General features: G+C 62.4%; 53 protein-coding genes and 1 tRNA gene (2 of these 54 cut by a window edge). 34 read left to right on the plus strand and 20 right to left on the minus strand.

What is annotated here, in order from left to right; all coding sequences use genetic code 11:
- A protein-coding gene (locus G6N74_RS04665) for a peroxidase family protein (RefSeq protein WP_165114893.1) crosses the window boundary here: on the plus strand, positions 1 to 416 show its end. It extends 1,174 nt beyond the left edge of the window; the window shows 416 of its 1,590 coding nt (coding positions 1,175-1,590); its start codon lies off the left edge, out of view; the stop codon is at positions 414 to 416.
- Positions 417 to 713: 297 nt separating this feature from the next.
- Here the strand turns inward: G6N74_RS04665 and G6N74_RS04670 are convergent, their stop codons facing one another.
- Together G6N74_RS04670 and G6N74_RS04675 are read right to left on the minus strand one after the other, a co-directional pair.
- Positions 714 to 2,192 (minus strand): ABC transporter permease, encoded by a 1,479-nt coding sequence (locus G6N74_RS04670; RefSeq protein ID WP_376767685.1) that lies wholly within the window; start codon positions 2,190 to 2,192, stop codon positions 714 to 716.
- A gap of 306 nt (positions 2,193 to 2,498) precedes the next feature.
- Positions 2,499 to 3,548 carry a Fe(3+) ABC transporter substrate-binding protein gene (locus G6N74_RS04675; RefSeq protein WP_165114895.1) on the minus strand — a complete coding sequence of 350 codons (1,050 nt, stop codon included), beginning with the start codon at positions 3,546 to 3,548 and terminating at the stop codon, positions 2,499 to 2,501.
- Positions 3,549 to 3,800: 252 nt separating this feature from the next.
- On the opposite strand from G6N74_RS04675, the gene G6N74_RS04680 reads away from it, so the two are divergent.
- Positions 3,801 to 4,265: a GNAT family N-acetyltransferase gene (locus tag G6N74_RS04680; RefSeq protein WP_165114897.1), complete on the plus strand. Its 465-nt coding sequence runs from the start codon at positions 3,801 to 3,803 to the stop codon at positions 4,263 to 4,265.
- A gap of 4 nt (positions 4,266 to 4,269) precedes the next feature.
- On the opposite strand, the gene G6N74_RS04685 is transcribed toward G6N74_RS04680, so the two are convergent.
- The gene (locus G6N74_RS04685; RefSeq protein ID WP_165114899.1) at positions 4,270 to 4,623 is read right to left on the minus strand and encodes a hypothetical protein; all 354 of its coding nucleotides are present in this window, start codon (positions 4,621 to 4,623) and stop codon (positions 4,270 to 4,272) included.
- Between the two features lie 171 nt (positions 4,624 to 4,794).
- Between G6N74_RS04685 and G6N74_RS04690 the strand changes: the two genes are divergently transcribed.
- Complete coding sequence (locus G6N74_RS04690; RefSeq protein ID WP_165114901.1) at positions 4,795 to 5,238, plus strand: SRPBCC family protein; 444 nt, start codon at positions 4,795 to 4,797, stop codon at positions 5,236 to 5,238.
- 82 nt (positions 5,239 to 5,320) lie between these two features.
- Here G6N74_RS04690 and G6N74_RS04695 read toward each other — a convergent pair whose 3' ends face one another.
- Positions 5,321 to 8,977, minus strand: a complete 3,657-nt coding sequence (locus tag G6N74_RS04695) for a PAS domain S-box protein (RefSeq protein WP_165114903.1) — start codon at positions 8,975 to 8,977, stop codon at positions 5,321 to 5,323.
- A 271-nt stretch (positions 8,978 to 9,248) separates the two neighbouring features.
- On the opposite strand from G6N74_RS04695, the gene G6N74_RS04700 reads away from it, so the two are divergent.
- From G6N74_RS04700 to G6N74_RS04710, 3 genes are all read left to right on the plus strand, one after another.
- Entirely contained in the window at positions 9,249 to 9,710 is a 462-nt protein-coding gene (locus tag G6N74_RS04700; RefSeq protein ID WP_165114905.1) for a phasin, read from the plus strand.
- Between the two features lie 271 nt (positions 9,711 to 9,981).
- Positions 9,982 to 10,058 (plus strand) — tRNA-His (locus G6N74_RS04705).
- Between the two features lie 584 nt (positions 10,059 to 10,642).
- Positions 10,643 to 10,897 carry a hypothetical protein gene (locus G6N74_RS04710; protein ID WP_165114907.1) on the plus strand — a complete coding sequence of 85 codons (255 nt, stop codon included), beginning with the start codon at positions 10,643 to 10,645 and terminating at the stop codon, positions 10,895 to 10,897.
- A 34-nt stretch (positions 10,898 to 10,931) separates the two neighbouring features.
- On the opposite strand, the gene xseA is transcribed toward G6N74_RS04710, so the two are convergent.
- Positions 10,932 to 12,497 carry an exodeoxyribonuclease VII large subunit gene (xseA, locus tag G6N74_RS04715; RefSeq protein WP_165114909.1) on the minus strand — a complete coding sequence of 522 codons (1,566 nt, stop codon included), beginning with the start codon at positions 12,495 to 12,497 and terminating at the stop codon, positions 10,932 to 10,934.
- A 125-nt stretch (positions 12,498 to 12,622) separates the two neighbouring features.
- On the opposite strand from xseA, the gene G6N74_RS04720 reads away from it, so the two are divergent.
- Entirely contained in the window at positions 12,623 to 13,567 is a 945-nt protein-coding gene (locus tag G6N74_RS04720; protein ID WP_165114911.1) for a DMT family transporter, read from the plus strand.
- 39 nt (positions 13,568 to 13,606) lie between these two features.
- On the plus strand, positions 13,607 to 14,644 hold the full coding sequence (locus G6N74_RS04725; protein WP_165114913.1) for a zinc-dependent alcohol dehydrogenase family protein: 1,038 nt from the start codon (positions 13,607 to 13,609) through the stop codon (positions 14,642 to 14,644).
- Positions 14,645 to 14,861: 217 nt separating this feature from the next.
- Here G6N74_RS04725 and G6N74_RS04730 read toward each other — a convergent pair whose 3' ends face one another.
- A complete protein-coding gene (locus G6N74_RS04730; RefSeq protein ID WP_165114915.1) occupies positions 14,862 to 15,818 on the minus strand; it encodes a LysR substrate-binding domain-containing protein in 957 nt (318 codons plus the stop codon).
- Between the two features lie 183 nt (positions 15,819 to 16,001).
- Between G6N74_RS04730 and G6N74_RS04735 the strand changes: the two genes are divergently transcribed.
- The gene (locus G6N74_RS04735) at positions 16,002 to 16,292 is read left to right on the plus strand and encodes a DUF1127 domain-containing protein (protein ID WP_165114917.1); all 291 of its coding nucleotides are present in this window, start codon (positions 16,002 to 16,004) and stop codon (positions 16,290 to 16,292) included.
- A 111-nt stretch (positions 16,293 to 16,403) separates the two neighbouring features.
- On the opposite strand, the gene G6N74_RS04740 is transcribed toward G6N74_RS04735, so the two are convergent.
- On the minus strand, positions 16,404 to 17,474 hold the full coding sequence (locus tag G6N74_RS04740; RefSeq protein WP_165114919.1) for a DUF937 domain-containing protein: 1,071 nt from the start codon (positions 17,472 to 17,474) through the stop codon (positions 16,404 to 16,406).
- Positions 17,475 to 17,566: 92 nt separating this feature from the next.
- On the minus strand, positions 17,567 to 18,940 hold the full coding sequence (locus tag G6N74_RS04745; RefSeq protein ID WP_165114921.1) for a glutamate--cysteine ligase: 1,374 nt from the start codon (positions 18,938 to 18,940) through the stop codon (positions 17,567 to 17,569).
- A 199-nt stretch (positions 18,941 to 19,139) separates the two neighbouring features.
- Here G6N74_RS04745 and G6N74_RS04750 point away from each other — a divergent pair, with 199 nt between their 5' ends.
- Positions 19,140 to 19,544: a GNAT family N-acetyltransferase gene (locus G6N74_RS04750; RefSeq protein WP_165114923.1), complete on the plus strand. Its 405-nt coding sequence runs from the start codon at positions 19,140 to 19,142 to the stop codon at positions 19,542 to 19,544.
- 35 nt (positions 19,545 to 19,579) lie between these two features.
- Here the strand turns inward: G6N74_RS04750 and G6N74_RS04755 are convergent, their stop codons facing one another.
- Positions 19,580 to 20,314: a 16S rRNA (uracil(1498)-N(3))-methyltransferase gene (locus tag G6N74_RS04755; RefSeq protein WP_165114925.1), complete on the minus strand. Its 735-nt coding sequence runs from the start codon at positions 20,312 to 20,314 to the stop codon at positions 19,580 to 19,582.
- Between the two features lie 215 nt (positions 20,315 to 20,529).
- A complete protein-coding gene (locus tag G6N74_RS04760; protein ID WP_165114927.1) occupies positions 20,530 to 21,177 on the minus strand; it encodes a hypothetical protein in 648 nt (215 codons plus the stop codon).
- A 74-nt stretch (positions 21,178 to 21,251) separates the two neighbouring features.
- Between G6N74_RS04760 and G6N74_RS04765 the strand changes: the two genes are divergently transcribed.
- A complete protein-coding gene (locus tag G6N74_RS04765) occupies positions 21,252 to 21,950 on the plus strand; it encodes a type 1 glutamine amidotransferase (RefSeq protein WP_165114929.1) in 699 nt (232 codons plus the stop codon).
- A gap of 221 nt (positions 21,951 to 22,171) precedes the next feature.
- Positions 22,172 to 22,303, plus strand: a complete 132-nt coding sequence (locus tag G6N74_RS31145) for a hypothetical protein (RefSeq protein WP_281353954.1) — start codon at positions 22,172 to 22,174, stop codon at positions 22,301 to 22,303.
- 20 nt (positions 22,304 to 22,323) lie between these two features.
- On the opposite strand, the gene G6N74_RS04770 is transcribed toward G6N74_RS31145, so the two are convergent.
- The 4 genes from G6N74_RS04770 to G6N74_RS04785 form a co-directional block, all read right to left on the minus strand.
- Positions 22,324 to 22,848, minus strand: coding sequence for a hypothetical protein (locus G6N74_RS04770; RefSeq protein ID WP_165114931.1), 525 nt, complete (start codon positions 22,846 to 22,848; stop codon positions 22,324 to 22,326).
- Between the two features lie 62 nt (positions 22,849 to 22,910).
- Positions 22,911 to 23,618 carry a metallophosphoesterase gene (locus tag G6N74_RS04775; protein WP_165115662.1) on the minus strand — a complete coding sequence of 236 codons (708 nt, stop codon included), beginning with the start codon at positions 23,616 to 23,618 and terminating at the stop codon, positions 22,911 to 22,913.
- A 79-nt stretch (positions 23,619 to 23,697) separates the two neighbouring features.
- Complete coding sequence (locus G6N74_RS04780; protein WP_165114933.1) at positions 23,698 to 24,834, minus strand: alpha-hydroxy acid oxidase; 1,137 nt, start codon at positions 24,832 to 24,834, stop codon at positions 23,698 to 23,700.
- Positions 24,835 to 24,850: 16 nt separating this feature from the next.
- The gene (locus G6N74_RS04785; RefSeq protein ID WP_165114935.1) at positions 24,851 to 25,657 is read right to left on the minus strand and encodes an FCD domain-containing protein; all 807 of its coding nucleotides are present in this window, start codon (positions 25,655 to 25,657) and stop codon (positions 24,851 to 24,853) included.
- A 177-nt stretch (positions 25,658 to 25,834) separates the two neighbouring features.
- Between G6N74_RS04785 and G6N74_RS04790 the strand changes: the two genes are divergently transcribed.
- From G6N74_RS04790 to glcF, 5 genes are all read left to right on the plus strand, one after another.
- Positions 25,835 to 27,331: an FAD-linked oxidase C-terminal domain-containing protein gene (locus G6N74_RS04790; RefSeq protein ID WP_165114937.1), complete on the plus strand. Its 1,497-nt coding sequence runs from the start codon at positions 25,835 to 25,837 to the stop codon at positions 27,329 to 27,331.
- Between the two features lie 83 nt (positions 27,332 to 27,414).
- Positions 27,415 to 27,849, plus strand: coding sequence for an endonuclease domain-containing protein (locus G6N74_RS04795; RefSeq protein WP_312857833.1), 435 nt, complete (start codon positions 27,415 to 27,417; stop codon positions 27,847 to 27,849).
- A gap of 202 nt (positions 27,850 to 28,051) precedes the next feature.
- Complete coding sequence (gene glcE / locus G6N74_RS04800; RefSeq protein ID WP_165114941.1) at positions 28,052 to 29,293, plus strand: glycolate oxidase subunit GlcE; 1,242 nt, start codon at positions 28,052 to 28,054, stop codon at positions 29,291 to 29,293.
- A 10-nt stretch (positions 29,294 to 29,303) separates the two neighbouring features.
- On the plus strand, positions 29,304 to 29,684 hold the full coding sequence (locus tag G6N74_RS04805; protein WP_165114943.1) for a DUF4870 family protein: 381 nt from the start codon (positions 29,304 to 29,306) through the stop codon (positions 29,682 to 29,684).
- Positions 29,685 to 29,708: 24 nt separating this feature from the next.
- Positions 29,709 to 31,037 (plus strand): glycolate oxidase subunit GlcF, encoded by a 1,329-nt coding sequence (gene glcF, locus G6N74_RS04810; RefSeq protein WP_165114945.1) that lies wholly within the window; start codon positions 29,709 to 29,711, stop codon positions 31,035 to 31,037.
- Positions 31,038 to 31,092: 55 nt separating this feature from the next.
- On the opposite strand, the gene G6N74_RS04815 is transcribed toward glcF, so the two are convergent.
- Together G6N74_RS04815 and G6N74_RS04820 are read right to left on the minus strand one after the other, a co-directional pair.
- The gene (locus G6N74_RS04815) at positions 31,093 to 31,704 is read right to left on the minus strand and encodes a hypothetical protein (protein WP_165114947.1); all 612 of its coding nucleotides are present in this window, start codon (positions 31,702 to 31,704) and stop codon (positions 31,093 to 31,095) included.
- Between the two features lie 87 nt (positions 31,705 to 31,791).
- Entirely contained in the window at positions 31,792 to 32,430 is a 639-nt protein-coding gene (locus tag G6N74_RS04820; protein WP_165114949.1) for a DNA-3-methyladenine glycosylase I, read from the minus strand.
- Between the two features lie 195 nt (positions 32,431 to 32,625).
- Here G6N74_RS04820 and G6N74_RS04825 point away from each other — a divergent pair, with 195 nt between their 5' ends.
- The 5 genes from G6N74_RS04825 to G6N74_RS04845 all read left to right on the plus strand — a co-directional run bounded on the left by G6N74_RS04825 (position 32,626) and on the right by G6N74_RS04845 (position 36,929).
- Entirely contained in the window at positions 32,626 to 33,426 is an 801-nt protein-coding gene (locus G6N74_RS04825; RefSeq protein ID WP_165114951.1) for a L,D-transpeptidase, read from the plus strand.
- Between the two features lie 166 nt (positions 33,427 to 33,592).
- Positions 33,593 to 33,988: an iron chaperone gene (locus tag G6N74_RS04830; protein ID WP_165114953.1), complete on the plus strand. Its 396-nt coding sequence runs from the start codon at positions 33,593 to 33,595 to the stop codon at positions 33,986 to 33,988.
- Positions 33,989 to 34,226: 238 nt separating this feature from the next.
- Positions 34,227 to 35,144, plus strand: a complete 918-nt coding sequence (locus G6N74_RS04835) for a bifunctional 5,10-methylenetetrahydrofolate dehydrogenase/5,10-methenyltetrahydrofolate cyclohydrolase (protein WP_165114955.1) — start codon at positions 34,227 to 34,229, stop codon at positions 35,142 to 35,144.
- A 136-nt stretch (positions 35,145 to 35,280) separates the two neighbouring features.
- Positions 35,281 to 35,493: a hypothetical protein gene (locus G6N74_RS04840; protein ID WP_165114957.1), complete on the plus strand. Its 213-nt coding sequence runs from the start codon at positions 35,281 to 35,283 to the stop codon at positions 35,491 to 35,493.
- Positions 35,494 to 36,710: 1,217 nt separating this feature from the next.
- Positions 36,711 to 36,929 (plus strand): hypothetical protein, encoded by a 219-nt coding sequence (locus tag G6N74_RS04845; protein ID WP_165114959.1) that lies wholly within the window; start codon positions 36,711 to 36,713, stop codon positions 36,927 to 36,929.
- 49 nt (positions 36,930 to 36,978) lie between these two features.
- Here the strand turns inward: G6N74_RS04845 and G6N74_RS04850 are convergent, their stop codons facing one another.
- Positions 36,979 to 37,854 (minus strand): aldo/keto reductase family oxidoreductase, encoded by an 876-nt coding sequence (locus G6N74_RS04850; protein ID WP_165114961.1) that lies wholly within the window; start codon positions 37,852 to 37,854, stop codon positions 36,979 to 36,981.
- Between the two features lie 95 nt (positions 37,855 to 37,949).
- On the opposite strand from G6N74_RS04850, the gene G6N74_RS04855 reads away from it, so the two are divergent.
- Both G6N74_RS04855 and G6N74_RS04860 read left to right on the plus strand, forming a co-directional pair.
- Complete coding sequence (locus G6N74_RS04855; RefSeq protein ID WP_165114963.1) at positions 37,950 to 38,858, plus strand: LysR family transcriptional regulator; 909 nt, start codon at positions 37,950 to 37,952, stop codon at positions 38,856 to 38,858.
- Between the two features lie 95 nt (positions 38,859 to 38,953).
- Positions 38,954 to 39,145 (plus strand): hypothetical protein, encoded by a 192-nt coding sequence (locus G6N74_RS04860; RefSeq protein ID WP_165114965.1) that lies wholly within the window; start codon positions 38,954 to 38,956, stop codon positions 39,143 to 39,145.
- A 101-nt stretch (positions 39,146 to 39,246) separates the two neighbouring features.
- Here G6N74_RS04860 and G6N74_RS04865 read toward each other — a convergent pair whose 3' ends face one another.
- Entirely contained in the window at positions 39,247 to 39,477 is a 231-nt protein-coding gene (locus G6N74_RS04865) for a hypothetical protein (RefSeq protein ID WP_165114967.1), read from the minus strand.
- Positions 39,478 to 39,989: 512 nt separating this feature from the next.
- Between G6N74_RS04865 and G6N74_RS04870 the strand changes: the two genes are divergently transcribed.
- Entirely contained in the window at positions 39,990 to 41,333 is a 1,344-nt protein-coding gene (locus G6N74_RS04870; protein WP_165114969.1) for a DUF2778 domain-containing protein, read from the plus strand.
- A gap of 116 nt (positions 41,334 to 41,449) precedes the next feature.
- On the opposite strand, the gene G6N74_RS04875 is transcribed toward G6N74_RS04870, so the two are convergent.
- Entirely contained in the window at positions 41,450 to 41,755 is a 306-nt protein-coding gene (locus tag G6N74_RS04875; protein WP_165114971.1) for a putative quinol monooxygenase, read from the minus strand.
- A 1,332-nt stretch (positions 41,756 to 43,087) separates the two neighbouring features.
- On the opposite strand from G6N74_RS04875, the gene hisS reads away from it, so the two are divergent.
- From hisS to hisG, 3 genes are all read left to right on the plus strand, one after another.
- On the plus strand, positions 43,088 to 44,620 hold the full coding sequence (gene hisS / locus G6N74_RS04880; RefSeq protein ID WP_165114973.1) for a histidine--tRNA ligase: 1,533 nt from the start codon (positions 43,088 to 43,090) through the stop codon (positions 44,618 to 44,620).
- A gap of 219 nt (positions 44,621 to 44,839) precedes the next feature.
- Positions 44,840 to 45,958 carry an ATP phosphoribosyltransferase regulatory subunit gene (locus G6N74_RS04885; protein WP_165114975.1) on the plus strand — a complete coding sequence of 373 codons (1,119 nt, stop codon included), beginning with the start codon at positions 44,840 to 44,842 and terminating at the stop codon, positions 45,956 to 45,958.
- Positions 45,955 to 46,653: an ATP phosphoribosyltransferase gene (gene hisG, locus G6N74_RS04890; protein ID WP_165114977.1), complete on the plus strand. Its 699-nt coding sequence runs from the start codon at positions 45,955 to 45,957 to the stop codon at positions 46,651 to 46,653. Before G6N74_RS04885 ends, hisG begins: the two co-directional genes overlap by 4 nt.
- A gap of 3 nt (positions 46,654 to 46,656) precedes the next feature.
- On the opposite strand, the gene G6N74_RS04895 is transcribed toward hisG, so the two are convergent.
- The gene (locus G6N74_RS04895; protein ID WP_165114979.1) at positions 46,657 to 47,571 is read right to left on the minus strand and encodes a hydrogen peroxide-inducible genes activator; all 915 of its coding nucleotides are present in this window, start codon (positions 47,569 to 47,571) and stop codon (positions 46,657 to 46,659) included.
- A 309-nt stretch (positions 47,572 to 47,880) separates the two neighbouring features.
- On the opposite strand from G6N74_RS04895, the gene katG reads away from it, so the two are divergent.
- The 6 genes from katG to G6N74_RS04925 all read left to right on the plus strand — a co-directional run.
- Complete coding sequence (gene katG / locus G6N74_RS04900) at positions 47,881 to 50,076, plus strand: catalase/peroxidase HPI (RefSeq protein WP_165114981.1); 2,196 nt, start codon at positions 47,881 to 47,883, stop codon at positions 50,074 to 50,076.
- A 183-nt stretch (positions 50,077 to 50,259) separates the two neighbouring features.
- Positions 50,260 to 51,549, plus strand: coding sequence for an RsmB/NOP family class I SAM-dependent RNA methyltransferase (locus G6N74_RS04905; protein WP_165114983.1), 1,290 nt, complete (start codon positions 50,260 to 50,262; stop codon positions 51,547 to 51,549).
- 101 nt (positions 51,550 to 51,650) lie between these two features.
- Positions 51,651 to 52,109 carry a PaaI family thioesterase gene (locus G6N74_RS04910; RefSeq protein ID WP_165114985.1) on the plus strand — a complete coding sequence of 153 codons (459 nt, stop codon included), beginning with the start codon at positions 51,651 to 51,653 and terminating at the stop codon, positions 52,107 to 52,109.
- Between the two features lie 4 nt (positions 52,110 to 52,113).
- Positions 52,114 to 52,746, plus strand: coding sequence for a 5'-methylthioadenosine/S-adenosylhomocysteine nucleosidase (locus G6N74_RS04915; RefSeq protein ID WP_165114987.1), 633 nt, complete (start codon positions 52,114 to 52,116; stop codon positions 52,744 to 52,746).
- A 112-nt stretch (positions 52,747 to 52,858) separates the two neighbouring features.
- Positions 52,859 to 54,421, plus strand: coding sequence for a glutamine-hydrolyzing GMP synthase (gene guaA, locus G6N74_RS04920; protein WP_165114989.1), 1,563 nt, complete (start codon positions 52,859 to 52,861; stop codon positions 54,419 to 54,421).
- Between the two features lie 315 nt (positions 54,422 to 54,736).
- Positions 54,737 to 55,170 carry the 5' portion of a hypothetical protein gene (locus G6N74_RS04925; protein ID WP_165114991.1) on the plus strand. Its footprint extends 163 nt past the window's final position, so the window shows 434 of its 597 coding nt (coding positions 1-434); it begins with the start codon at positions 54,737 to 54,739; the stop codon falls past the right edge of the window.

The following is a 55,170-nucleotide window of genomic DNA, read 5'->3' on the forward strand; positions in this document are numbered from 1 at the left end:
TACCGGGCGGCGGCGGCAATCTCGCCTTCCGCAATTTGAAGCGCGGCGTGATGCTGGGTCTTCCCTCTGGTCAGGATGTCGCGCGGCATATGCGGATCAGGAACCCGCTGACACCGGCCGAGATCGCGTCGGGAACGGATGGCGCGGTGGCAAAGCAGCAGGGTCTCGATAAGACGACGCCGCTTTGGTACTACATCCTGAAGGAAGCCCAGGTGAAGAAGGGCGGACTGGGGCTCGGGCCGGTCGGCGCGACCATCGTCTCGGAGGTTTTCGTCGGGCTCGTGCATGGCGACCAGACGTCATACCTCTGGCGCGAAGCCAACTGGAAGCCGACCTTGCCGTCGGCGGTGCCGGGCAAATTCACCTTCGCGGATCTCCTGCGGTTCGTGAACGACATCAACCCGATCGGGGATTGAATAGCCCCGCCGCCTGTCGGGCAGAACGCGACGGGCGGCGGTATGGTTAACCAAAGATAACCATGAAATTTACCGAGATTTCATGAGTGGTACACTTTCGTAAACTGAATCGCATTCCGGTAAGGACTTGTTAAGGATTGGTCGCGATATTCGTTCGTAACTTGAGGGAGAAATCCCGTTCCTCACCTCCCGAGGAAAGCCAGTTCGCTCAAGTCCCCGTTGTGACAGCAATCAACACTCAGGCGTTCCCTTTGGAACGCCTTTTTCTTTTCTAGTGAGGGGAGTTAGCGGCCAGCGCTACATCTGCGCTTCGCGGTCGCGGGCGAGCGCACCGGACAGAAGCAGCACCGGCACCAGCGCTGTCAGGATGATGAGGATCGCAGCCACCGCGCCATCTTCCGGCACGCCGCGCGAGGCGTTCTCGTAAACATAGGTCGCCAGCGTGTTGAAGCCGAAGGGCCGCAGCAGGATCGTCGCTGACAGTTCCTTGATCGTGTCGACGAAGACGAGAACGGCGGCGGTAAAGATCGCCGGCTTGAGCAGCGGCAGCAGCACGCGCGCGGCACTGCGTGCCGGCGTCTGGCCGAGGCTGCGGGCGGCTTCGTCGAGATTGGGCGGCAGCTTTTCCATGCCCGAGCGGATCGCGCTTTCGGCGAGCGCCAGGAAGCGGATGGCGCAGGCGATCACCACGGCCGCCGCCGAGCCGGTGAGCAGCAGTCCCGTGCTGAAGCCGAGATGCGCGCGGGCAAAACCGTCGATCGTGTTGTCGAAACGGGCGAGCGCGAACAGCAGCCCGAGCCCGAGAATGCCGCCGGGCAGGGCATAGCCGATCGAGGCAAGACGCACTGCACCGGTGATCGTGTGCGAACGTGCCAGCCGCACCGCGTTGATGAGAAATAGCGCCAGCACGACGGTGATGAGCGCGGTCACCGCAGCGGTCGCGACGCTGTGCAGAAAGGCTTGTCCAAGGGCGGGCGAGGAGAACTGCTCCAGCCGCCGCGCTGCATACTGGCCAAAGACGAACATCGGAATGCCGAAGCCGCATAGCACCGGCAGGCAGGTCGCCAGCAGCGCCATCACGGCATGCCAGCCGGTGAGCCGCACGCGGGGAGGGCGCGCGCGCATATGCGTGGCCCGGCCGGTGTGGAAGCGCTGCCGCCGCCGCGCCCATTGCTCGGCGGCGAGCAGCAGGAACACCAGCAGCAGCATCAGCAGCGCGATCTGCGCGCCGCCTTCGAGGCTGCCGCGGTTCAGCCAGGTCGCATAGACCGAGAAAGTCAGCGTGCGCACGCCGAGATATTCGGCGGCACCGATGTCGTTGATCGTCTCCATCAGCACCAGCGCCACGCCTGCGACGATCGCCGGCCGCGCCACCGGCAGCAGCACGCGCCAGAACACCTTTGACGGTTTCGCACCCAGCGTGCGCGCGACATCGGCGATGTTGCGACCCTGCATCAGGAAGATGATGCGCGTGGTAAGGTAGACATAGGGGTAGAGCACCGAAGATAGCACGAAGGCTGCACCGGGTGTCGAGCGGATGTCGGGAAACCAGTAGTCGCGGATGGTCTGGAAGCCGAAAATGTCCCGCACCAGGCCCTGCACCGGCCCGGTATAGTGAAAAAATTCGCCAAAGGCGTAGGCGGCGAGATAGGGCGGCACCGCCAGCGGCAGCACAAGCGCCCAGGACAGGGTCTTGCGCAACGGAAACTCGTAGGCCACGACCAGCCACGCGCCAGCGACGCCGGCGATAGAGGTCAGTACCGCCACCAGCGCCATCAGGTAGAGCGTGGTGATGCTGGAGCCCGGCAGCACATTGGCAATCAGGTGTGGCCAATCTTCGCCCGTTCCGCTCAGCGCGACATAGGCCAGCGACAGGATCGGCAGGAGAACGCAGGCAGAAACCGCAAGCGCCAGCAGATGCGCCGGCACATGGCGGTTGCGCTTGACGCGCAGCGGCTGCGGGGGCTTGGCCCCGGCGGCAGGCGCGTCCTCGATGCGTTGCAGTGCGGTCAATTCACGCTCGGTTCAAAAACGGAAAAGCCGGGCTACGATTGCCCGGCTTTCCCTGATTAGTTCATGGCCTCAGCTTGCCGGGCCGTCGTCGAGGCCGACGCGGTCGACCATTTCGGAAGCGGCCTTGCGGTTCTTGGCGATCTCGGCCAGCGGCAGCGTGTCAGCCTTCAGTTCGCCGAACTCCTTGACGACCGGCGAGGGCTCAAGGCCCGGCTCGACCGGATATTCGAAGTTCTTCTCGGCATAGACCTGCTGCGCCTTGTGGCTCGACAGGAACTGGATGAGCTTGACGCCATTGTCGTGGTTCGGTGCGTATTTGGCGAGTGCCGCGCCCGAAATGTTCACATGGGTCAGGCCGTTTTCGAAGGTCGGGAAAATGACGTTGATGGCATTGCCCCATTCCTTTTCCTGCGGATCCTTCTCGTTGGTCCGCATCAGGCCGACATAATAGGTGTTGCCGATGGCGATGTCGCATTCGCCGGCAGCGATCGCCTTGGCCTGCGGACGGTCGCCGCCTTCCGGCTTGCGCGCCAGATTGGCCTTCACGCCCTTCATCCACTCTTCGGCCTTTTCCGGACCCCAATGGGCAATCGCCGCGCCGAACAGCGCCAGATTGTAGTCATGCTGGCCCGAACGGATGCAGATTTTTCCTTTCCACTTCGGGTCGGCCAGATCGGCATAGGTGATCGCCGTGTCCTTGACGCGGTCCTTCGAGGCATAGACGACGCGGGCGCGCTTGGTCAGGCCGAACCAGTGGCCTTCCGGGTCGCGATATTCGGCGGGCAGGTTGGCGTTGATTGTGGCGTCGTCCAGCGCCTGTGTCACGCCCTTTTCCTTGGCCGTGGTGAGGCGGGCGACATCGACCGTCATGATGACGTCGGCCGGCGAATTCTGGCCTTCGGCGAGAATGCGTTCTTCCAGGCCCTTGTCGAGGAACAGCACCTCGGTCTTGATCCCGGTCTCGGCAGTGAAGGCGTCGAGCACCGGCTGGATCAGCTCGGGCTGGCGATAGGTGTAGATGTTGACGGTGCCGTCCGCGAGCGCGGTGCCTGCAAAGAGGGTGGCGAGGGCAAAAGCAGCGTATCCGGCCATCTTCGACCGGGCGTTTCCAATTGTCATTGTCTCTCTCCTGACCAGAGGGGTTCAAGGCCCCAGGGGTTTGCTGGCGACGGCGCCATTGCCGGGCCGATCGTCTACTCGTCTATTTATAAAGAGGGGTCAATACAAAGGCCAATGAATTCAATAGTTTAGAATTATTCTAAACTGGATGGTTTTTAGCAGCTTTCAAGAGTGCGGGAGCGGTAATGGATCGCGAGCGGTCCTGGTTTACGGACGTTGCTTTGTCCGTGCCCCGGACGCTAGAGAAAGGGCATGAGCCAGAAAAATCCGACCTGCGAACTCCGGCCAGCGACCGAGGCCGATCATGATGCGATTGCCGATATCTGGCACAGCAGCGCGAGCCTGGAAGGTGTCGGCCCTCCGACCATGCCGACCTTGAAGGAGCTGAGGGAGCGGGTTGATGTGGAGTTTGCCGCAGCCTGGATCGTGACGGTCGCCGTGCGCGGGGATGAAGTGATTGGCTTTGCCGCGATCAAGCCGCGCGAAGCGGTTCTCGCCGAATTGTTCGTTCGCCCCGGATCGATCGGCGGTGGCGTCGGCCGGGCGCTTCTCACCCACTGCAAGACGGCAATGCCGGAGGGTTTCACGCTGTACACGCGGCCTGCGAATATGAGAGCGCGCCGTTTTTACGAGAAGGCCGGCCTGATTTTTCTCCGCGACGATGTACATCCCCGAACCGGCGACCCGGTAACGCATTACGGCTGGAACGTCCGATGAGGATCTAGCTGCCCATCTCGGGAACAGCGTCATTCAGGCGCTGCTCCTTGATGGCGGCAACGAGGTTGACGCCGAGCGCCACGCAGATCAACAGACAGGCGCAGGCAACAACGAGTTTGAACGGCTTCCTGAAATGCCGCCCGTTCACGAACGCTCCGGCACCGTACAAGACCAGTCCCAGCCCGGCGAAAAAGAACACCAGCCCCGGCCCGTCGCAATCGATCCCGTCCCCGCCCCATGCCTTGTATTCGTTCGCCGGCATCAATCCCATCAGGGCGACGGGCAGCGCGATTACGAGTGCCGCATAGCCCAGGAAGGCCCAGATGCGCCGTTGCGGATGATGTTCGATCTCAGTCATGGTCGCAATTCTTGAGGGTGTGCAGTGGGTGAAGCCGAGGCAGGCAGTCGGCGACATTTGAGATGCCGACGGCCACCATTCCAAGAAAAAATTGAAGACCTGTGTCGGATTGACGAAGCTTCATTCGTCCTAGGAGCATAGATAAGCAATTCAACCACAAGGATAATCGATATGCCCAGCACCGTACGCTTGCATCGCGTTTTGGCAACCAGCCCGGAAAAAGTCTATCGCGCGTTTCTTGAGGGAGATGCAGTGGCAAAATGGCTTCCGCCAAACGGCTTCACCTGCACGGTTCATCATCTGGAAGCAAAGGTCGGCGGCACGCACAGAATGTCGTTCCGCAATTTCACGACGGGCAACAGCCACGCGTTCGGCGGCGAATATCTCGAACTCGTTCCGGGCGAACGCCTGCGCTATACGGATAAATTCGACGATCCCAACTTGCCCGGCGAGATGGAGGTTACCGTGACGTTGAAGAAAGTATCGGTCGGAACCGAGCTTGATATCACGCAGGCCGGCATTCCGGACGTCATCCCGGCCGAAGCCTGTTATCTCGGTTGGCAGGAGTCGCTTCGAAACCTGGCAAAGCTTGTCGAACCGGAAATCAAAGAATAGCGCATGATCCTGAAAGGCCGGAAGCGGAAGCATTCTCTCGCTGAGAGCATTCGAAGCATTCGAAGCATTCGTTACCGGCCTTCTACTCCGCCAGCACCCGCGTCGACGGAAACGTCACCTCCACCATCGTGCCTTCGCCGGGCGTCGAGGTAATCGAGAAGCGGGCGCGGTTGGCTTCCACCATCGCCTTGGTCAGCGGCAGGCCGAGGCCGGTTCCGTCGCCGCGCGCGCGCTTCAGGGCGTTGATCTGCTTGAAGGGTTTCAGCGCCTGCTCGATCTCGGCGTGGGTCATGCCGATGCCGGTATCGCGCACCCGCATGACGATGTCGCCCGAAGCCTCATAGGCGGTCGAGACGATGACCTGCCCGCCGGCCTGCGTGTAGCGGATGGCGTTGGACAGGACGTTGAGCGCGATCTGGCGGATAGAGCGCAGGTCGGCGACCACGTCGGGCAGCTTCGAGGCGAAGCTGGAGCGGATGATGACGCGCTCGCGGTTGGCCTGCGGCTGCATCATCGCCACCGTCTCGCCCAGCGTGTCGTTGAGCGACACCGCCTCATGGGCCATTTCCTGCTGGCCGGCCTCGATCTTGGAGATGTCGAGCAGGTCGTTGACGATATCGAGCACATGGTTGCCCGAGCGGTTGATGTCGCGCAGATAGTCGCGGTAGCGGTCGTTGGCGATCGGCCCGAATTTCTCGTCCACCATCAGTTCTGAAAAACCGATGATGGCGTTGAGCGGCGTGCGGATTTCGTGGCTGACGCGCGCGAGAAAATCGGTCTTCTGCGAGGAGGCCCGCTCGGCCACGCTGCGTGCCTGCGTCAGTTCCTCCTCGGCGCGCTTCCATTGGGTGATGTCGCGCACGACGGCGCAATAGCCGCTCTCGTTGGGCAGGCGGCCGATGGTCATGAACAGTGGAATGAAGCGGCCCTGCGCCTCGCGCCCGATCACCTCGCGCCCGTCATTGAGCACGCTGGCAACGCCATGGTCCGACATGCCGTTGAGATAGTCATGCGCGGCGCGCTGGCTTTCCATGGCGAAAAGCGAGGCGAAGGGCTTGCCGGTCACCTCGTCGCTGTCGAAGCCGAACAGCGCCTCGGCTGGCCTGCTGATTGAGCGGATCGTGCCGTCATTGGAAATCAGCACGACGCCGTCGGTTGCCGTGTCGATGATGGTGCGCATTTCGGCAACACGGCTGTGAAGCTCGTTCTCGCTCGGCGACAGCACCTGAAGCGGCGCGATATCGGCCTCGCCGGTGCGGCGTATGACCAGCATCAGCGCCTTGCCGCCCTGCCAGGGCACGGAGCGCAACAGCGCCTCGATCGGAAATTCCAGCCCGTCGGCAGTGCGCAGCTTGAGATGATGCTGTTCGGCCGACGACTCGTCGTCATAGCTTTCGGCAAACAGCGCATCGAGCCCGCCTGCCTCAGCCAGCTGCTCGACCGATTCATAGGCCGTCAGCGTCAGGAACTCTTCATTGGCATAATGTAGCACATCGCCCGAATGGATCAGCACCGGCACCGGCAGCTTTTCGAGGATCGGCGTGTCAGACGGCGCGGATTCGCTGGACTCGCAGGCGATAGGCTCCGGGGTCTCTTCGGCCGCAGCGGCATGTTCGGTGGTAGCTCCGTCGGCATCGTTGCCGTTTGCTGCAACTGGCCGGTCATCATCGCGCGATAGCCGGCCTGCATCGTCGATGCCGGTAACCGGAGGAATGGTATCGTCCGCAGCGTCCCCGATGACGGGCTCGTCCCGCGAGACGTCGACATACGTCTCTTCCGGCGCGCCTGCGTCTTCGCCTGGCTTGTCGGCCGTTGCCTCAGCTGCCAGATCCGCTTCCGCGGCATCAGCCGCAGGAGCAAACATTTCGCCCTGAACCTCGGCAGGGCGCGTTTCCGACTCGGTTAGCGTTTGGACGATTGGCTCCGATGCAGCGCCTTCGGCTTCCTGCAATTCGACAGGCGAAACCTCGTCTGCCGAACCGAGCAAGGGTTCTGCCTGCGGTTCGACCGTCTCCAGCCTGCCTGCATCGTCATTCGCCGGCTGCTCATCGATTTCGCTCTCAGCCGCGCCGGCAGTCTCGCCGCGCTGCTTCAGCCTTTCGCCGATCTCGCGAAACGCGCTGCGCTCGATGGGGGAAAGGCCTTTTTCCGTCGCGGCAGCGGGGCGATGCTCGGCAAGGCGGATGACCTTGTCGGCGAAGCGGCGGTTGTCGGGCTTCGGCACGATGGTCAGCGCCGGCACCTCGCCCTGGAACGGGTCGGCGGCCTGCGTGCTTTCAGGCGTCGGTGTTTTGTCGACGGTTTCTTCGGCCGCCATGCTTTCGCGCGGCGCGCCGGTCGAGGGCACCAGAACCAGCCCAAGGCCCTCCGGATCGGTCACGGCATCGGCCTTGCGGGCGACGCCGAAACCGCGAAAACCTTCAAAGTTGCGGTCGCGGCCATAGACGGGCAACGCGGCGAGATCGACGGGGATCTTCAGATCCGTTCCGGCCACCGGCCACAGCACCGAGCGGCCCGACCACGTGTCGCGACGCTCGAGCAGGTCGGCAATCTCGCCCGAGGGATCGAGCCCGAAGGTCATGGCAACATCGCGGAACCGCCGGCCGATCACGTCTGCTGCAAGCGGTCCGACCACCTCGATGAATTCGCTGGAGACCGCGCTGAATTTCCCCTCGGCATCGGTGCGCCAGACGAAACGCGTGGGCGGCGTCAAGCGGTCGATCTCCACCGGCCTGCGTTCCGCGGCGGCTTCGGTCCTGCCCGCTTCGCTGGCATTGAAATACCAGTTATCGTGGTCGCCTTTGGCGGCGGCCTCTGCAGGCGTTTCCGAAATCGGCAGCTGCGGCGATTCATCGTCTTCCGGAGCGGAAACCTTCGCTGCGGGACTTTCCGTTGCGGCTGTCACCGGGCTTTCGGCAGTGGTGGCAGGCTTTGCGTCGGTCGATGCCGAGACATGCGCCAGCACATCAGCCACCGAGGCGGCCGGCACCAGCGGAACCTCGGCCACCGGGGCCGCAGGCGCAATAACCTTGTCGTCGGGAGCTTCAGCCGTCGCAATCTCGTCGTCGGCGAACTGGCGCTCGTCGATCACCACCAGCAGATGCCGCGCCGGCTCATCGACCAGCCGCGCCAGTCCGGCGGGGAAGGAGCGCTCCGCTCCCGGCACCATGCGCTTCACCAGCCGCTCGCCTTCACCGCTTAGTTCCGCGACCATCTCGGCCAGCGTCTTTTGCGAGATGCCGAGCTCGGCGAAACCTTGCGAGGCTGCCTCCACCGCACCGCGAGCGTCGATCAAGGCTGCGAACTGGCCGCGCTCGTTCAGGCCGCTGATGGCGCGCTCGGCGATGTCGCCGTCGCTGCGACCGCTGGCCTGTATGGCCGGCACCGCCAGCAATATCGCGTCCTCGCCGTCCGGCAGGGTCAGGGCAGTCGCGGTGAAATTGACGGCGCGGCTGCTGACCCCGGTCGCCAGCCGCACGGCAAGGTTCCGGTCGCGGCCGATTCGCGGAAAGCCGCTCGTCGCCATGATCTGGCGTCTGGCGGTCGGCCCGAGCAGGGGCGGCTCGCCGATGATCGATTCGATGTCCGGATAGCCGAGCAGCGCCGCACCCGGTCCGTTCGCCCAGATCACCTGGTCGATGTCGGTCGTCAGGATGGCCAGCGCGTCGCCGGCCGCAAAACGCTGCCGCACGTCGTCGAGTATGGCTACATCGATGAACGAATACGAAGCTGACGGCATGCGCTGCACGAACTCCCAGGCGGAGACAGATTCTCTGCGGTTAACTCTTTGTTAATAACAAGGCGGCGGGGCAAACGTCCACAAAACAGCGCGTTTGAGCACCGAAACCCGATGGTTTGGTTAACGCGCCGCGATGGCTTGACCCGCTTGGATGACGGTTTTGTTGCAGTGCACAAAAGATATTGCAATGCACCATTGGCTGCGCTATATGGAGATTACGCATGAACGAGACCGGCTTTCGCAAGATCGGTCCACCGAAAAGGATGGAAATATGTCCAAGACCGCAACCAAAACCGCCGAATTCGCCAACGTTGAATTCCCGACCTTCGATGCCTCCAAGGCCACCGACCAGTTCCGCGCCTTCGCCGAAAAGGGCGTCGAGCAGTCGAAGGAAGCCTACACCAAGATCAAGTCCGGCGCCGAAGAGACCCAGAAGGCTTTCGAATCGACCTTCGAGACCGCCAAGGCTGTCGGCAGCGAACTGTCGCTCAAGACCATTGCCACGCTCCGCACCAATGCCGAGACCGGCTTCTCGCATCTCGAAGCCCTGTTCGGCGCCAAGTCGCTGTCCGAGGTGATCGAGCTTCAGACCGCTTTCCTGCGCAAGGGCGCCGAGACCGCCGTCGAGCAGGCCAAGGAATTCCAGGCCGTTTCGACCAAGGCTGCCACGGACGTGACCAAGCCGATCAAGGATGTCTTCGAAAAGACGTTCAAGGACCTCAAGGTCGCCTGATTTTCAGGTGACTTCTTGAATACCCGAAGGGCGGTACCTCCTCCCACCAAACTTCGGGCATGACGGCCGGAATCCTCCTCCCTCCGGCCAGATACAAGGAAAAGACCGGCACCTCCTCCCGCCGGTCTTTTTCTTTTTGGGCAAGGCGTTGCGCACTTTCCTGTGACTCTTATTCGCCCTGCGGCCAAATTGACCGGAATAACCGTCGCCAAGCGTCTTGAAATCTCCGTCGTTTGTCCGTATTGGAGCGCTTCGCCAGACGATGGCCTGCGCGGTTGTAGCTCAGTTGGTTAGAGCGCCGGATTGTGGATCCGGAGGTCGGTGGTTCGAGCCCACCCAACCGTACCATACCTTTCTCAATAAAATCAGGCATGCTCTACAGGCGGGCAATAGCTCCTCCGCCGATGGCGCTCATGCCACGCAGGTGGCCGCATAGCCGAGCATCTTGCGGGTGCCAGATGTCCGGTTAGTTTCCGCAGAGGAGGCGATAGCACTCTACGGCGCGGGCATATTCCGGGTCGTCTGGCGGGGGCATCCGACGTCCACCGTCGTACCGTTCAAGGACGCGCGAACAGGGTGCACCGTTCACCGCAATTGCGTTCGGGGCAAGCAACAGCAATCCGCTCAAGAAGACGCATCCGGCACTGGCGACGAGGAAAAGATAGCGCTTGTCCATGGCGACAAGGTTACGGCCGGCGAACGCGCAAGACAACCGCTGATTGCCTCCGTATCCAGCCGGACATGGCCCGACCATCTTTCCCGGTGCCGCCAAAAGACAACATCGCGATATCATCATGTTCGCGCTTGTTTTTATGCTTGATTGGAGCGGCTCCTGGAAAAATGCTAACTTCATTCGTCGCCGCACATTGTCCACGGACACTGGCGATCGAGAGACAAGACTTGGCTCCCGCCCTCGAAAAAGGGAGTAAGGCATGGCCGCCAAATCCCCGGCGCAACCGACAGGACGCGTCTATTTTCCCGACGAGCTGAGGCTGTTGCGGGAGATTTTCGACAATTGCACCGCTGGCCGTGCCGACCGCGAAAAAGTGGCCGGCATCGTCGCCAAGCGGCTGATGGACGCTTATGAAAACGGCATCAGGGATGAGAAGCTGTTGCGGCTCATAGCCGTTGGAAACCGTGCTTCCCTGGCAACGCGCCCAGCCACGACCGTCCAGCATCACTTCTGACAGGCGCCTGGCGCGTTGCCGGGTTCAACATATCCTAAAACAGCGAACCCTGCGTGCCGGGGACTTTGGCCTTGGGCGCGGGTTTCGGTTGCGGCTTGGGCCGCGTGGCGCCTTCGCCGGCAACCACGCCCACCGTGCCGTCGGCAAAGGTGAGCGAAAGTGCTGCGTCGGTCGCGACTTCCGCGGCCCGCTTCACCAGCACGCCTTCCTCATTCGTCACCAGCGCAAAGCCGCGCTCCAGAATCGATTGATGCGACAGCGTCAACATCAGCCGCTCGGCCTGGGTCAGGCGGCCGCGCAGCCGCTCCAGCCGGATTTTCGTCACCTGATCCATCCGCCGCTGAAGTGCGGCCAGCCCGTCGCCTGCAAGCTTCTGCCGGCGCACCAGCGGTTCCGGCCCGATGCGCTGCGCCGTGCGGTCGAGCCGCGTGCGCCGCTCACGCAGCATGGCGCGAAGGGCGGCATAGGCGCGGGCGATGTCGCGGTCTGTGGTCCTGCGGGTTTCGGCCAGGCGGCGGTCGAGTGTGGCCGGCGACAGGCGGATGGCCGAAAGCCGCGCCCGCTTGCGCTCGGTGCTGACGATCAGCGCGCGCGAAAGCCGGCTTGTCGCCTCGTCGAAATGACGGCGCGGCAGCGCGAGCAACTGGTCGGGCGAGGGCAGGGCGCGCGCAGCTGCCCGCAGCGCCTGCCGCTTGCGGTCGAAATTGCGCGACATGCAGCCTTTCAGCCGTGCGCCGAGATTGGCCAGCGTCGCCTCGAGATCGGCTTTCACCGGCACGGCGATTTCGGCCGCACCCGTCGGTGTCGGCGCGCGCACGTCTGCGACCAGATCGACCAGCGTCCAGTCAGTTTCGTGGCCGACCGCCGAGATCACCGGAATGCTCGATGCCGACACCGCGCGCGCCAGCGCCTCGTCGTTGAAGCCCCACAGATCTTCCAGGCTGCCGCCGCCGCGCGCCACGATCAGAAGATCGGGCCGCATGATCGCGCCGTCCGCAGCAAGTGCGTTGAAGCCGGCAACGGCGGCGGCAACTTCTGCCCCGGACGTATCGCCCTGCACACGCACCGGCCAGAGTAGCACATGCAGCGGAAACCGGTCCTTGATGCGATGGATGATGTCGCGGATGACTGCACCCGTCGGCGAGGTGATGACGCCGATGACCATCGGCATGAAGGGCAGGCGTCGCTTGCGCTCTGCGTCGAACAGGCCTTCCGCGGCCAGCTTGCGCTTGCGCTCTTCCAGCAAAGCCATCAGCGCGCCGGCGCCGGCGGGCTCCAGATTGTCGATGACGATCTGGTATTTCGACGACCCCGGATAGGTCGTCAGCTTGCCGGTGGCGATGACCTCCATGCCCTCTTCGGGCCGGAATTTCAGCCGGCCCATCGTGCCTTTCCACACCACGGCCTCGATCCGGGCGCGGTCGTCCTTGAGGCTGAAATAAGCGTGGCCGGAGGAGTGCGGCCCGCGATAGCCGGAAATCTCGCCGCGCACCCGCACATTGCCGAAGGCATCCTCGACCGTGCGCTTCAGCGCGCCGGAAATCTCGCTCACCGTATATTCGGCGGCGTTGGTCTTCGATTCGGGTAGAAAATCGCTCATGGCGCGATTGGGGCCATTCCGGTGCGTCGGGTCAAGTCCGTTCGCCCGCACATATCGTTTGTCTCAATGTTTCAATCAGAAGAATTGGATGGACGTCTGCCACTGCGAAGAACTACCTGAGGCGCATGAGCACGCAGACCAAGACAATCGCAACCCCTCAGGCCCCGTCCACCGTCGACAGGCCGTTCCAGCCGATGGATTACGGGCTCTATGTCCTGACGGTGCTGTCGTGGAGCGTGTCGTGGTTTGCCATCTCCCTGCAGGTCGGCACCGCTGTGTCACCGGAGGTCAATCTCGTCTGGCGTTTCGCCATCGCCACCATGCTGATGTTCGGATGGGTGATCTTCGGCGGCAAGCAACTGCGCTTCCCGATCTCCGACCATCTGCGTTTTGCGTTGCTCGGCGTGCTGATCTTCTCGTCCAACTTCCTGTTCTTCTATTACGGCGCGCTCTATCTCGTCAGCGGCCTTTTGTCGGTGGTGTTTTCGCTGGCCTCGGTCATCAACATGCTGCTGGGTGCCGTCATCATGCGCGAGCGGCCGGCGCCGCGCATTCTCATGGGCGGCCTGCTCGGCTTTGCCGGCATCGCGCTGATGTTCTTTCCTGAAATCGCGGCCCATGGCCTGTCGGGTGGCACGCTCACGGGCCTGCTCCTGTGCATTGCCGGCACGTTTTCCTTCTGCCTGGGCAATCTGGTTTCGGCAGCCAACCAGCGCAGAAAACTGCCGCTGATTTCCACCAGCGCCTGGGGCATGCTCTACGGTACCATCTGGTCGGCGATCCTCGCCTTCATGCTCGGCAAGCCGTTCATCATCGCCACGACAGCTTCTTATCTGGGCTCGCTGGTCTTTCTGGCGGTGATTTCGACGGTGATGGCATTCGCCGCCTATCTTACGCTACTCGGCCGCATTGGCGCGGCGCGGGCCGGCTATGCCACCGTCATGTTCCCGATCCTTGCGCTGCTCGTCTCGACCGCGCTCGAAGGCTATGTCTGGACCGCCTATGCGATTGCCGGCCTCGTCCTCGTCGCGCTCGGCAATGTACTGGTCATTCGCGGCGGCCGGCGATAGTTTCTCGATCTTTCCAATCCGAAGCCCCAGGGATCATCGATGAAAGCTGTTCTGTTCGAGCATTTTCGTGAAGCGCCGAGCATCCGCAACGTGCCTGACCCGAAACCCTCGACCGACGGCGTGGTCGTCAAGGTCGAGGCGACCGGCCTGTGCCGCAGCGACTGGCACGGCTGGATGGGCCATGACGCCGACATCGTGCTGCCGCATGTGCCGGGCCACGAGCTTGCCGGAACTGTGCAGGCGGTTGGCCGGCAGGTCACGCAATGGCGCGTCGGTGACCGCGTCACGGTGCCTTTCGTCGGCGGCTGCGGCCATTGCCACGAATGCAATTCCGGCAATCACCAGGTCTGCGAGCAGCAGTTCCAGCCGGGCTTCACCGCCTGGGGCTCGTTCGCCGAATATGTCGCCATCGACTATGCCGACACCAATCTGGTGCGCCTGCCCGAAGAGCTGGATTTTGTCACCGCTGCCAGCCTCGGCTGCCGCTTCGTCACCTCGTTCCGGGCGATTGTCGATCAGGCGAAAGTGCTGCCCGGTGAATGGGTGGCGGTGCATGGCTGCGGCGGCGTTGGCCTGTCGGCAATCATGATCGCTACCGCCATGGGCGCCAACGTCGTCGCCATCGACCTCACCGAGGAAAAGCTCGCCTTCGCCCGCGAACTCGGCGCCGTCGCCACCGTCAACGGGGCGGAGCAGGATGTCGTCGCGGCGGTGAAGGAAATCACCAAGGGCGGCGCGCATGTCTCGGTCGACGCACTCGGCCATCCCTCCACCTGCTTCAATTCCATCGCCAATCTGCGCCGGCGCGGCCGTCACGTCCAGGTCGGGCTGATGCTCGGCGACCACGCCACGCCGCAGGTGCCAATGGACAAGGTCATCGCCCATGAGCTGCAGATCGTCGGCAGCCACGGCATGCAGGCGTTCCGCTACAAGGCGATGATGGACATGCTCGAAACCGGCAAGCTGAAGCCACAGAAGCTGGTCGGCAAGCGCATCAGCCTCGCGGAGGCGCCGGTGGCACTGATGCAGATGGACCGCTTTGATGGAACGGGGATCAGTGTGGTGGATAGGTTTTGAGCTGGTTGCGGTAATAAGGTTGCCCCTCACCCTTACCCTCTCCCCGTAAGAACGGGGAGAGGGGGGCGTCAACGTTGGAGCTTCGTTCTTCTCCCTAAAAAAAATTGAAGGAAGGAGATTAGCCGCAACGCCGATGACCCCCTCTCCCCGTCCTTACGGGGAGAGGGTAAGGGTGAGGGGCAGCGCCAACCCAAAAGGGAATCGCGCTACCACCGCCTCACCACCCTGGCATGACATGGCTCGGTTTCAACCGCTTGCTGCGAATGCCAGTCAGCGCCGCAAAATCGAATGTTCCCGTCTCCTGACCCGCCGGCACAGAAATATTGTCGAGGCTTTCGGCGATGTGCCGGGCCAGCGCCTCGACGATATCGGCGCTTGCCGTGTGGCCGCGCATGATGCCAATCTTGCAGTCGGGCAGGGGGCCGAAACCATCGGCCTCGCCAAGCACGCGCATGCCCGGCCTGAGCGCGCATTCCGGCAGCACCGAAATGGCCAGCCCTGAGAGCACGGCGGCGGTGATGACGGTGGCCGACCAACTTGTGAACAGGATGCGATAGTCGCGCTGCATGCGGTCGAGGACGTCGCATGCCCCGCGCCGCCAGATGCAGGTCGGGCGGCCAAAGGCCATAGGCAGGATTTCCTGCTCATGCGTGGCGTGGTTGGCGGAACTCACCCAAAGCAGCGGTTCGCGCCGCACCACTTCCGACTGACCCTTCACGTCGTCATGCGTCACCAGCGCCAGGTCGAGATGCCCGCGCTTGATGTGCTCCACCAGATTGAAAGTCGGCTCGCAGATGACGGTCAATTCGACGCGCGGGTTCGACCGGGCAAAGCGCGCCATGATCTCCGGCAGGAAACGGTCGGCGTAGTCGTCGGGCGTGCCGATGCGGATCGTGCCTTCCAGGCTGCGGTCGTCGAAGGCGGCCAGCGTTTCGCGGTTGAGATGGATCAGCCGCCGCGCATAGGAGAGCAGCTTTTCGCCTTCCTCGGTCAGCTTGTTGGTGCGCCCGTCCTTTTCGAACAGCGGCTTGCCGATGCGCTCTTCCAGCCGGCGCATCTGCATGGACACCGCCGATTGCGTGCGGTGAACCTCGTCGGCGGCCTTGGTGAAGCTGCCGGTGTCGGAAATCATGATGAAGGTTTGCAGTTGATCGAGATCGAGCGGCGCGGCCATGACTTTCATCCATCATCGATGTTGATGATAAAGATTAAAAACATTCGTTGGATTAATCAATACGGCGATGGCAAAGTCCTAAGCGTCCACAGGAAGCGACGCAAAACACCGATGCGGAGCGCGATTTGCGCGTGTTCGTCTCGGAACGGCTTTCTGTGCCCTAACTCTTGAAAGGAGAGTGCCATGACCACGATCGATTACGCAGCCAAGACGATGCAGACCGCAGCGCGTCCGGCGATTGCAGTGCGCGTGGTGAACTGGCTCTTCAATCTTTACCGCGCACTGAAAAATCGCCGCGAATTCTACCGCTTGGGCGAGATGACCGATGCGGAACTGTCCGATATCGGCCTGACCCGCGCCGACCTCCACGTGGTGGTCAACCTGCCGTTTGGCGTCGACCCGACCTCGCGGCTCGGCTCGATGGTCAGCGCCCGTTCGGACCTGATTGAAGACATGGCCCGTCGGGTACATTAGGCCCGGTGCCTGAGTTACTGCAGGCTCCCCACTCCCTGCCGGTTTCCCTCCGGCCCGCCTGCACGCTGCCCGGTCCTCACGGACCGGGCATTTTTTGTTGGCAGAGCAGCCTCAGCGCCGCCGGTCCATGCCCTTCGTAAACTGCTCGAAGATCGATTCCACGCCCTTCTGGTAATCGTCGCGCTGCTGGGCGCCGGTTTCGAACATCTTGCCGAACAGATCGTCATAAGGGTTCTTCGGCTGTCCGCCCGGAGCGGCCTGAGGTTGCGCTTGCGGCTGTGCCCTGCCGCTCGGTTGAGCAGCACCGCCTCCGAACATCCCTTCGAGTATCTGGCCTAGGGGATTGTCGCCCAGCGGGTTCTGACCCTGCGGCTGAGCGCGGCCGGTTGGCTGCTGCCCGGCCTGTCCACCGCCGAACATGCCTTCGAGGATTTGACCGAGCGGGTTGTCGCCAAGGGGGTTCTGGCCCGGCTGCTGCGTCCTGCCGGCTGGCTGCGCTGCGCCGCCGCCGAACATGCCCTCAAGAATCTGGCCGAGTGGATTGTCGCCGGCCGGGGCCTGCGCCTGCCTCTGCGGCTGGCCAGCCTGACCGCCGCCGAACATGCCTTCAAGGATTTGCCCGAGCGGGTTGTCCGCAGGGCTTGCCGTTTGCGGCGCCTGCTGTTGGGCAGCACCGCCCATGCCGCCCTGGCGCATCATCTGCTCGATGATGTCGCCGAGCGGATTGTTGCTGCCACCGCCGATGCCCGCTGCCTGAACCTGATTGGTCGACTGCTTGAACAGCCCGCCCATCACCATCGTCGCGATGGCCGGCAGCATCTGCTTCAGCACGTCCTGGCCGATGCCGGTGGCTTGCGCCGCCTGTGTGGCAACTGCGCGCGAAAGGTCTTTCGAACCGAACAGATGGCCCAGAATGCCGTTGCCCTCGGCCATGCCGGCCGGAGAAAAGGCTGCTGCCGGGTTCTCGAAATATTTGGCATGCTGCCCGCTCGCCATCGCGCTCAGGAACGCGCCGGCGCCATAGGGATCGGCGGTGTTCTGCTTCAGCCCTTGCGAAAAGGCCGGCAGCAAGGCCGCGACGGCCGATTGCGCCTGCTGCGGCGACAGCCCGAACTGCCGCGCCAAGGCATCCATGCCGTTGCCGTTCTGGGCATTCGTCAGCATGTCGAATAGTGAAGCCATTTTCGATCTCCTCGGAGTGTCTCTCCGGGGAGCAGCCTAACCCAAAGCCGTGAACCCGCCTACGGGATTGTTATGGGCGAATGCAGAGACCGTTAATAGGCGTATTCGAGGAAAGCCGGCTCGATCGAGCCGCCCCAGCGCGTGTGATAGGCGTTGAGCATTTCCTGTGCGCTGGTGGTGCCGCGCGCCACGACTTCGTCGAGCGTGGAGAGGAACGTCGTCTCGTCATAGCCGTCGCGGTTCAATCGGGCGCGGTTCTTCAGGCCCTTGCGCGAAATCGCCAGCACCTCGCGGGAAACCTCGCGCAGGTCGGTGTTGCGGAACGGCGCGCCGATGCCCTGCGCCGGCACCGCGTTGCGCATCGCCAACACCTCCTCATAGGTCCAGCTTTTCGTCAGGGCTTCCGCCGCATCCAGCGCTTCCTCATCATAAAGCAGCCCGACCCAGAAGGCGGGCAGCGCGCAGATGCGGCGCCATGGTCCGCCGTCCGCGCCGCGCATTTCCAGGAAACGCTTCAGCCGCACATCGGGAAACAGCGTCGACAGATGATTGGCCCAGTCGCCGATGGTCGGCATGCCGTCCGTCAGTTCCTTGCGCGCGGCACCCGCCATGAACTGGCGGAAGGTGATGTGGGTCATGTCGTGATAGCGGCCGTCGCGGATGACGAAATACATTGGCACGTCGAGCGCCCATTCGACATAGTCGGCAAAGCCGAATTCCGGCGAGAAGCAGAATGGCAGCAGGCCCGAGCGCTGGTTGTCGGTGTCGGTCCAGATCTCGCCGCGCCAGCTCTGCAGCCCGTTGGCGTGGCCGTCGGTAAAGGGCGAGTTGGCGAAAAGTGCGGTTGAAAGCGGCTGCAGTTTCAGCGAAACCTGCATCTTGCGCCGCATGTCCTCTTCCGAGGAGAAGTCGAGGTTCACCTGGATCGTGCAGGTGCGATACATCATGTCGAGGCCCTTGGTGCCGACCTTGGGCATGTAGTTGGTCATGATGTCGTAGCGCGATTTCGGCATGCGCGGCGTCTCGGCCAGCGTCCATTTCGGGCTGCCGCCGAGGCCGAGGAAGCGGATGCCGAGCGGCTCGGCGATTTCGCGCAGCTGCGCCAGATGGGCATTGCCCTCGCGACAGGTCTGGTGGATCGTCTCCACCGGCGCGCCGGAAAGCTCGAACTGTCCGCCGGGCTCCAGCGAAATCGCGCCCTGTCCGGTTGGCTCGACCAAGCCGATGATGCGCTCGGCATCGACGATCGGCTCCCAGCCCAGCGTGCGCTGCATGCCTTCCAGAAGGGCGCGGATGCCGCGGTCGCCGCCATAGGGCACCGGGCTGTTGCCGTCGACGTAGAAGGGGAATTTCTCGTGTTCGGTGCCGATGCGCCATTTTTCGCGCGGCTTGTTGCCCTCGGCCAGATAGGCGACGAGTTCGTCCACGCCTTCGATCGGCCGGAAATCGGTGGTGTCACGCGCCATGGTCTACCCTCTCGCCGCTCGAAAAAAGCGTCGCGCTTGATGGACGCAATCATATCTCGCGATCAAGCAAAAAATCCTGATCATTGGTTCAACTCAAATTGAGCATGCTGGCGAATCGAAAAAGCGTCGAAAATCATGCTCAAAACGACAGTAGGCCGTGACTTGAAGCGCACATCGGGAACCCGGAGGGCATCACCGCATGAATTTTACATGGATCGAGCATTTTGGCGGCGACCGTGAGCAGGAACTGTTCGAGCTTTACCGGCAGGAATGGTGGACCAGGGATCGCAGCTTTGAAGACGTCGCCCATATGCTCAAGCATTCCGACATCGTGCTTGGCTGCTGCACCGACGGCGACCGGCTGATCGGCTTTGCGCGGGCGCTGACGGATTTCACCTTCAAGGCGTTGATCTTCGATGTCATCGTTCACGCGGATTTCCGCGGGGCGGGCGTCGGCAAGGTGATCGTGGAGAGGATCATCGGCCTGCCGTCTCTGGCTCGCGTTTCCAGCTTTGAGCTGTATTGCCCCGAGCGGCTCGTTCCCTTCTATGAGAAACTCGGTTTTGCCGAAGGGTCAGCGAAATTGCTCTTTCACCAGCGCTGAAGCAGCCGGCGCAGTAGAGTTCGCGTAGTGCCTGTTCACCAGTCGCCGATCGTCGCCTGCAATACCGCCATCGCCGCCACCGCTGCCGTGTCGGCGCGCAGGATGCGCGGGCCGAGCGGAATGGCGGTGACGAAGGGCAGCGCATAGAGCTGGCGGCGCTCGTCTTCGGAAAAGCCGCCTTCCGGGCCGATCAGCAGGCCAAGCTTGCGCTCGGTGATGGCCTGAAGCGCGGGCAGGGGATTGTTGGTTTCCGCACTCTCGTCGCAGAAGATCAGCCGCCGGTCCGTCTCCCAGCCAGCGATCAGCCTGTCGAATTTCTGCGCCACGCGCACTTCCGGCAGAGCAAGGATGCCGCATTGCTCGGCAGCTTCCACGACATTGGCGCGCAGCCGGTCGATGCCGGGCTTGGCGATTTGCGTGTGCTGGGTGATGACGGGTTGCAGCACGCCCGCACCCATCTCGACAGCCTTCTGTACCAGATAATCAAGCCGCCCCTGTTTCAGCGGCGCGAAGCAATAGACTAGGTCGGGCAGAGGCGGTTGCGGCCGTGTTTCCTCGACCGCGCGCAGCTTTACCGCTTTTTTGGTTTTGGCCTCGATCCGCGCCAGCCATTCGCCGTCGCGGCCGTTGAAGACGAGCAGTTCCGCGCCTTCGGAGAGGCGCAGCACGTGGATGAGATAATGACTCTGCTCCGTGCCCGTTTCGAAAACGGTATCCCTGGCGAGGTCCTGCGGCACGAACAGCCGCTGCATTTTGTAGTTTGCGCGCATGGCCGATGAATGCTGGAGAGGAGAGGGGAGGTCAAGGGTTCGTGATGATCACCTTGGGATTCCCCCTCTCCGTCGCGCTTCGCGCGCCACCTCTCCCCCATTTCATGGGGGAGAGGAACCTGGGTTCTGCGAGGCCGCGACACTTCAGGACTTGGGTTCCTCGCCCCTGCGAAGCGGGGGAGAGGTGGCTCGGCGAAGCCGAGACGGAGAGGGGGCTACTTTCCCACACTCTCATGCCAAACCGGCTTATACCCCGCCCGCAACACTGCAACCGTCACCGCCGGCGTCAGCAGCGAAAATCCCGGCGATGCGAAGCCAATGCCCTCGCGCGGGGCCTCATAACCTTCGAAGCTCCAACGCCGCAGCACGCCCTTATGAACCGCATAAGCGTCACCGCCCCGCGCCACCATCGCCCCATCCGGCAGGCGCTCCAACTCGCCACCGTTCAGCGCCAACAACTTCCCACCTGCCGCCAGCCTTTCCCCATGCAACCTCGCATCCATCTCCGGCGCTTTCACCTTCACCACCCCGAACGTCTCGCCATAAAGCCCCGCAAATTCCTTCGCCCGCTCGCGCTGGCAATAGAAGCAGGGCCGGTGCCCCGCTGCCAGTGCGGTCACCTCGTCGAGAAAGAAAAGCTCGGTCCAGCCGGCATTGCCGCTTGGCGCGTTTCGTCCCATCACATCGCGCCGCTTGCCGCGGAATTCGCAGACGCAGATGATCCAGGCACGGGTCGCCCAGCGCCGCTTCAGCAGCGTTCGCGTTGCCGGGTCGTGAATGACGCCGCGATTTCCCGTGAACAGGCCGCGCGCCGGCACGGCGTGGATATCGCCGAAGGGATCGATGCGGTTTTGCAGTGGCATATCCGTTCCTCTCTTTTTGGCGATCGGCGCGCATGATATCGGGGCGGGAGAGTTTGTCATTGCGAGGGTCCTTCATGCGGGTGCTGGTCGTCCAGAATTACGACAATACCGGTCTCGGCCAGGTCGGCGCCGCATTGCGCGAAGCCGGTGCCGAAATCGACCTGCGCAATGCTCATCACGGCGATGCCATGCCGCAAGACGCCAGCGGCCACGACGCCATCGTCGTGCTCGGCGGCGGGCAGAATGCGCTGGCCGACGACAAGTATCCCTATATTCCGGCCCTGCTCGACCTGATTCGTGATTTCGAGGCCAAGGATCGTTCGATCCTCGGCATCTGCCTCGGCAGCCAACTCATGGCGCGGGCCTTTGGCGGCGAGAACCTGATCGGCACTTCGCCCGAATTCGGCTGGCGGCGGATCTCGCTGACGGAAAAGGCGCAGGCCGATCCCGTTCTCGGCGCGCTGCCGAAGGATTTTTCAAGCTTCCAATGGCACGACGACACCTTCACACTGCCTGAAGGCGCTGTGCATCTTGCCGCGAACGAGGCGACGCAGAACCAGGCATTCCGCGTCGGCCGCGCCGCTTACGGCTTCCAGTTCCATTTCGAGGCCGACCAGCCGCTGGTGCGCTACTGGAACGCGTCGTTCCCCGACCTTCTGCGCGAGCGCCAGCCCGGCTGGCTCGATCGTCACGAGGAAGAGGCGGCAGCCCACGGCGCCGAGGCTGATGCCGCCGGTTTGTCTATCGCCCGGGCCTGGGTGGCGACCATCTGAGGGCCATCTACCTCTTTTGCACGTGGCAAAAATAACACGTCCGTAAGATTACGTGACTGTGTGCTTTTCGAGCACTGGACGTCCCGGAGGCCGCAAGCCTAGAAGGACGCCGCTTCCGCCAAAAAACCGGGTTAACCATCCGACGGACCGCCCGCCGAAGCGAAACACATTCGTAATAATTTCATGAAGAGATGCAGGAAGCCGCAACCGAGATGACCGCCGTGAAAGCCGCTTTACTGTCCTTCGCAATGCTCTCTGCCATCGTTATTGGCGGTCTCGGCATCTATGCTGCCGATGCTGCTGGCGACCATAATGTGGTCGACGGCTACGGCGTCACCGCTGCAAGCTACTAAGGGGCCGCGGGTCGCTCCCGTCAGGGGCGACTGGAATCCTGCAGGCCTAGTTTCTCGACCGTCGTCTTGAGCGGAACGGAGAAGGAAACGTATTTTATCGTTTCATCCTCCCGGTAGAACGCGCTTACCTGCACGTCGCCTTTCATCCAGTGATCCCAGTCGAACTCGCCGTCTTCCTGTTCCGTGTGATACGGTTCGCCGAACTCGCGCAGCGCATCGTCGCGGTAGTGGATAGGGCCACTGCTGAAGGGTATGGCACCGACATACGCCTGCCGCTTCTTGCCGGGCCGGTCGTAGGCGAAGATGGCGGAAAAGATTGCCTTGCCGTCATCCTTGGGCACGCCGAAACTATGTTTGTAGTCGGTGTGAAATTGGAACGCGAGTTCGATACCGAGCGAATTCAGCTCGCAATGTCCAGTGCCGCCGCCACGTTGCGCGCGGCCCGGCATTAGGGAGACATCGAACCCGACCGTTGCCAACAGGTCGGACAGTCCGGTGTTTTGCTCGGAATGCCCGAGAAAGGGCAGAAGCACGCTCAGTTCCATGGTTTCTCCAGCCTCGCGGTAACGTAAGCTTCACCGAATGTTCCTGTCGTGCCACGCTCAGATCACGCGCTTATGTCACCGGTCACTGACAAAATCCGCTTTTGCGCGCCGTCTATGACGAGCGCGGTGAGGATGCCTGACTTGTAGGCCAGCGTGTCTACATTGACCCGGTTGGCCATCACTTCCGGTTCGTCATGGGGCGTGTGGCCGTGCACGACCACCTTCGGATGCAGGTACGGATAGTTCAGGAATTCTCCGCGTATCCAGATCAGGTCCTGGCTGTCCTGCCGGTCGAGTGGAATGCCCGGCCGGATGCCGGCATGGCAGAAGAAGAAATCGCCGAAGCTCGCCGAATAAAGGAGATCGGCGAGAAAGGTCACATGGTCTGCCGGCACGGCGTCCATGAGCGCGGCATGGCCTTTCCGGCACGGCTCAGCGTTCGTGAAATCGATATCGACGCCGTAGGAAAGCGCGGTCTCCTTGCCGCCATAGCGCGCAAACAGCCCATCCGGTTCGGGGCCTGCCAGAAAATCGAGAAAACCGCGATCGTGGTTTCCGGCCAGCGAGATGATCCGGCTGTCGCGCTTTTCCGCCTCGAGCAGAAATTGCACAACGCCCTTCGAGTCCGGCCCACGATCGACATAATCGCCGAGATGGATGATGCGCCAGTCGGCCGGAGCGTCGCGCTCCAGTTCACTTTCAATCTGCGCATGCATCATTTCGAGAAGGTCGCGCCGGCCATGCACGTCGCCGATGGCATAGATGCGCATGGCTTCCGGTCCGGCAGCGTCGAGATAGTGAATGCCTGTGCTCAATGCGCCCGCCGTCGGTTCTTCATGCGCGCCGGCGTCATATGCAGAGCATGTCCTTGCCGACTGTCGTGATGTCGCGCTTGCCGCACAGCGCCAATGTCATGTCCAGTTCCTTGTGGATGATTTCCAGCGTCTTGGTCACGCCTGGCTTGCCCATTGCGCCCAGCCCGTAAAGGAAGGGTCTTCCGATATAGGTGCCCTTCGCGCCAAGGCACAGAGCCTTCAGCACGTCCTGGCCCGAGCGTATGCCGCCGTCGAAGTGAACCTCTATCTTGTCGCCGACCGCCTCGACGATCTCCGGCAGCACGGAAATCGAAGACCGCGCACCGTCGAGCTGCCGGCCGCCATGGTTGGAGACGATGAGGGCGTCCGCCCCCGTCTTCGCCGCCATGATGGCGTCTTCCTTGTCGAGAATGCCCTTCAGGATCAGCTTGCCGCCCCAGCGTTCCTTGATCCAGGCAACGTCGTCCCATGACAGGCTCTGGTCGAACTGTTCTGCCGTCCATGAGGACAGCGAAGCCAGGTCCGTCACGCCCTTGGCGTGGCCGACGATATTGCCGAAGCTGCGGCGCGGCGTGCCCAGCATGCCCATCCACCAGCGCGGCCGCCGTCCAATGTCGAACAGGGTCTTCGGCGTCATCTTCGGCGGCGCCGAGAGGCCGTTGCGGAGGTCCTTGTGGCGCTGCGCCAGCATCTGCAGGTCGACCGTAAGCACCAATGCGGAGCATTTCGCAGCCTTGGCGCGGTCGATCAGGTTGTAGACGAAATCCCTGTCGCGCATCACATAGAGCTGGAACCAGAACGGCTTCTTCGTAACCTTGGCGACGTCCTCGATAGAGCAGATGCTCATCGTCGAGAGCGTGAACGGCACGCCGAATTCTTCCGCCGCCTGCGCGGCCAGCATCTCGCCGTCGGCATGCTGCATGCCCGTCGATCCGGTCGGCGCCAGCGCCACCGGCATCGCCACCGTCTCGCCGATCATGGTCGAGGCCAGTGAGCGGTTGTCCATGTCGACCAGCACGCGCTGGCGGAATTTTATCTTGGAAAAATCTTCCTCGTTCGCCCGGTAGGTGCTTTCCGTCCATGAGCCGGAATCGGCATAGTCGAAGAACATCTTCGGTACGCGCCGGCGGGCCTGGTTCTTGAGGTCGTCGATGGTGAGGATCTGTGACATTCGTCTTTATTCCTGGCTACTTCCCGGTTCCGGTCTTGCGCGCCGCATCGCCCGCTTCGGAGCGTTGACGCAGTCTCAGTTTCGACACGCGTTGCCAGTCGCCGGTGCGTTCAGCTTCCGTCATCGCGCGTTCGACATAGGTTATGTGATCCATCGCCGCCTTGCGCGCTGCGGCCGGCTCGCCGCCCGCCACCGCCGCGTGGATGGCGCGGTGCTGGGCAAGCAGCTCGTCGCGCGCGCCGGGCAGGGCATAGACCAGAAGCCGGCTCTGGAACACGCCGTCCGACAGCAGCCGGTAGCACGAGCGCAGCGTATGCAGGAGAATGATGTTGTGCGCGCACTCACCCACCGCATGATGAAACTCGACGTCGATCTCCGCCTCTTCCTCGAAGTCGACGCGCTCATGTACCGCTTCCATGCGCTGCATGATGCGCTCCAGCAGCGCTCGGTCGTCGGCGGTGGCGCGGCGCGCGGCGTATTCCGCCGCCACGCCCTCGATCTCGCGGCGATATTCGAGATAGTCGGAGGCCGCCTTGCTGTGCGTGCCGATCAGGTCGAGCATCGGCTTGGTGAAGACCTGGCCGATGACGTCGGCAACGTAAGTGCCGCCGCCGTGGCGCGTCACCAGCAGCCCGCGCGTTTCCAGGGCCTTCAGCGCATCGCGCAGGATCGGCCGCGACACGTCGAACTGGCGCGCCAGCTCGCGCTCGCCGGGCAGCCGGTCGGAAACGCGCAGCACACCCTCGAGGATGAGGCTCTCGATCTGCTGCACCACCTCGTCGGCGGTGCGCGAATGCTCGATCCTGGAAAAAATCTCGCTCAAGCGAAGTGTCCGGTGAGGCCGATAATCTGTCGAGAATAACGGCATCCCGCATAACTGGTCAATTTATTTATCCAATTGATTGGATATCGCGGCCTAAATCAAATGAACCGGCCCCGGTTTACAGGCGGCGTCGATAACTGGTAAAAGGTTTTTACCAGTGTCCTGAGGAGCGAACCCATGTCCGGTCTGGTCATGCCGGCCCCCGATCAATCGACGCTATCGCGTCGCGCCGAGATCGTCGCCGATATGCGTATCATCGTGCCGGGCGAGGGAGTTGTCGATGCCGTCAACGAAATGCGCGCCTTCGAAAGCGACGGGCTCACCGCCTATCGCCAGCTTCCGCTGGTGGTCGTGCTGCCCGAAACGGTGGCACAGGTTTCCCGCATCCTGAAATATTGCGACGACCGCAAAATCCGCGTCGTGCCGCGCGGCTCGGGCACCTCGCTGTCAGGCGGCGCGCTGCCGCTGGAAGACGCGGTGCTGCTGGTCATGAGCCGCTTCAACCGCATTCTCGAGATCGACTATCCCAACCGCACCGTCATCGCGCAGCCGGGCGTTACCAATCTCGGCATCACCACCGCCGTCGAGCAGGAGGGCTTTTACTATGCCCCCGATCCATCCTCCCAGATCGCCTGCTCGATCGGCGGCAATGTCGCGGAAAACTCCGGCGGCGTGCACAGCCTGAAATACGGCCTGACCGCCAACAATGTGCTCGGCATCGAAATGGTGCTGATGAACGGCGAGGTCATCCGACTCGGCGGCAAGCATCTGGACAGCGAGGGTTACGACCTGCTCGGCGTCATGACCGGCTCGGAAGGACTTCTGGGCGTCGTCACCGAGGTCACCGTGCGCATATTGCGCAAGCCCGAGACGGCGCGCGCGCTGCTCATCGGCTTTCCGACCAGCGAGCAGGGCGGCCAGTGCGTGGCTGACATCATCGGCGCCGGCATCATTCCCGGTGGCATGGAGATGATGGATCGCCCGGCAATCCACGCGGCCGAGGATTTCGTCCATGCCGGCTATCCCCGTGAATGCGAGGCGCTGCTGATCGTCGAACTCGACGGGCCGGGCGTCGAGGTCGATCATCTCATCGGCCGGGTCGAGGCCATCGCCTTGAAGAACGGCTCCACCACCTGCCGCATCTCGCAATCCGAGCAGGAACGCATGACTTTCTGGGCCGGGCGCAAGGCGGCATTCCCGGCGGTCGGCCGCATATCGCCGGATTACTACTGCATGGACGGCACCATCCCGCGCAAGGAACTGCCGCGGGTGCTCGCCGGCATGCGCGAGCTGTCCGAGCAATATGGCCTCGGCGTTGCCAATGTCTTCCACGCCGGCGACGGCAATCTCCACCCGCTCATCCTTTACGACGCCAACATCCCCGGCGAACTCGACAAGGCCGAAAACTTCGGCGCCGATATTTTACGCCTCTGCGTCAAGGTCGGCGGAGTGTTGACGGGCGAACACGGCGTCGGCGTCGAAAAGCGCGACCTGATGCCGGAGATGTTCAACCAGATCGACCTCGACCAGCAAATGCGTGTCAAATGCGCCTTCGACCCCAACCATTTGCTCAATCCCGGCAAGGTGTTCCCCCAGCTCCGCCGCTGCGCCGAACTCGGCCGAATGCACATCTCCGGCGGCAAGCTGCCGTTCCCGGACATTCCGAGGTTTTGATGGGGACCTTTCAGAACGAGGGTTCCTCGCCCCCGCCTTGCGGGGGAGAGGTGGCTCGGGCGAAGCCCGAGACGGAGAGGGGGGTGACCGCCCCGTCTAGCAGGCGCTCACCACAGAAGATCGAGCGAGCCCGACAACTCCGCCATAGCGACAACCTTGCAGAAGCAACGCTTTGGAATGAACTGAAGGCCAAAAAGCTGGGCGGCTACAAATTCGTTCGTCAGATGCCATTAGGGCCGTATTTTGCGGACTTTGCATGCCGAAGCGCGAAGCTGGTTGTTGAGCTGGACGGAAGCCAGCATGTGGAAAGTTCCTACGACAGACGCCGGGACGAATTCATGCGAGCCCAGGGCTATTCGGTCATTCGTTTTTGGAGTGCTGATGCGGTGAAAAATTTGGCGAGCGTTTGTGAGACCATTCTCGCGGCGTTGAATGGCCGTTTGAGCGAAGAGGTGGTTAGCTCGGATTTGCGGTTCGTTTTTGCGGGGACCAAGAAGGCAGGGGACGGTTCTCTATGATCGCCCCCTCTCCGTCTCGCTACGCTCGACACCTCTCCCCCGCTTTGCGGGGGCGAGGAACCCAAGTTCTGCTATGTCGCCACCTCGGCGAGTGCCGGTTCCTCGCCCCCATGAAATGGGGGAGAGGTGGCTCGGGCGAAGCCCGAGACGGAGAGGGGGCCTTCCTTCAATCAAACGCCCTCTTCCCGGCAGCAACTCACCCATGACCACCTTCACCCCCACATCCCCCACCGAAACGCTCTCCGCCGTCGAATGGGCGCTGGCCAACGAATCCCCGCTGGAAATCCTCGGCCACGGCTCCAAGCGCGGCCTGGGCCGCCCGCTGCAGACCGAACACACGCTCGACCTGTCGCAACTCACCGGTGTCACGCTCTACGAGCCGGAAGAACTTGTGCTGTCGGCGCGGGCCGGCACGCCGCTTGCCGAGATCGAAAAGCTGCTTGCGGATCACGGCCAGGAACTTGCATTCGAGCCTATGGATTACGGCCCGCTGCTCGGAGGAGTGGCCGGGCGCGGCACCATCGGCGGCGTGCTGGCGGCCAATCTCGCCGGCCCGCGCCGCCTAAAGGCTGGTGCTGCGCGCGACCATATCCTCGGCATCAATGCCGTCTCCGGGCGCGGCGAGGCGTTCAAGTCCGGTGGCCGCGTGGTGAAAAACGTCACCGGCTACGACCTGTCGAAAGCCATGGCCGGCTCGTGGGGCACGCTGGCCGTGCTGACCGATGTCACTTTCAAGGTTCTGCCCGCCGCCGAAACCGAAGTGACGCTCGCCATACGCGGCCTGTTCGATGAGGAAGCCGCCGCTGCGATGGCGCTGGCGCTCGGCTCGAGCGAAGAAGTTTCGAGTGCGGCGCATGTGCCGGAAAACCTTGTCGGCAGCATTGCGGGCGGCGCGCTGAAGGGCGCGTCCGCCACACTGCTGCGCGTTGAAGGTTTTGGACCTTCCGTGGCCTTCCGGACGAAGAAGCTCATCGATCTCCTGAAAAACGCCGGCCCAATCGACGAGATTTCCGGCGATGCCTCAAAGGCGCTGTGGCGCGATATCCGCGACTGCGCACCCTTTGCCGATGGCACGGAACGGCCCGTCTGGCGCGTTTCGATGGCACCGTCGCAGGCCCATGCGATGGTCATGGCGCTGCGCATGGAAGAGGCCACCGACGCTTTCTACGACTGGCAGGGCGGCCTCGTCTGGCTGCGCATGCAGGCCGATCCCGAAGCCGACCTGCTGCGCCGGCTGGTACGAAAATTCGGTGGCGGCCACGCCACGCTGGTGCGCGCCAACCACTCGCTGCGCGCGTCGCTTGCCGTCTTCGAACCGCAACTGCCTGCCCTTGCCGGTCTCTCGGCGCGGCTGAAAGAACAGTTCGACCCGAAGGGCATTCTAAATCCGGGCCGTATGGTGCCTCTCGGCAAGTCTGCTACGCTCGCAGCGTCAAACGAGTGAGGGGCAATTTATGAGCGATATCAACAACGGACCGACCGCACCGCGCCAGACCGACCGCTGGCTGGAACCGGGCGCGACCAATGCGCAGGTCATCTACATTCTCTATCTCGCCGGGTTGGTCATCGGCATCAGCGGGCTGGTCGGCATCGTGCTGGCCTATATCAATCGCGGCAAGTCGGAAGCCTGGGTCGAAACCCACTACACCTGGCTGATCCGCACCTTTTGGATCGGCCTGCTCTACGGGATTATCTCGCTCCTGCTGATTTTCCTGGTCATAGGCGTCTTCATGCTGTTCGCGGTCGCCGTCTGGTTCATCGCCCGCTGCATCATCGGCCTTCAGGCGCTCGGGCGCGGCGAGCCGATCCGCAACCCGAACGGCTGGTTCATCTGAGTATCAAAGAGAAATAGCGCCGCCATGCAGACCAGTTTTACCCCCGCGCAGCTTGCCGATCCGCATGTCGCGGAATCGGAAAAGATCCTGCGCAAATGCGTGCATTGCGGCTTCTGCACGGCGACCTGCCCGACCTATGTCACGCTCGGCAACGAACTCGACAGCCCGCGCGGACGCATCTACCTGATCAAGGACATGCTGGAAAACGGCCGCCCGGCCGACAAGCAGATCGTCACTCATATCGACCGCTGCCTGTCCTGCCTGGCCTGTATGACGACCTGCCCGTCGGGCGTGAACTACATGCATCTGGTCGATCACGCCCGGGCCCACATCGAGAAGACCTACAAGCGGCCTTTGCCTAACCGCGCCATCCGCGCGCTGCTCGCCTTCGTGCTGCCGCACCCGGCGCGCTTCCGCGCGGCGCTCAAGCTCGCGAAGCTGGGCAGGCCGTTTGCTGGCCTGTTCGAAAAAGTCCCGACGCTCAAGCCCTTGGCCGCGATGCTCAAGCTTGCGCCCGCCGCCGTGCCTGAAAAGTCGGCGATGGCATCGCCGGGCAATCATGCTGCAACCGGCATCCGGCGCGGCCGCGTCGCCATCCTCACCGGCTGCGCCCAGCCGGTGCTGGAGCCTGGCATCAACGAGGCGACGATCTCGCTGCTGACGCGGCTCGGCGTCGAGGTGGTGGTGCCGCAAGGCGAGGGCTGCTGCGGCGCGCTGGTGCACCACATGGGCCGCGAGGAACAGGCGCTGGCCTCTGCGCGGCAGAATGTCGATGCCTGGACGCGCCAGATCGACAATGGCGGGCTCGACGCCATCGTCATCACCGCGTCCGGCTGCGGCACGACGATCAAGGATTACGGCTTCATGCTGCGGCTCGACCCGGCCTATGCCGAAAAGGCGGCGCGGGTTTCGGCGCTGGCAAAAGACATCACCGAATATCTGGCCACGCTCGACCTGCCGGAACCGGCACAAAAGCCCGGCCTCACGGTCGCCTATCATTCGGCCTGCTCGATGCAGCACGGCCAGAAGATCACGCGCCAGCCGAAGGAGCTTCTGGCGCGCGCCGGCTTCATTGTGAAGGAGCCGCGCGAGGGGCATCTGTGCTGCGGCTCGGCCGGCACCTACAACATCATGCAGCCGGAGATTTCCGCGCGCCTGCGCGACCGCAAGGTGAAAAACATCGAGGCGACCGGCGCCGACATCGTCGCCACCGGTAATATCGGCTGCATCACGCAGATTGCGTCGGCTGCGAACATGCCGGTCGTGCACACGGTCAAGCTGCTCGACTGGGCCTATGGCGGCGAAAGGCCTGCCGGCGTGCCGGAGGGCAGGGTGCTGGTGGCGGCGGAGTGAACCGGCGTCTGACCGCTGGCACTGCTGCGGTCAAAAGGAAGCCGAGAGGCTATCCTCACTCATCCCCGCCATTGTCCAGCTCGATGATCTGCGTGAATTCCACGTTGCGCAGTTCGCTGACGACGCTCTTGTCGGCCTTGTAGTTGGGCATGACGACGACTTCTACGGCCTTGGTGCCGGGCCGGAACTGACGGTGGCTGTCGTCGCCTTCTTCGGCGATGACGCCCTCGAGCCGGGTCCAGCCATCCTTCGAGCTGATCTGCACATTCGCCGCGCCGGCAAAGCGGTAAGGCCCGGGGCCGGTCCTTATTGCCTTTCCCTTGGCGTCATACGTCTGCACGCCGAGATAGACTATGGAAACCTGCGGCGAGCCGTCTTCCTTGGGCAGCACGCGAATGTCGGCTCCGATCCGGTACCGCCGGCTCGTATCGACGGGAATCAGCTTCGACCTGATCCTTTGCGACCCGGCAATGCTTGCGGGCCGGTCGATCTGCAGTATCCTCTTGGCCGTCGGCATGTCGGGCGTGAACCAGCCCAGCTGTGTGCCTCCGAGCGCGAAGATGCCGATCAGGGCGAGCAGCACCGTTGCCACGCGCAGATAGAGTATTCCGATCTCGGCAAACAAGCCGTGCGCCTGCCCCCTGTCTGTCAACGCCTCTACCGCCACCCGAAATTCCTCACAGTATCGCTCCTCACACTCCCTTATGCGGGCGCGATCCATCAGCGACTAGTGAAATAAGGCAACACTGGAGCTTTATCTCGGCCGCTTGAAGGCCGCGCGCTCGCGTTCGATCTCGGCGCGGCAGACACAGCCTTCGATATGGTCGTTGACCAGGCCCATGGCCTGCATGAAGGCATAGACGGTGGTGGGACCGACGAAACTCCAGCCGCGCTTCTTCAATTCCTTGGAAATGCGGGTCGAGGTCGGCGTGGTCGGGTTGGCGATCAGCGAGGAGTAGTCGACAGTGGCGGGGCGCTCGTCGGCACCGGGCTCGAACTTCCAGAACCAGGCGGCGAGAGAGCCGGCCTCGCCGGCGAGTTCGCGGGCGCGCTTGGCGTTGTTGATGGTCGAGACGATCTTGCCGCGATGGCGCACGATGCCGGCATTGCCCAGCAGGCGCTCGACATCGGCGTCGGTGAATTCGGCGACGCGCTCATATTCGAAATTGGCAAAACCCTCGCGAAACGCCTCGCGCTTGCGCAGAATGGTCAGCCACGACAGGCCGGACTGGAAACCTTCGAGGCAGATCTTTTCGAACAGCCGCCGGTCGTCGGCCACGGGGCGGCCCCATTCATGGTCATGGTAGTGCTGGTAATCCGGCAGATTGCCATGCCAGGCGCAGCGCGTAACGCCGTCTTCGCCTTCGACCAGGCCGGTTTTTACGATTTCCATCAAGCCTATTTCCTATTTTTACCCGGCCTTTACCAGATTCCTGAACCGGGCGGTAACCACACCAAAAGGTTTAAACGCGGTTTGGCTTTTTGCGCATTCCGATTCACGTTTCGGTTGCCACTGGCGGACAACATCGCACACGGAGGGGGTGCAATCCCCGCCTGTTGATGACGATCGAGTTCGAGAGTGCGTCCGATGAAACATCTTTTTCTACTGGGGGCCACGGCCCTTGCTGTCAGCATGGCGTCAGCAGCCTTCGCCAACGACCGCTACGCCGAGCGCCCGCCGGTGGTCGTAAGCCCCGATCTTTCCGCCCCCTGGGTGATGCAGCTCGGCCAGCAGCCCGGCAAGGTGGTGCGCCGTCAGGTGCGCCAGGTGCGGCAGCAAATCCCGGCCGGCGTGCAGGTCCAGCCCTATGCGACCGAGCCGCGCTTCGACCAGCGCTATGCCCCGGCAAAGCGCCAAGCCCAGCCGGATGCGCAGCGCACCGCCGGCATCGTCGCTCCAGCGCCGGCCAAGCGCGAGGTGCGCCGGCAGATCGATCCAATGTATCTGCCGCAGCAGGTTTCCTATGACGGGCCGCACAAGCCGGGCACGATCATCATCGATACCAAGCAGAATTTCCTCTTCCTGGTGCAGGCCAATGGCGAGGCACGGCGCTATGGCGTCGGCACCGGCAAGCCGGGCTTCGAATGGGCCGGCACCCACAAGGTCACCGCCAAGCGCGAATGGCCGGACTGGCGCCCGCCGGCAGAGATGATCGTGCGCGAGCGCGCCAAGGGCCGCGTTCTGCCGGTCCATATGGCGGGCGGGCCGGAAAACCCGCTCGGCGCGCGCGCCATGTATCTCGGCTCGACGCTCTACCGTATCCACGGCACCAACCAGCCATGGACGATCGGTGGCGCGGTGTCCTCCGGCTGCATCCGCATGCGCAACGAGGATGTCGTCGACCTCTATGAACGCGTGAAAATCGGCACGCAGGTCGTGGTAATGTAACGACCAACCCGATTCGATATTTCCGGGGGACGGTCCGGAAGCGGCGGTTTTCGCCGCCGCAGCAAGGGCAGCATGATGGGGATCGTGCTGCCCTTTCGCTTTGAGACGGGTTGGATCGCATCGGTCATCGGATAATATCGCGCCCTCTGATGCTCGGGAGGACATGATGGCGAAGACCGTTTTTCAGTCCGTGGACGACTATCTCGCCACGCAGCCCGAAGCTGCAAAGGGCGTGCTCGAAGAAGTGCGCGGCATCATCCGCAAGGCCCTCCCCGAGGCCGAGGAAGTGATCTCCTACCAGATCCCGGCATACAAGGTGCCGGGAGGTACTGCGCTCTATTTCGCCGGCTGGAAGAAGCACTACTCGCTTTACCCGGCCAATGGCGAACTGGTCGCGGCATTCAAGGACGACCTCTCCCCTTACGAAGTCAACGACAAGGGCACGATCCGCTTCCCCCTGTCGGAACCCGTTCCCGCGAAGCTGATCGAACGCATCGCCAAATTCCGGGCGAAGCAGGTCGCAGACGAAGCAAAAGCGAAGGCAGCCGCGAAGAAGCGATAGCACGGCGCAATTGCGTCAATGAGCGCCTGCCGTTTCCAATAGACAAGCTCCTGCCCTTTCGTTTTGTCGCACTGCCAAATGGGCCGAAATCGGCTATAGGCGGCGGTGAGAGCGAAATCGCTCTGGACTTTCCTTTTGTGAAAATATTATTCTTCATGGTAGGAAGTTCCAGACAGCATTCCATACGAAGTCCGGCAACGGATTGCCGGCCATCCTGTCCGCCGAAGGAAGCTAAAAAATGCCTCTCGACGACACACGCTATCTGAAGGGCGCGCCGGTCGCGGCCCGCATCATCGCCGAAGTGCGCGCCGCCGCCGACAAGGCTGTCGAGGAAGGTTTTCCGCCCCGCCTCGTTTCGATCACCGTCGGCGACGTGGCGGCGGTGGACGTCTATGTGCGCAACCAGCGTGCCAAGGCCGGGCTTGCCGGCATCGATTTCGAGGAGCGGCGTTTCCCCGCCGAAACGACGGCAGCCGAACTGGAAGCCGCCATCCACGGCATGAATGCCGACCCGCGCGTCACCGGCATCATCATCCAGCGGCCGGTGCCGGCGCATATCCCGGTCAAGGCGATCCAGGCGGCGGTGCATCCGCTGAAGGATGTCGAGGGCATGCACCCGGCCTCGATCGGCAACATCGTCTACAACGAGATCGAGCTTGCGCCCTGCACGGCGGCTGCCTCGGTGGAACTGCTTAAAGCGACCGGTCTCGACCTGAAGGGCCTCGAAGTGGTCGTCGTCGGCCATTCCGAAATCGTCGGCAAGCCGATCGCCTTCCTGCTGATGAGCGAGGGCGCAACCGTGACCGTGTGCCACCACATGACGCGCTCGGTGGCGGCCCATACGCGCCGTGCCGATGCGCTGTTCGTGGCGGTCGGCAAGCCGCGCCTGATCAAGGGCGACATGGTGAAGCCGGGAGCCGCCGTCATCGATATCGGCATCAACGCTGAAACCGCGCCCGACGGCTCGACCCGCATCGTCGGCGACGTCGACACCGACAGCGTCAAGGACGTGGCCTCGTGGATCACGCCGGTGCCGGGTGGCGTCGGCCCGGTGACGGTGGCGATCCTGCTGCGCAACACCATGGTGGCGCTAAACCGCCAGCGCGCGCTGTATCAGAGCACCTATGCGACCGAGGGCAAGATGGCAGCTGAGTAGCTCGGGGTCGATAAGCCCGCTCAAATTTAGCAAGGGAATCGAGGTTTCGGCGACAGAGTGCTGCTGCTTGTCGGTCTGCGCCATGTGTGATTTCCTGATGTCGGGTTTGATTGTTTTTCAAAGGGATTAGGCGGGGATGGAAAGCTCACAGACAGATATCGTTGCGACGTTAATCGGCTGGACACCGATCCTTTTGATTATGCTCTGGCTGGTCTATTTCACCAAGCGGTCCCAGAAGCGACAGGGCTCGATGGTTGAAGTTGCTCGGGAAAATACCGAAGCCATCCGAGAAAACACTGTTGCGATGCGCGACCTAATCGCGAAACTCAATCAGGCGAAAGGCGGCTGAACTCCTGTTACATCAGTGGCAAGCGGGCATGCCATTGATTGCCGGCTTGCTTGGCTTCTTGAGCGGCACCGTTCGTGATTGGGGGACAGAGTGCGGCTCAAACAGGATCGGTAGGATCAGATGTCGCTCTACGCAAAATCGTGGCTGTTCACGGCATGGATACTTGTGGTGATGTTCACCTTTCCAGCCTGGCATAGCTTCTTGCAAAGCCACTTCGTCTCAATCGGCACCACAATCGCGATTGTATTTTGGCTTAGCCACGGCCTCGTCGCACTCTACATCTTCGTTTGCCCAAACTGCGGCTTTTCACTTTACAGAAGCGGTGGCTCATTGTTCAGAGCCCACCACCCTTGGCCAAACAGGAAATGTTCCCGCTGCGACCGGGACCATTCCCGTTGAAGAGCGTTCCCTTGATTGGCGGTTGAAACACAAGAAGGGGATTAAACCCCGTTTCGCTGTCGGTTAGCGCCAAAGGGGCAACGTTTTCAAATGGATGTATCGAAACTCGTTGCGGTCGTCGCCACCCTCTGTTCGCAGGAATGTTCTGGCTGTTGGGTACGTCAAACCAACGCAGAGCAGCAAAGATGATGGACGTTGGACGCGCCAATACCAAAGCAGTTGAAGCTAACACCGCTGCGGTGCGTGCGCTCATCGCGAAACTCGACCAGGCAAGAACTCACTGAGCGACGAAGCGCTGCTGCTTGTCGCTCAGCGCCATTTCTGGTTTCCTGATGTGGGGTTTTTGTTTTTCAGAGGGGGCGAGGCTCTTATGTCGACGCCGATATATGAGTACGTTGAGAAAAAGCTCATTGGCCACGGCGTGAACAACTTCGACGCCGGTCGCCTAACAATTACCAACAAACGCCTTTTTCTCGATTTCGTTCGTCTTGAAAGGGCTATCCGCTCTAGCGATTTCGATGCCGTCCAAAGCGCCGTGACTACAATTGAGTGCCGGGCTCGATCGATGGGAAAACGCCCCTTACTTTTGTTCGCATACATGTATGTGCGGTTCTCTTCCGGAAGCCCGCAATATACCTCGGACTCCGTTCTGGATGGAGGTGGCGTTCGCAAGACACTTGATTACAGACGCGCCGTTTCCCCATCAGAACGCCTCATCTCCGATTGGGCCACGATCTGGGACAATCGATATGGGCCTAGTTTCTTTCGTGCACTGAGCCAAACCGACGGCTCACTTCCCGCCCGTCCATGGAATTTCAATGTCGAACCGTTGGCAAACCTTAATTAGCAGCGCGACCGAACACGATCGCTTGGTTTGCGAACTCTACGTCGATGACGTGTTTGTGCTGTTGGTGTCGAATGATAGCGACCAGTTTATCGTAGAACTCTCTCCAACTGCAGAAACCAAGTTGTCGTACGGGGAGTTTATCGAGGCGCTGCAATCGGCATGTGATAGACTGACCGCCGGCGTTACCTGACCTCGTGATGCCGCGCTGATGTCGGAACGTGGCAACCGGCCTGTGTGCCTCACGCGGCGATCCTGGCCACGGCATCCAGCTCCGCCACCACATCATCACTCAGCACCAATCCGCCCGCTGCCAGATTTTCCTGCAAATGCCCGACCGATGAAGTACCGGGGATCAGCAGTATGTTGGGCGCGCGGTGCAGCAGCCAGGCTAGCGCGACCTGAAGGGGGGTCGCATCGAGGCGCTTGGCGACGTCGTTCAAGGTTGACGACTGCAACGGGTTGAACCCGCCGAGTGGAAAGAACGGCACATAGGCGATGCCGTCGCGGGCAAGATCATCGATCAGGGCGTCGTCGGCGCGATGCGCCAGATTGTACTGGTTCTGCACGCAGACGATCTCGGCGATCCGGCGGCCTTCAGCGATCTGTGTGGGCGTGACGTTGCTCAGGCCGATGTGACGAACGAGGCCCTGCCGCTGAAGCTCGGCCAACGCGGATAGAGGCGCTTCGATCGACCCTTCGGCGGGGCCGTGCGTGTCGAACATGATGCGGAGATTGACGACATCCATCACCTCGAGGCCAAGATTGCGCAGATTGTCATGCACGGCCTGGGTCAGTTCTTCCGGCGAAAACGCCGGCAGCCATGATCCGTCCGGGCCGCGCCGCGCGCCGATCTTGGTGACGATGACGAGATCGTCGGCATAGGGATGCAGCGCCTCGCGGATGATCCGGTTGGTGACATGCGGGCCGTAGAAATCACTGGTGTCGATGTGGTTCACACCGGCGGCCAAGGCCGCGCGCAGCACGGCCAGTGCAGCGTCATGATCCCTGGGCGGGCCGAACACGCCGGGTCCCGCCAGCTGCATGGCGCCGTAGCCGAGCCGTTTCACGGTGCGGTCGCCGAGGGTGAAAGTGCCGGACTGTTCGATGCTGGTCATGATCTCTTTCCTTTTGATCTGACCCTGTATTTAGGCGATGACCATTTTCATGATAATGGGCTACAATCGGCACAGGCTGTGCGGAGCTACGAACAATGAAAACCGATCTTGGTGACTTGAACGCCTTCGTGGCGGTGGCGCGCGCCAAGGGCTTTCGCGATGCTGCCCGCCTCAGCGGCGGCAGCGCATCCGGCCTGAGCGAGGCGGTCCGGCGGCTGGAGACGCAACTGGGCGTCAGGCTGCTCAACCGGACGACGCGCAGCGTCGTTCCGACCGAAGCCGGCGAAGGACTGCTCGCGCGCCTCAGCCCTGCGCTGGCCGAGATGGAGGCAGCGCTCGATGTGGTGAACAGCTTTCGCGACAACCCGGCTGGCTCGCTGCGGCTCAACGTGCCGGTCAGCGCGGCACGGCTGGTGCTGCCAGATGTCGTTCCCGCTTTTCTCGCTGCCTATCCCGACATCGTGCTGGAGGTGATCACCGAGGAAAGCTTTGTCGACGTGATCGCAGCCGGGTGCGACGCCGGCATCCGCTACGACGAGCGGCTGGAGCAGGACATGATCGCGGTGCCTATCGGGCCACGCTTCCAGCGTTTCGCCACCGCCGCTTCGCCTGCTTACCTCGATCGCCATGGTCGGCCCGAGCACCCGCGCGATCTGCTCGGCCATTCCTGCCTGCGCGGCCGCTTTTCGAGCGGCGCGATGCCACCTTGGGAGTTCGAACGTGACGGAGAAGTGGTGCGGGTCGACCCCACCGGGCCCTTGATCGTAAGGCTGGGCGGGTCGACAGACCTCGCCGTCGACGCGGCGATCGCGGGCACCGGCATCGTATCCCTCTTCGAGGACTGGCTGCGCCCGTATTTCGACAGCGGCGTGCTCGAACCGGTACTGGAACCATGGTGGCAGCGTTTTTCGGGGCCGTTTCTCTATTACCCCGGACGACGCCTCGTGCCGGCACCGCTGCGCGCATTCATCGATTTCATCAAAGCAGCGGCAAACCAACCCTGATAGGAACTGGCAGGCACCACAACAAAGCGTGATTTTGCCGGCGGCGCTGCCGCTGTTAGCCTTTCCCTGCACCAATGCAGCGAAGGAGACAGACGATGAAGACAATTCTCGTGCTTGCCGCCGCGATCGGCCTGACGGTATCGGCCGCATCAGCAGAATGCGTGGGTCATTCGAAGGTAAATGCGTCGATAGACACCGAAACCAAAGTGGCGAGTGTATCAACGGCCGACACGTCGACGGCCACGGTTCCGCAGACCGTCAAGCAGCAGGAAACCAAGGCCGAATAGGCCACCCAACCAGACATCTCGCCCTGTCGCGCTTGCTGGTGCGGCAGGTCGAATTGTCGTGAGGTGATGCCAGGTATCACCGCGTTATCCGGCCAGCGCGGCTATCTTGCTTTGAACGGGTCGATGGAGATGACGGATTTCAAAATCTGCTCCGGGCTTTTGATGCCAACCTCGAACAGCGTCAGCACCTTATAGGCCAGGTCGCTGATATCGCTCTGGTCCGTAAGCTGGAGATGCTGCTTGGCCGACTGCAGGACGGCGTCCAGCGTAGACAGATCCTGCGGCGAGTATATGCCGGTGCAACCCAAGTGTTTTACGAGATAGTTGGTCATGGCAATGCTCCACACAAGCGTTGCAACATATCTGCTGCTGGAACAGCCCTCTATTAACTTTGACGTACAAGCCAAAAAACTGCTTCGACGCGCCCGCATCCCATCCGTTGCTGTTTGAACGCCTCGCCAGATCATCCCCGATCGGCTCCTGGCCTTCCGGACAATTCGCGACCGAGGTTGACCAACCGTCGACCGATGTCCTACAAGCGGCCTTGGCGGGCCTTAACGTCGAAGGGCACTAGTGCCGTTTGACGGTTGTCGTTGGTTTGAATTGGTGACGCCGAAAGCTCTGCTCAGTCGTCAAAAATGCCGGATCTCAGATATTCTGGGTTTCTGGAAAGCAAAATTTAACCATATTTGCCCATCTTCAGTCGATCACTTGGTCTAAATGGGGACATTCTGGAAGTCACGCAACTACGGTCGCTTGCCGACCCTGAGGCCGTTTGCGGGATATGCCGGTTTGGCGCGCGTTTGTGAGTAAGGTCGTTCGTACACATTCCTGGCGCCGCTTGATGCGTCCATTGCTGGTCACCTCCGTTGGCATCGGTTTTGCCGGTGCGGCTGTGTGGTCCGTCGCTGGCATGGTCGCGATGAGCAGCTCATTCGCCTCCGGCTCAGGCAGTCTTCTTCCCAAACCGCAGTTCTACGGCGTAGAGCGTTTGCAGGCGCGGCTGCCGCAGGAGCATGGCAAGACCGGCAAGGCGCCGCGGCTGGTCATTGCGACGGCACAGCCCTTCGTGACTGCGAGCATCGCTGCCGGCCCAAAGAAATCCGCCCGCCATCCCGAGGTGGCCGCAGTCACCGGTACGAACGCCAACGCAGCGCGCTTCGACGCCATCGTGAAGAATGCCGCGCTGACATCCAAGAAACTCGCCAGCCTTTTCGACACCCCCAATTCCGGTAAGTCGGCCCGCACTGTCGCAAAGGGCACTGTCGCAAAGGCCGGTGCGCCCGCGCAGGAGCGGTTCGCAACGCTGCCCGCTGCGACCGAACAGCATCCTACCTTGCTTGCCTATGCCGATCCGTCGCCGGGCGGAGCAGCCGACGCCGCGCTGTCGGCCTTGCTGGCGCCACCGCTGGAGGATGATCTCCTGGCATCGCAAGACCCGAACCTCGACACAGGCGAAGCCTCGGCCTCCCTGCCGAACTATGAAAACACCCCGTCCGACGGTCCCCTGCCGCAGCTTCGTCCGCGCTACGAACAGGCCCGCAAGCCCGTCCCGGAAACGGAAAAGCCCGAGGTCCAGCAGGCCGAAGAGCCGGCAGCACCCAAGCCCGATCAGCCGGCGGCACCGAAAGCCGTCGAGCCAAAGAAGGTCGAGGAGCGCGAGAAGCCAAAGCCGCAGAAGCTCGCTTATGCGCGGCCGAGCGATCCGGGCGACAGGCCGACAAGCGGCGGCTTCGGCCGGGCGCTGCAGAACCTGTTCGGCGGCGGAGCCAGGGCAGGCGGCGGCGTGGCTGTCTACGACATCAGCGCCGCGAAGGTGTACATGCCCGACGGCAGCGTGCTCGAGGCCCATTCCGGCGTTGGCAAGATGGCGGACGATCCGCGCTACGTGAACGTCAAGATGAACGGCCCGACCCCGCCGCACACCTATAACCTCAAGATGCGCGAAAGCCGCTTCCACGGCGTCGAGGCGATCCGCATGCTGCCCGTCGACGGCCGGAACAAATATGGCCGCGACGGCTTCCTGACCCACAGCTACCTGCTGCGCGGCAGGCAGGCCGAATCGCATGGCTGCGTCGCCTTCAAGGACTATGAGCGCTTCCTGACCGCCTTCAAGAAGGGCAAGGTCAAGCAACTCGTCGTGGTGCCGAGCGGCGGACGCTCGACCATGGTTGCATCCAACGGCTGATCACGCCTTCATTGCTTAGAGCGGTTCAGTTTTGATGGAATCGTCGAACCGCTCTAAGTATTTGTTTTTACGCAATTCCGAACGGAAAACCGTTTCACGCTTTTCTTGGAATTACTCTAGGCGCTGTCACTTCTCAGCGGTTTCCAGACCGAAATATCGCGCGGCGCTTCCAGAAGCTCGTCGAGCGCAGCATGCCATTCCTCGCGATAGGGACGCTTGAGCTGCACGTCGAGCACGTCCTGATGGTCCGCCCACGTTTCATGCAGCAGGAAATGGCACGGGTCGTTCGGGTCCTCGTGAAAATTCACGCTGACAAACATCGCCTCATGGCGCATCGCATCGAGCACGCCGTTGAGCAGCGACAGAAAGCGCTCGCGCTGAGCGGGCCGGACGTTGAAGCCGATGATGTAGGTGATGCTCATTCACGTTTTCTCCATGCAGGATCGGAAACGCCGATCTCATGACGAGAGAAATGCCGGAACGAGGGCGGTTACAATTACGCTGGAGGTAATAGGATCGCGTTAGCCTCTCGGTCGCTGCTGCCGTTTGAGCGTTCCGGCGGATCCTCGGGGTCTGCGCATTTCGCTTCGCTCATGCCGCGTCCAAGGATGATGAAGAAGAGGTCCGCGCTTCGAAGCTCAACTTTGGCGATTAGCAGTGACAACCATGAAGTTCGTCGTCCCGGAAACCGTAGCGAAGCGCAGGTTATCCGGGACCCATTCCGAGCATCGGTAGGCACGGCCCCGTCCTGATGTTGACGCGCGTTCAGCACCGCTGAAGTTCTTCTCCATTCCGGCATGGATTCCCGACACTCTCCGCTCGTTCCTCGCTCACGAGGTCGAGAATGACGAATTGCATTTAGGCTTGCCGCCAATCTCAGGCGCTGGCAGTTTGGCGTCGACGGTTTGCGAACGCAGCAAATAACAAGCTCGTCATCCTCGGGGCTGGAGCTGAACGAAGTTCGGCGGAGGAACCCGGGGATCCATGCCGGAACATCGATGAAGGCTACAGCGGCGCAGAACTGCCGAAGCTGAAACTGTGGGAAAGATTCTCACCCAATTTCCACTCAACCCATTGTTTTCGCTCACCCACACATTTTTTCACGCCCGATTTATCCCCACCCCAAAACACCGCCGGCATAATTCCCTCATCGCTCCTGCGGGACCGGGTCTGGAACCGGGATCAAGGGGGAGTGGCGGTGACCTCCCGCCCTGGTGTGGTAGCCAGGGCTCCGAGGGCCCGACACAGGCCGGCGTGGAACGAGCACGGCGCAAATGCCACTGCCCAAAACCATGCGGAGAACCCGCGGCGTCTTGTCCATGGAATGTACATGGAGCGGGCGTTGTGACCGGCCGACTTCGGGACAAGCACCGAGCGGGGCGCGGAAGTCGCGCCACGTACTAAACACTAGGAAGGCACGGCCATGCGCCCCGCTTCCCGGCTCTTTGACAATGGCCAGATGCGAAAGCAGGCGTGGCGATGATGAAGTGCGCCTCTCCTTCTCCCCTTGTGGGAGAAGGTGGCCGACCCGAAGGGGAGGTCGGATGAGGGGTGTTGGACGGATCGCAAGCGCTGGAGTTTCTTCCAACACCCCTCATCCGTCTTGGCGCTGCGCGCCAATCCACCTTCTCCCACAAGGGGAGAAGGAAGGGCACCGCAACCCTTGCCGCTCCGGGCCGCATAAGTTAGGACACGCGCGCTGTAACTTTATACGGGTTACAACGTATTACACGAGCGACAAGAGCGAACACGACATGGCCGAGAAGACCGAAAAAATGAAAGCGCGCCAGCCGCGCGGCTTTGCCGATCGCTCTGCCGACGATATTCGCGCCGTCGAAAAGATGATGGGCAAGATCCGTGAGGTCTATGAGCTCTACGGCTTCGAGCCGGTCGACCAGCCGATGATCGAATACACCGACGCGCTCGGCAAATTCCTGCCCGACCAGGACCGACCCAACGAGGGCGTGTTCTCGTTCCAGGACGATGACGAACAGTGGCTGTCGCTGCGCTACGATCTCACCGCGCCGCTGGCCCGCTATGTCGCCGAAAATTACGAGCGCCTGCCAAAGCCTTACCGCAGCTACCGCGCCGGCTGGGTGTTCCGCAACGAGAAGCCGGGGCCGGGCCGTTTCCGCCAGTTCATGCAGTTCGATGCCGACACGGTCGGCACGCCGGGCGTGGCCGCCGACGCCGAAATGGCGATGATGATGGCCGACGTCATGGAAGCGCTCGGCATCAAGCGCGGCGATTATGTCATCCGCGTCAACAACCGCAAGGTGCTCGACGGCGTGCTTGAAGCCATCGGCCTTGGCGGCGACGACAATGCCGGCCGCCGGCTAACCGTGCTGCGCGCCATCGACAAGCTCGACAAGTTCGGCCCGGAAGGCGTGAAGCTGCTGCTGGGCAAGGGCCGCTGGGACGGTGGCAAGGAAGGCGAGGGCGATTTTACCAAGGGTGCGGGGCTGGATGATGAGCAGATCGCACGTGTAACCTCTTGGCTTTCTTATAGGCCTGACTTTAACGAGCCTGACGTGGCATTTCACACGCTAGCTATTCTCAAAAATACAGCGATGGGGAATGCAACGGCAACTGCCGGTATTGATGAACTCGAGTTGATTTCGAGTTTAATTGAGGCGGCGGGATACTCCGACCGAGTTTATATCGACCCCTCCGTCGTCCGCGGCCTCGAATACTACACCGGCCCGGTCTACGAAGCCGAACTTCTGGCCGAAATCCCCAATGACGACGGCCAGATCGTGCGCTTCGGCTCGGTTGGTGGTGGCGGGCGTTATGACGGGCTCGTCTCGCGCTTCCGCGGCGAACCGGTTCCGGCGACGGGCTTTTCCATCGGCGTCTCGCGCCTGATGACGGCGCTGAAGAACCTCGGCAAGCTGGACACCTCGGATGTCATTGCCCCGGTCGTCGTGCTCGTCATGGACCGCGACACCGAAAGCCTCGGCCGCTATCAGAAGATGGTGTCCGCGCTGCGACAGGCCGGCATCCGCGCCGAGCTTTATCTCGGCGGCGCCGGCATGAAAGCCCAGATAAAATATGCCGACCGGCGCGGCTCGCCCGTCGTCGTCATCCAGGGCGGCGACGAGCGCGCCAAGGGCGAAGTCCAGATCAAGGACCTGATCGAGGGCGCGCGGCAGGCGGCGGCGATCGCTGGCCATGCCGAATACAAGGAAGCGCGGCCGGGGCAGATAACGGTGGCGGAAGCCGATCTGGTCGCCGAGGTGCGCAAGATTCTGGATGCGCAGGCGGAAGAGCGTGGTCGTGGTCAGTAAACGTCGCGTTCCTTCGCGCCCCCCTCTGGCCTGCCGGCCATCTCCCCCACAGGTGGGGAGATCAGCCGTCATTGCGACTTTCGCCAATCTTCAGCGTTGCAGAGCAGGCGAGACGAACGACACCGCTAATCTCCCCACCTGTGGGGGAGATGTCCGGCAGGACAGAGGGGGGCAACGTAGAGCGCCTGCCTCCGCGCCTAGCCTCTTGGCGGTGTACTCATGAACTCCCGCTACCCCGCCATCGCCCCCGATCTCCTGAAACTCTTCGCAGCGCGCGAGGCCGATCCCGTCGATGTGGCGGTGATCCAGCCGGCTGATCCGTTTCTCGACATGGCCGGCGAAGACCTGCGCCGCCGCATTTTCCTGACCGAGAGCGAGACCGGCCAGACGCTGTGCCTGCGCCCGGAATTCACCATTCCGGTCTGCCTCGACCACATCGCCAGCCAGTCCGGCACGCCGCGCCGCTATTCCTATCTCGGCGAAGTGTTTCGCCAGCGCCGCGAAGGCGGCAACGAGTTTTTCCAGGCCGGCATCGAGGACCTTGGCGATACCAACATAGCCCGCGCCGACGCCCGCTCAGTGGCCGATGCCCATGCGCTGCTCCAGCTTGCGCTGCCCGGCAAGAAGCTTGGCATCACGCTCGGCGATCAGGCGGTGTTCGAGGCGGTGCTGGCAGCCCTTGGCCTGCCGCGCGGCTGGCGCATGCGCCTTGCCCGCGCTTTCGGTTCCGCCGAGATGCTGGCGGCCGCCCTTGCCGATCTCGCGACGCCGGCCCGCAACAACGCACTTGCCGAACCGGCCGCCTCGCTGGTGGCCGACGGCGATTTCGAGCGCCTCTCGGCCCATGTCGCCACACGCATGGAGGCAGCGAGCCTGTCTCCTTCGGCCGGCCGCACGCCGGGCGACATCGCCCGCCGGTTGATCGAAAAGGCCGAACTGCGAGCCGTGCGCCTGTCGAACGAGGCCTTCGACGCGCTGAAGGCGTTCCTGGCGATCAACGTGCCGGTGGACGAAGCGGCGGATGCCCTGCGCGATTTCGCTGCCGGCGCGTCGCTGTCGCTTGGGGCTGCCTTGGACAATTTCGCCGCGCGCGCGGAAGCGCTCACCGCCTATGGCCTGTCGCCGCAGGCGATCCACTACGACGCCGCCTTCGGCCGTCCGCTCGATTACTACACCGGCCTCGTCTTCGAGATCATGGCCGACGGCGACGACCGCCCGCTGGCCGGCGGTGGCCGCTACGACCGGCTGTTGACGCTGCTAGGTGCTACGCAGCCCATCCCCGGCGTTGGCTTCTCCGTCTGGCTCGACCGCATCGAACGCCTGCGGGGTGCCGCATGACCATCACGCTTGCGATCCCCTCCAAGGGCCGGCTCAAGGAACAGACGCTGGAAGTGCTGGCCAAGGCCGGGCTTGCCGTCAGCCTGCCCGGCGACGAGCGCAAATACCGCGCCCGCATCGAAGGCCGCGACGACATTGAGGTGGCGTTCCTGTCGGCCTCGGAAATCGCCGGTGAAATCGGGCAGGGCGCCGTCGATCTCGGCATTACGGGTGAAGACCTCCTGCGCGAAAATCTGGTCGACTGGGAAGCGCGCGCCGAGATATCCGCGCGGCTTGGTTTCGGCCATGCCGATGTCGTCGTCGCCGCGCCGGATGTCTGGCTCGATGTCGACACCATGGCCGATCTGGACGATGTCGCCGCCGATTTCCGCCAGCGCCATGGCCGGCGCCTGCGCATCGCAACAAAGTACTGGCGGCTGACGCAGCAGTTCTTTTCGCAGAAGCACGGCATTCAGGTCTATCGCATCGTCGAAAGCCTCGGCGCCACCGAAGGCGCGCCGGCGGCTGGCTCGGCGGATGTCATCGTCGACATCACCACGACCGGTTCGACCTTGCGCGCCAATCACCTGAAGATCCTTCAGGACGGCGTCATCCTGCGCTCGCAGGCCTGTCTCGTAGCCTCAAAGAAATCGCGCAGCGCCAATGACGAGGCATCGCTGCGCTCGATCGTCGAGGCGGTGGCTGGGATCGTGTGAATATCAAGCGGCTTGCGGCAGAACGACCTCGCGCAGGCCCCTCACGATCTTGGCCAGTTCCACACATTCCTCGTGGCGCTGGCTGTTCCTTCGCCAGGCCAAGCAGACCGTGCGCGACGGCATCGGTTCCATGAAGGGCACGATCTTCAGGTCGCGCACCGCACTCGCCGGCCCGGTCGCCATCTCGGGGATCAGCGTCACGCCGAGCCCATGCGCCACCATCTGCAGCAGCGTCGTCAGGCTGGTCGCGCCATAGCTCGCCATCGCCACGGGTTTGACATTGCCGCAGACGGCCAGCGCCTGTTCACGCAGGCAGTGGCCTTCTTCCAGCAGCATCAACCGCTCCAGCGCCGGACTGTCGGGCGCCACCGGTGGTGCGATGAAGCCGGGGTCGTTCTCGGCAACGGCCAGGAAAAACCGGTCCTGAAACAGCTCTTCTTTGACCAGCCCGGGAAAATCCAGCGGCAGCGCCGCAATAAAGCCATCGAGCCGCCCGGCTGCCGTTTCCTCGATGAGCGAAGCTGTCACCGCCTCGCGCAGTTCGAGCTGAAGCGCGGGGAAGCGGGATTTCAGCTCCGGCAGCACATGCGGCAGCAGATAGGGCGCGATGGTCGGGATGATGCCGAGCCGGAACCGGCCCTCCATGGAAAGCCGGCCGCGCCGCGCGATGGTCTCGACCTCGCGAATATCGGCCAGGATGGTCTCGATGCGCGGCAGTAGCACCTGCGCTTCTTCGGTCATACGAACGCTCTTGCCGCCGCGTTCGAATAGCCGGCAGCCGAGCCTTTCTTCCAGCTCTGCGATCTGTGCGGATAACGCCGGTTGCGTCACACCGGCAAGCTCCGCCGCGCGGCCGAAATGCAGCGTCTGGGCCAGCGCGTCGAAATACTGCATCTGCCGGACAGTCAATCTTATCATAAGCAAAAGCTATCGATAAAAATAGAAAAGGCAATTTGTTTTTATGGAAATGCCGACCTAGTCTGGAACCGTTCCAGACTGAACGAGGCGCGCCGCACGCGCCCTTAGGTCGTTGGATTCGGCAAAACCTAGGCAGGCCAAGGGAGGCGAAAGCCATGACGAAAATGTCAGCAATGACTATTTACGCGCCGATTCCAGACAACCAGAATTCGATCACAAGCCCGCTGTCGCTACACGACTGCTGATCGAAAAGATCTCCGCCGACGGCGGAACCGTTGAACTGTTTACAGAATACGTTCGGAGAGAAAAATGGACGCAAAGACAGACGACAAGAGCGCCGGCAAGTGCCCTTTCACGGGTGGCAGCAGCGGCCGCTCGAACCGCGACTGGTGGCCGGAGATGCTGGACCTCCAGATGCTCCATCGCAACTCCACACTGTCCGATCCGATGGGCCAGGATTTCGATTACGCTGAAGAGTTCAAGACCCTCGACCTGGATGCAGTGATCAAGGATCTGCATGCGTTGATGACGGATTCGCAGGATTGGTGGCCGGCTGACTTCGGTCATTATGGCGGCCTGTTTATCCGCATGGCCTGGCATAGCGCCGGCACGTATCGCATCACCGACGGCCGCGGCGGCGCCGGTGCCGGCCAGCAGCGTTTCGCGCCACTCAACTCCTGGCCGGATAACGCCAATCTCGACAAGGCCCGCCGCCTGCTGTGGCCGATCAAGCAGAAATACGGCAGCAAGATCTCCTGGGCCGACCTGATGATCCTCACCGGCAACGTTGCGCTGGAATCGATGGGCTTCAAGACGTTCGGTTTCGCTGGCGGTCGCGCCGACGTCTGGGAGCCCGAAGAGCTCTACTGGGGCCCGGAAGGCACATGGCTGGGCGACGAACGCTACAGCGGCGAGCGCGAGCTGTCCGAGCCGCTCGGCGCGGTGCAGATGGGCCTCATTTACGTCAACCCGGAAGGGCCGAACGGCAATCCGGACCCGATCGCGGCGGCCAGGGACATCCGTGAGACGTTCTTCCGCATGGCGATGAACGACGAGGAAACCGTGGCGCTCATCGCTGGGGGCCACACCTTCGGCAAGACCCACGGCGCCGGCGATCCGTCGCTTGTGGGTGCCGATCCCGAAGGCGGCGCCATCGAAGATCAGGGCCTCGGATGGAAGAGCAAGCACGGCACGGGCGTTGGCGCCGATGCCATCACCGGCGGCCCGGAAGTCACCTGGACGCAGACGCCGACGCAGTGGAGCAACCTGTTCTTCAAGAACCTGTTCGAACACGAATGGGAGCTGACGGCGAGCCCCGCCGGGGCGAAGCAGTGGAAGGCGAAGAATGCCGAAGCCTCTGTGCCTGACGCGTTCGATCCGTCGAAGAAGCATCTGCCGACCATGCTGACCACGGACCTCTCGCTGCGCTTCGACCCGGAATATGAGAAGATTTCGCGCCGCTTCTACGAGAATCCGGACCAGTTCGCGGACGCATTCGCCCGCGCCTGGTTCAAGCTGACCCATCGCGACATGGGTCCGCGTGTGCGCTACAAGGGCCCGCTCGTTCCGCAGGAGATACTGATCTGGCAGGACCCGATCCCGGCCGTGGATCACCCGCTGATCGACGATCAGGACATCGCGGCACTGAAGGCGAAGATTCTTAGCACCGGCCTTTCGGTGTCGCAGCTGGTCTCGACCGCCTGGGCGTCGGCCTCAACCTTCCGCCGCTCCGACAAACGCGGCGGCGCCAATGGTGCGCGCATCCGTCTCGCGCCGCAGAAGGACTGGGAAGTCAACCAGCCGGCTCAGCTGGCGACGGTACTCTCGAGCCTCGAAGCGATCCAGAAGGGGTTCGGCAAGAAGGTTTCGCTCGCCGACCTGATCGTTCTCGGTGGTGTCGCGGCAGTCGAGAAGGCCGCGAAGGATGCCGGTGTCGAGGTGAAGGTTCCGTTCACGCCGGGACGCATGGACGCCTCGCAGGAAGAGACCGACGTCGTCTCCTTCGCCCCGCTGGAGCCGCGTGCTGACGGTTTCCGCAACTACATCAATGGCGGCAAGCTTCAGTTCCTGAAGCCGGAGGAAGCTCTGGTCGATCGGGCGCAGTTGCTGACGCTGACTGGCCCCGAAACGACGGTTCTCGTCGGCGGGCTGCGTGTCCTCGGCGCCAATGCCGGCGATAGCAAGCATGGTGTCTTCACCAGCAAGCCGGGAACCTTGACGAACGACTTCTTCGTCAACCTGCTCGACATGAACACGCAGTGGCAGCCGCTGGCCGGCTCCGATGGGGTGTATGAGGGACGCGACCGCAACACCAACGAGCTCAAGTGGACCGGTACACGTATCGATCTGATCTTCGGTTCGCATTCGCAGCTGCGCGCCTATGCGGAAGTCTACGGCAGTGCGGACGCCAAGAAGAAGTTCGCGAATGACTTTGTGTCGGCATGGACCAAGGTGATGAACGCGGACCGCTTCGAAGCTGCGCAGCCGCTGCGGAAAGCCGTGTAGCTTTCAGTATCGCCGAAAGGCGGAACTGACCGTCCTCCCACGACGGCAATTCAGGCGCGGAGCGATCCGCGCCTGATTTCCTTTTTTCGCAGCAGAACATTTTTTGCGCTTCGCCTTGTGTCCGCCGTGCGCCAAGGCTAGTCAGGCCCTCTCTCGGGTACACCGAAATAGGGATCACCGATTATGCGACTTGGCGGAAGACTGGCTGCGGCCATTGAAGTGCTGGAAGATATCGAGCGGCGGCATCGCCCTGCCGCAGATGCGCTGAAGGATTGGGGCCTGTCCCATCGTTTTGCCGGTGCAGGCGACCGTGCCGCAATCGGCAACATTGTCTATGACGGGCTGCGCCGCAAACGCTCGGCCGGCTGGTTGGTCGGCGACGATACGCCGAGGGCGATCGGCTTTGGAGCATTGCTGCTCGAGTGGCGCGAGACCGCCCAATCCCTCAATCAGACGCTTGACGGCGACAAATTCGCCCCGCCGCCGCTGACCGCGGACGAATTGAGCGCAATCGCTGCGCGCAATCTGAATGATGCGCCCGATGCGGTGCGCGCCGATTGCTCGGAATGGTGTGCACCGTTGCTAGAACGTGCCTTCGATGGTCAATGGGTCGGGGAGGGTGCAGCGCTTGCTGCCCGCCCGCCGCTTGATTTGCGCGCCAATACGCTGAAATCCAGCCGTGCCAAGGTACTGGAAGAGCTTGCCGAAACAGGTGCCGCGCCGACAGCACTTGCCGCCAACGGCATTCGCATCGCGCCGATCGACGGCAGCGGCCGTCACCCCAATGTCCAGGCCGAACCGGCGTTTCAAAAGGGCTGGTTCGAAGTGCAGGACGAGGGCTCGCAGATTGCCGCCGAACTGGCCGGCGCGAAGCCGGGCATGCAGGTTCTGGATTATTGTGCCGGCGCCGGCGGCAAGACGCTGGCGCTGTCGGCTGCCATGGAAAATCGCGGCCAGATTTTCGCCCATGATTCCGAAAAGGGGCGTCTCGCCCCGATTTTCGATCGCATCCGCCGTTCCGAAAACCGCAACGTTCAGGTGGTGACGAAGCAGGCCGAACTTGCCGGCCTGCAGCAGCAGATGGACATAGTGCTGATCGACGCGCCTTGCACCGGCAGCGGAACCTGGCGCCGCCGCCCGGACGCGAAGTGGCGCCTGACACAGCGGCAGCTCGATGTCCGCAAGAGCGAGCAGTCGACGATCCTTGACGCGGCGAAGACTTATGTGAAGCCAGGCGGGCTCTTCGTCTACATCACCTGTTCGGTCTTCGACGAAGAGAACCGCGATCAGGTCGAGGCCTTTCTTGCGCGCGAAACAGCCTTTGCGCCGGTGGACCATGCCGAGCTTTGGCAGAGCGGTTTTCCGGGCAAGGCCGATGCCGCGCGCATCGACAAGGCGATGGGCATTTCGCTCACGCCGGCCCGCAGCGGCACCGACGGGTTCTTCTTCGCAGCGCTGCGCCGGCAGCAATAGATCGACGATTAACCGGCCAAGTCTATTGCGCCGCAACATTGCCGATTGCTTGCAGCCGGAGCGTTTGCAATAAGCCTTTGAGGCAGCGAAGGTCAGGCGTCATGGCAACGAAGATAGAATCCTCGCCGAATTATGAAGAACGGGTGAGGGCATCCTTCGCCCGCCAGCAAGTGATGACAACGGTTGGTGCGACGCTGACCCTCGTGACGCCGGGCACCGTCGAAATCGAAATGCCCTATTCCGACGCGCTGACGCAACAGCATGGCTTCCTCCACGCCGGCATCATCTCGACCGCGCTGGATTCGGCATGCGGTTATGCTGCTTATTCGCTCATGCCTGAAGACGCCGCCGTGCTGACCATCGAATTCAAGGTCAACCTGCTGGCGCCGGGCAAGGGCGAGCGCTTTCTGTTCCGCGGCTCGGTCACCAAGCCCGGCCGCACCATCATCGTAGCCGACGGACAGGCCTATGCCTTTACCGTCGACGGCGAGGCCAAGCTCGTCGCCACCATGACCGGCACGATGATGACCATAACCGGCCGTGACGGCATCGAAGGCTGATCCGATGACGTTGACGAACCTGAGCGGCAAGAAAATCCTGTTCGTCATGGCGGTGGACGCGGAATATGGGCCGCATCTTCAAAAGCTGTTCACGCCCTTCATGACGGGCGTCGGCCCCGTCGAGGCAGGCGTCATGCTCGGCGCGGAATTGGCGCGGCTGAAGGCATTGGACGCGTCGCCCGATCTGGTGGTTTCGCTCGGCTCGGCCGGCAGCCGCAACCTCGAGCAGACCGAAATCTATCAGGCCGTGTCGGTTTCCTACCGCGACATGGACGCGTCCGTGCTCGGCTTCGAAAAGGGTGCTACGCCGTTCCTCGATCTGCCGGTCACCGTGCCGTTGCCGTTGCGCGTGCCGGGTATCCGGGAAGCCAGCCTTTCGACCGGAGCGGCAATCGTTTCGGGCGCCGCCTATGATGCCATCGATGCCGAGATGGTCGACATGGAAACCTTTGCGGTGCTGCGCGCCTGCCAGTTGTTCGGCCTGCCGCTGATCGGCCTGCGCGGCATATCTGATGGTGCGGCGGAACTGAAGCATGTCAACGACTGGACGGAATATCTTCACGTCATCGACGAAAAGCTGGCCGACGCTGTCGGCAAGCTGGGCGATGCCTTGTCGAACGGCACGCTGCGCCTTTGATCTCATCATTTGCGTGAACGCGATGAATCAATTCGCGAGGTCGATGAATCGGATCGTTCATACGTTGTCGCAACCCATTGCGCCGACTCACTCTTTTCTCTAAATGCTCGCCATGAAAACCAACAATCATCCCGACACCGTCCTTATCATCGACTTCGGCAGCCAGGTGACGCAGCTGATAGCGCGTCGTATCCGCGAGGCTGGCGTCTATTCCGAGATCGTGCCGTTCCAATCCGCCGCCGAGGCTTTCGAGCGCGTTCAGCCCAAGGCGGTCGTCCTCTCCGGAAGCCCACACTCCACCATCGACATAGGTAGCCCGCGCGCGCCGGATGCGATATTCCAGGCCGGCATACCGGTTCTCGGCATCTGCTATGGCGAGCAGACGATGTGCGCCCAGCTTGGCGGCAAGGTTGAGGGCGGTCACCATCGCGAATTCGGCCGGGCATTCCTGGAGATCGAGGACGAAAGCGCGCTGTTCGAAGGCGTCTGGGCCAAGGGCACGCGCCATCAAGTCTGGATGAGCCATGGCGACCGCGTCACCGAAATCCCCAAGGGCTTTCGCGTCATCGGCACTTCGTCCGGCGCGCCCTTCGCGGCGATTGCCGACGAGAAGCGCAAATTCTACGCCGTGCAGTTCCATCCCGAAGTGGTGCACACGCCCGACGGCGCCAAGCTGCTGCGCAATTTCGTGCACAAGATCGCCGGCATCGAGAGCGACTGGAGCATGTCCGCCTACCGCGAAAAGGCGGTCGCGTCGATCCGCGAGCAGGTCGGTGACAAGAAGGTCATCTGCGCGCTCTCCGGTGGCGTCGACTCTTCCGTTGCGGCGCTGCTTATCCATGAAGCGGTCGGCGACCAGCTCACCTGCATCCTCGTCGACCACGGCCTGATGCGGAAGAACGAGGCAGCCGACGTGGTTGCCATGTTCCGCGAGCACTACAATCTGCCGCTCATCCTGGTTGATGCCGCGGACCGCTTCATCGGCGCGCTCGAAGGCGAGGCCGATCCGGAAACCAAGCGCAAGACCATCGGCCGCCTCTTCATCGAAGTGTTCGAGGAAGAAGCCAAGAAACTCGGCGGCGCCGAGTTTCTGGCCCAGGGCACGCTCTATCCCGACGTCATCGAAAGCGTTTCCTTCACCGGCGGCCCATCGGTCACCATCAAGTCGCATCACAATGTCGGCGGCCTGCCCGACCGCATGAACATGAAGCTGGTCGAGCCGCTGCGCGAATTGTTCAAGGACGAGGTGAGGGTGCTCGGCAAGGAGCTCGGCCTGCCAGATCATTTCATCGGCCGCCATCCTTTCCCCGGCCCGGGCCTAGCCATCCGCTGCCCCGGCGGCGTCACCCGCGAGAAGCTCGAAATCCTGCGCGAGGCAGATGCCGTCTATCTCGACGAAATACGCAAGGCCGGCCTCTACGATGCGATCTGGCAGGCCTTCGCCGTGCTTCTGCCGGTGCAGACCGTCGGCGTGATGGGCGACGGCCGCACCTACGAATTCGTCTGCGCTTTGCGCGCGGTGACGTCCGTCGATGGCATGACCGCCGACTTCTACCACTACGACATGAGCTTCCTCGGCCGCGCCGCCACCCGCATCATCAACGAAGTACGCGGCATCAACCGCGTCGTCTACGACGTGACAAGCAAACCACCCGGTACGATCGAGTGGGAATGATTCAGGCCCATCCGAACGTATCCAAGAAACCGCTAGGATACGACGCAAGGCATTGAAGACAAATAGAAATTCTGGCGAAGTCAATCGGTGGCTTTTGGCAGGCAGTGTTTGTCTTTGATAGCCTGTCTGACGGACCTTCGTATGTTGCTCGAGTGAAATTTTCAAAGCACCGTCACGACAAATAAGGTTCGTGACGGTACTTTTTTTGCTTTAAGTCTTTGAAGGTAAAAGAGTTTTTCGTCCACGAACCCTCGAAATTGTGCTGACGGTACTTTTCAGGAGGCAGTAGGAATCCTGCAAAGTTCTGGAGCGAAAATGACACCCGACGATTACGCCGATATCATCGCTTTTGCTTCCGATTTTTCGGGCGGTGACACTGCCATTGTTGAGCGTTCCGAGAGATGGCAGCCAACCCGCCGACCGATAATGAGACAATCGGATTTTATGGAGCTGAGGATTATCCGCCGCGCCCCCGGCCACGCTCAACGTGCTCGACAATGCAGAAAAGCTCTACTCGATCGAAGACAAATATACCGCCGAGCTTTTCTCGATCTGGCAGGAGGATGGGGTCATCAGCGAGGAGACGCTGCCCCGGTCGCGAAGGCCGTCTTTGGTCCTCTGATCATTGGAGAACGACCGTCGGGAGAGATAGGGCGCTATCATGACCTGGTCTGGGAGCAGTACGCCAGCGCGACGAAGGAACTGGAACGGTACATGGCCGATCGCGGCCGGGTTCTCCTGTCCATCGA

This window comes from Mesorhizobium zhangyense (assembly GCF_011045115.1).
GTDB classification, from domain to species: domain Bacteria; phylum Pseudomonadota; class Alphaproteobacteria; order Rhizobiales; family Rhizobiaceae; genus Mesorhizobium_M; species Mesorhizobium_M zhangyense.

What these genes read in the sequence shown, in the direction of transcription:
- G6N74_RS04670 (WP_376767685.1), bottom strand. Translation starts at nt 2,192, where the DNA reads ATGGCGCTGGTGGCGGTACTGACCTCTATCGCCGGCGTCGCTGGCGCG.
- G6N74_RS04675 (WP_165114895.1), bottom strand. Translation starts at nt 3,548, where the DNA reads ATGACAATTGGAAACGCCCGGTCGAAGATGGCCGGATACGCTGCTTTT.
- G6N74_RS04680 (WP_165114897.1), top strand. Translation starts at nt 3,801, where the DNA reads ATGAGCCAGAAAAATCCGACCTGCGAACTCCGGCCAGCGACCGAGGCC.
- G6N74_RS04685 (WP_165114899.1), bottom strand. Translation starts at nt 4,623, where the DNA reads ATGACTGAGATCGAACATCATCCGCAACGGCGCATCTGGGCCTTCCTG.
- G6N74_RS04690 (WP_165114901.1), top strand. Translation starts at nt 4,795, where the DNA reads ATGCCCAGCACCGTACGCTTGCATCGCGTTTTGGCAACCAGCCCGGAA.
- G6N74_RS04695 (WP_165114903.1), bottom strand. Translation starts at nt 8,977, where the DNA reads ATGCCGTCAGCTTCGTATTCGTTCATCGATGTAGCCATACTCGACGAC.
- G6N74_RS04700 (WP_165114905.1), top strand. Translation starts at nt 9,249, where the DNA reads ATGTCCAAGACCGCAACCAAAACCGCCGAATTCGCCAACGTTGAATTC.
- G6N74_RS04710 (WP_165114907.1), top strand. Translation starts at nt 10,643, where the DNA reads ATGGCCGCCAAATCCCCGGCGCAACCGACAGGACGCGTCTATTTTCCC.
- xseA (WP_165114909.1), bottom strand. Translation starts at nt 12,497, where the DNA reads ATGAGCGATTTTCTACCCGAATCGAAGACCAACGCCGCCGAATATACG.
- G6N74_RS04720 (WP_165114911.1), top strand. Translation starts at nt 12,623, where the DNA reads ATGAGCACGCAGACCAAGACAATCGCAACCCCTCAGGCCCCGTCCACC.
- G6N74_RS04725 (WP_165114913.1), top strand. Translation starts at nt 13,607, where the DNA reads ATGAAAGCTGTTCTGTTCGAGCATTTTCGTGAAGCGCCGAGCATCCGC.
- G6N74_RS04730 (WP_165114915.1), bottom strand. Translation starts at nt 15,818, where the DNA reads ATGGCCGCGCCGCTCGATCTCGATCAACTGCAAACCTTCATCATGATT.
- G6N74_RS04735 (WP_165114917.1), top strand. Translation starts at nt 16,002, where the DNA reads ATGACCACGATCGATTACGCAGCCAAGACGATGCAGACCGCAGCGCGT.
- G6N74_RS04740 (WP_165114919.1), bottom strand. Translation starts at nt 17,474, where the DNA reads ATGGCTTCACTATTCGACATGCTGACGAATGCCCAGAACGGCAACGGC.
- G6N74_RS04745 (WP_165114921.1), bottom strand. Translation starts at nt 18,940, where the DNA reads ATGGCGCGTGACACCACCGATTTCCGGCCGATCGAAGGCGTGGACGAA.
- G6N74_RS04750 (WP_165114923.1), top strand. Translation starts at nt 19,140, where the DNA reads ATGAATTTTACATGGATCGAGCATTTTGGCGGCGACCGTGAGCAGGAA.
- G6N74_RS04755 (WP_165114925.1), bottom strand. Translation starts at nt 20,314, where the DNA reads ATGCGCGCAAACTACAAAATGCAGCGGCTGTTCGTGCCGCAGGACCTC.
- G6N74_RS04760 (WP_165114927.1), bottom strand. Translation starts at nt 21,177, where the DNA reads ATGCCACTGCAAAACCGCATCGATCCCTTCGGCGATATCCACGCCGTG.
- G6N74_RS04765 (WP_165114929.1), top strand. Translation starts at nt 21,252, where the DNA reads ATGCGGGTGCTGGTCGTCCAGAATTACGACAATACCGGTCTCGGCCAG.
- G6N74_RS04770 (WP_165114931.1), bottom strand. Translation starts at nt 22,848, where the DNA reads ATGGAACTGAGCGTGCTTCTGCCCTTTCTCGGGCATTCCGAGCAAAAC.
- G6N74_RS04775 (WP_165115662.1), bottom strand. Translation starts at nt 23,618, where the DNA reads ATGCGCATCTATGCCATCGGCGACGTGCATGGCCGGCGCGACCTTCTC.
- G6N74_RS04780 (WP_165114933.1), bottom strand. Translation starts at nt 24,834, where the DNA reads ATGTCACAGATCCTCACCATCGACGACCTCAAGAACCAGGCCCGCCGG.
- G6N74_RS04790 (WP_165114937.1), top strand. Translation starts at nt 25,835, where the DNA reads ATGTCCGGTCTGGTCATGCCGGCCCCCGATCAATCGACGCTATCGCGT.
- glcE (WP_165114941.1), top strand. Translation starts at nt 28,052, where the DNA reads ATGACCACCTTCACCCCCACATCCCCCACCGAAACGCTCTCCGCCGTC.
- G6N74_RS04805 (WP_165114943.1), top strand. Translation starts at nt 29,304, where the DNA reads ATGAGCGATATCAACAACGGACCGACCGCACCGCGCCAGACCGACCGC.
- glcF (WP_165114945.1), top strand. Translation starts at nt 29,709, where the DNA reads ATGCAGACCAGTTTTACCCCCGCGCAGCTTGCCGATCCGCATGTCGCG.
- G6N74_RS04820 (WP_165114949.1), bottom strand. Translation starts at nt 32,430, where the DNA reads ATGGAAATCGTAAAAACCGGCCTGGTCGAAGGCGAAGACGGCGTTACG.
- G6N74_RS04825 (WP_165114951.1), top strand. Translation starts at nt 32,626, where the DNA reads ATGAAACATCTTTTTCTACTGGGGGCCACGGCCCTTGCTGTCAGCATG.
- G6N74_RS04830 (WP_165114953.1), top strand. Translation starts at nt 33,593, where the DNA reads ATGGCGAAGACCGTTTTTCAGTCCGTGGACGACTATCTCGCCACGCAG.
- G6N74_RS04835 (WP_165114955.1), top strand. Translation starts at nt 34,227, where the DNA reads ATGCCTCTCGACGACACACGCTATCTGAAGGGCGCGCCGGTCGCGGCC.
- G6N74_RS04840 (WP_165114957.1), top strand. Translation starts at nt 35,281, where the DNA reads ATGGAAAGCTCACAGACAGATATCGTTGCGACGTTAATCGGCTGGACA.
- G6N74_RS04845 (WP_165114959.1), top strand. Translation starts at nt 36,711, where the DNA reads ATGTCGAACCGTTGGCAAACCTTAATTAGCAGCGCGACCGAACACGAT.
- G6N74_RS04850 (WP_165114961.1), bottom strand. Translation starts at nt 37,854, where the DNA reads ATGACCAGCATCGAACAGTCCGGCACTTTCACCCTCGGCGACCGCACC.
- G6N74_RS04855 (WP_165114963.1), top strand. Translation starts at nt 37,950, where the DNA reads ATGAAAACCGATCTTGGTGACTTGAACGCCTTCGTGGCGGTGGCGCGC.
- G6N74_RS04860 (WP_165114965.1), top strand. Translation starts at nt 38,954, where the DNA reads ATGAAGACAATTCTCGTGCTTGCCGCCGCGATCGGCCTGACGGTATCG.
- G6N74_RS04865 (WP_165114967.1), bottom strand. Translation starts at nt 39,477, where the DNA reads ATGACCAACTATCTCGTAAAACACTTGGGTTGCACCGGCATATACTCG.
- G6N74_RS04870 (WP_165114969.1), top strand. Translation starts at nt 39,990, where the DNA reads ATGCGTCCATTGCTGGTCACCTCCGTTGGCATCGGTTTTGCCGGTGCG.
- G6N74_RS04875 (WP_165114971.1), bottom strand. Translation starts at nt 41,755, where the DNA reads ATGAGCATCACCTACATCATCGGCTTCAACGTCCGGCCCGCTCAGCGC.
- hisS (WP_165114973.1), top strand. Translation starts at nt 43,088, where the DNA reads ATGGCCGAGAAGACCGAAAAAATGAAAGCGCGCCAGCCGCGCGGCTTT.
- G6N74_RS04885 (WP_165114975.1), top strand. Translation starts at nt 44,840, where the DNA reads ATGAACTCCCGCTACCCCGCCATCGCCCCCGATCTCCTGAAACTCTTC.
- hisG (WP_165114977.1), top strand. Translation starts at nt 45,955, where the DNA reads ATGACCATCACGCTTGCGATCCCCTCCAAGGGCCGGCTCAAGGAACAG.
- G6N74_RS04895 (WP_165114979.1), bottom strand. Translation starts at nt 47,571, where the DNA reads ATGATAAGATTGACTGTCCGGCAGATGCAGTATTTCGACGCGCTGGCC.
- katG (WP_165114981.1), top strand. Translation starts at nt 47,881, where the DNA reads ATGGACGCAAAGACAGACGACAAGAGCGCCGGCAAGTGCCCTTTCACG.
- G6N74_RS04905 (WP_165114983.1), top strand. Translation starts at nt 50,260, where the DNA reads ATGCGACTTGGCGGAAGACTGGCTGCGGCCATTGAAGTGCTGGAAGAT.
- G6N74_RS04910 (WP_165114985.1), top strand. Translation starts at nt 51,651, where the DNA reads ATGGCAACGAAGATAGAATCCTCGCCGAATTATGAAGAACGGGTGAGG.
- G6N74_RS04915 (WP_165114987.1), top strand. Translation starts at nt 52,114, where the DNA reads ATGACGTTGACGAACCTGAGCGGCAAGAAAATCCTGTTCGTCATGGCG.
- guaA (WP_165114989.1), top strand. Translation starts at nt 52,859, where the DNA reads ATGAAAACCAACAATCATCCCGACACCGTCCTTATCATCGACTTCGGC.